At 72.7% G+C, this 44421-nt stretch carries 40 protein-coding genes and 3 pseudogenes; 22 read left to right on the forward strand and 21 right to left on the reverse strand.

Annotation, left to right across the window (positions count from 1 at the left end; translation table 11 throughout):
- The first annotated feature begins 413 nt into the window (after nt 1-413).
- The 3 genes from ACKUB9_RS29525 (at nt 414) to ACKUB9_RS29535 (ending at nt 3519) form a co-directional block, all read left to right on the forward strand.
- Nucleotides 414-626 carry a hypothetical protein gene (locus ACKUB9_RS29525; protein WP_407529513.1) on the forward strand — a complete coding sequence of 71 codons (213 nt, stop codon included), beginning with the start codon at nt 414-416 and terminating at the stop codon, nt 624-626.
- A 231-nt stretch (nt 627-857) separates the two neighbouring features.
- Nucleotides 858-2336, forward strand: coding sequence for a DEAD/DEAH box helicase (locus ACKUB9_RS29530; protein WP_410824321.1), 1479 nt, complete (start codon nt 858-860; stop codon nt 2334-2336).
- A gap of 124 nt (nt 2337-2460) precedes the next feature.
- Nucleotides 2461-3519: a GGDEF domain-containing protein gene (locus tag ACKUB9_RS29535; RefSeq protein ID WP_407529515.1), complete on the forward strand. Its 1059-nt coding sequence runs from the start codon at nt 2461-2463 to the stop codon at nt 3517-3519.
- A gap of 62 nt (nt 3520-3581) precedes the next feature.
- Here ACKUB9_RS29535 and sufA read toward each other — a convergent pair whose 3' ends face one another.
- The gene (gene sufA, locus ACKUB9_RS29540; RefSeq protein ID WP_407529516.1) at nt 3582-3962 is read right to left on the reverse strand and encodes a Fe-S cluster assembly scaffold SufA; all 381 of its coding nucleotides are present in this window, start codon (nt 3960-3962) and stop codon (nt 3582-3584) included.
- 314 nt (nt 3963-4276) lie between these two features.
- Here sufA and ppk2 point away from each other — a divergent pair, with 314 nt between their 5' ends.
- The gene (gene ppk2, locus ACKUB9_RS29545; protein ID WP_407529517.1) at nt 4277-5113 is read left to right on the forward strand and encodes a polyphosphate kinase 2; all 837 of its coding nucleotides are present in this window, start codon (nt 4277-4279) and stop codon (nt 5111-5113) included.
- A 3-nt stretch (nt 5114-5116) separates the two neighbouring features.
- Here the strand turns inward: ppk2 and fabI are convergent, their stop codons facing one another.
- From fabI to ACKUB9_RS29580, 7 genes are all read right to left on the reverse strand, one after another.
- Nucleotides 5117-5899, reverse strand: a complete 783-nt coding sequence (gene fabI / locus ACKUB9_RS29550) for an enoyl-ACP reductase FabI (RefSeq protein WP_407529518.1) — start codon at nt 5897-5899, stop codon at nt 5117-5119.
- Between the two features lie 114 nt (nt 5900-6013).
- Nucleotides 6014-8320 carry a DUF3141 domain-containing protein gene (locus ACKUB9_RS29555; RefSeq protein WP_407529519.1) on the reverse strand — a complete coding sequence of 769 codons (2307 nt, stop codon included), beginning with the start codon at nt 8318-8320 and terminating at the stop codon, nt 6014-6016.
- Between the two features lie 67 nt (nt 8321-8387).
- On the reverse strand, nt 8388-8885 hold the full coding sequence (locus tag ACKUB9_RS29560; protein ID WP_407529520.1) for a hypothetical protein: 498 nt from the start codon (nt 8883-8885) through the stop codon (nt 8388-8390).
- A gap of 17 nt (nt 8886-8902) precedes the next feature.
- The gene (locus tag ACKUB9_RS29565; RefSeq protein WP_407529522.1) at nt 8903-10108 is read right to left on the reverse strand and encodes an acetate/propionate family kinase; all 1206 of its coding nucleotides are present in this window, start codon (nt 10106-10108) and stop codon (nt 8903-8905) included.
- 3 nt (nt 10109-10111) lie between these two features.
- Complete coding sequence (locus ACKUB9_RS29570; protein ID WP_407529524.1) at nt 10112-11101, reverse strand: phosphate acetyltransferase; 990 nt, start codon at nt 11099-11101, stop codon at nt 10112-10114.
- 446 nt (nt 11102-11547) lie between these two features.
- Entirely contained in the window at nt 11548-12387 is an 840-nt protein-coding gene (locus tag ACKUB9_RS29575) for a transglutaminase-like domain-containing protein (protein ID WP_407529526.1), read from the reverse strand.
- 206 nt (nt 12388-12593) lie between these two features.
- On the reverse strand, nt 12594-13061 hold the full coding sequence (locus ACKUB9_RS29580; RefSeq protein ID WP_407529527.1) for a nucleoside deaminase: 468 nt from the start codon (nt 13059-13061) through the stop codon (nt 12594-12596).
- A 44-nt stretch (nt 13062-13105) separates the two neighbouring features.
- Here ACKUB9_RS29580 and ACKUB9_RS29585 point away from each other — a divergent pair, with 44 nt between their 5' ends.
- Both ACKUB9_RS29585 and rsmD read left to right on the forward strand, forming a co-directional pair.
- On the forward strand, nt 13106-14890 hold the full coding sequence (locus ACKUB9_RS29585; protein WP_407529529.1) for a pseudouridine synthase: 1785 nt from the start codon (nt 13106-13108) through the stop codon (nt 14888-14890).
- Between the two features lie 3 nt (nt 14891-14893).
- Nucleotides 14894-15451 carry a 16S rRNA (guanine(966)-N(2))-methyltransferase RsmD gene (gene rsmD / locus ACKUB9_RS29590; protein ID WP_407529532.1) on the forward strand — a complete coding sequence of 186 codons (558 nt, stop codon included), beginning with the start codon at nt 14894-14896 and terminating at the stop codon, nt 15449-15451.
- 33 nt (nt 15452-15484) lie between these two features.
- On the opposite strand, the gene ACKUB9_RS29595 is transcribed toward rsmD, so the two are convergent.
- The 3 genes from ACKUB9_RS29595 to mutL all read right to left on the reverse strand — a co-directional run bounded on the left by ACKUB9_RS29595 (nt 15485) and on the right by mutL (nt 18704).
- Entirely contained in the window at nt 15485-16321 is an 837-nt protein-coding gene (locus ACKUB9_RS29595) for a trypsin-like serine peptidase (protein ID WP_407529533.1), read from the reverse strand.
- Between the two features lie 112 nt (nt 16322-16433).
- Nucleotides 16434-16751, reverse strand: a complete 318-nt coding sequence (locus tag ACKUB9_RS29600; protein ID WP_407529534.1) for a hypothetical protein — start codon at nt 16749-16751, stop codon at nt 16434-16436.
- A gap of 78 nt (nt 16752-16829) precedes the next feature.
- Nucleotides 16830-18704 carry a DNA mismatch repair endonuclease MutL gene (mutL, locus tag ACKUB9_RS29605; RefSeq protein WP_407529536.1) on the reverse strand — a complete coding sequence of 625 codons (1875 nt, stop codon included), beginning with the start codon at nt 18702-18704 and terminating at the stop codon, nt 16830-16832.
- 120 nt (nt 18705-18824) lie between these two features.
- Between mutL and ACKUB9_RS29610 the strand changes: the two genes are divergently transcribed.
- The gene (locus ACKUB9_RS29610) at nt 18825-19358 is read left to right on the forward strand and encodes a GNAT family N-acetyltransferase (RefSeq protein WP_407529539.1); all 534 of its coding nucleotides are present in this window, start codon (nt 18825-18827) and stop codon (nt 19356-19358) included.
- A gap of 3 nt (nt 19359-19361) precedes the next feature.
- Here the strand turns inward: ACKUB9_RS29610 and ACKUB9_RS29615 are convergent, their stop codons facing one another.
- A complete protein-coding gene (locus ACKUB9_RS29615) occupies nt 19362-19661 on the reverse strand; it encodes a hypothetical protein (protein WP_407529541.1) in 300 nt (99 codons plus the stop codon).
- A gap of 296 nt (nt 19662-19957) precedes the next feature.
- Between ACKUB9_RS29615 and ACKUB9_RS29620 the strand changes: the two genes are divergently transcribed.
- From ACKUB9_RS29620 to ACKUB9_RS29630, 3 genes are all read left to right on the forward strand, one after another.
- On the forward strand, nt 19958-20347 hold the full coding sequence (locus tag ACKUB9_RS29620; protein ID WP_407529544.1) for a phasin: 390 nt from the start codon (nt 19958-19960) through the stop codon (nt 20345-20347).
- 280 nt (nt 20348-20627) lie between these two features.
- Nucleotides 20628-21350, forward strand: a complete 723-nt coding sequence (locus ACKUB9_RS29625) for a phasin family protein (protein ID WP_407529547.1) — start codon at nt 20628-20630, stop codon at nt 21348-21350.
- A gap of 201 nt (nt 21351-21551) precedes the next feature.
- On the forward strand, nt 21552-21821 hold the full coding sequence (locus tag ACKUB9_RS29630) for a hypothetical protein (RefSeq protein WP_407529550.1): 270 nt from the start codon (nt 21552-21554) through the stop codon (nt 21819-21821).
- Here the strand turns inward: ACKUB9_RS29630 and ACKUB9_RS29635 are convergent.
- Nucleotides 21797-22135 (reverse strand): hypothetical protein, encoded by a 339-nt coding sequence (locus tag ACKUB9_RS29635; protein ID WP_410824814.1) that lies wholly within the window; start codon nt 22133-22135, stop codon nt 21797-21799. The two genes, ACKUB9_RS29630 and ACKUB9_RS29635, sit on opposite strands and share 25 nt — an antisense overlap.
- Nucleotides 22136-22546: 411 nt before the next feature.
- Nucleotides 22547-24625 (reverse strand): elongation factor G, encoded by a 2079-nt coding sequence (locus ACKUB9_RS29640; RefSeq protein ID WP_407529554.1) that lies wholly within the window; start codon nt 24623-24625, stop codon nt 22547-22549.
- Between the two features lie 216 nt (nt 24626-24841).
- Here ACKUB9_RS29640 and ACKUB9_RS29645 point away from each other — a divergent pair, with 216 nt between their 5' ends.
- The 9 genes from ACKUB9_RS29645 (at nt 24842) to ACKUB9_RS29685 (ending at nt 33990) form a co-directional block, all read left to right on the forward strand.
- Nucleotides 24842-25987 carry a CaiB/BaiF CoA transferase family protein gene (locus tag ACKUB9_RS29645; protein WP_407529556.1) on the forward strand — a complete coding sequence of 382 codons (1146 nt, stop codon included), beginning with the start codon at nt 24842-24844 and terminating at the stop codon, nt 25985-25987.
- Between the two features lie 38 nt (nt 25988-26025).
- Complete coding sequence (locus ACKUB9_RS29650; RefSeq protein ID WP_407529558.1) at nt 26026-27192, forward strand: acyl-CoA dehydrogenase family protein; 1167 nt, start codon at nt 26026-26028, stop codon at nt 27190-27192.
- A complete protein-coding gene (locus tag ACKUB9_RS29655) occupies nt 27192-28040 on the forward strand; it encodes an HTD2 family dehydratase (RefSeq protein WP_407529560.1) in 849 nt (282 codons plus the stop codon). The genes ACKUB9_RS29650 and ACKUB9_RS29655 overlap by 1 nt, the downstream gene beginning before the upstream one ends.
- Before the next feature lie 100 nt (nt 28041-28140).
- Nucleotides 28141-29163 carry a TRAP transporter substrate-binding protein gene (locus ACKUB9_RS29660; protein ID WP_407529561.1) on the forward strand — a complete coding sequence of 341 codons (1023 nt, stop codon included), beginning with the start codon at nt 28141-28143 and terminating at the stop codon, nt 29161-29163.
- A 284-nt stretch (nt 29164-29447) separates the two neighbouring features.
- Complete coding sequence (locus ACKUB9_RS29665) at nt 29448-30050, forward strand: TRAP transporter small permease (protein ID WP_407529563.1); 603 nt, start codon at nt 29448-29450, stop codon at nt 30048-30050.
- The gene (locus ACKUB9_RS29670) at nt 30047-31372 is read left to right on the forward strand and encodes a TRAP transporter large permease (RefSeq protein ID WP_407529565.1); all 1326 of its coding nucleotides are present in this window, start codon (nt 30047-30049) and stop codon (nt 31370-31372) included. The genes ACKUB9_RS29665 and ACKUB9_RS29670 overlap by 4 nt, the downstream gene beginning before the upstream one ends.
- Nucleotides 31373-31508: 136 nt before the next feature.
- Nucleotides 31509-31859, forward strand: coding sequence for a hypothetical protein (locus tag ACKUB9_RS29675; RefSeq protein ID WP_407529567.1), 351 nt, complete (start codon nt 31509-31511; stop codon nt 31857-31859).
- Nucleotides 31856-33319, forward strand: coding sequence for a methyl-accepting chemotaxis protein (locus ACKUB9_RS29680; protein WP_407529569.1), 1464 nt, complete (start codon nt 31856-31858; stop codon nt 33317-33319). Before ACKUB9_RS29675 ends, ACKUB9_RS29680 begins: the two co-directional genes overlap by 4 nt.
- A gap of 92 nt (nt 33320-33411) precedes the next feature.
- Nucleotides 33412-33990 carry an NADPH-dependent FMN reductase gene (locus tag ACKUB9_RS29685; RefSeq protein ID WP_407529571.1) on the forward strand — a complete coding sequence of 193 codons (579 nt, stop codon included), beginning with the start codon at nt 33412-33414 and terminating at the stop codon, nt 33988-33990.
- Between the two features lie 167 nt (nt 33991-34157).
- On the opposite strand, the gene ACKUB9_RS29690 is transcribed toward ACKUB9_RS29685, so the two are convergent.
- Genes ACKUB9_RS29690 through ACKUB9_RS29700 form a run of 3 tightly spaced genes read right to left on the reverse strand, consistent with a single transcriptional unit; the run spans nt 34158 to nt 36891 of the window.
- Nucleotides 34158-35015 (reverse strand): SDR family oxidoreductase, encoded by an 858-nt coding sequence (locus tag ACKUB9_RS29690; protein ID WP_407529573.1) that lies wholly within the window; start codon nt 35013-35015, stop codon nt 34158-34160.
- The gene (gene queG, locus ACKUB9_RS29695) at nt 35012-36202 is read right to left on the reverse strand and encodes a tRNA epoxyqueuosine(34) reductase QueG (RefSeq protein ID WP_407529582.1); all 1191 of its coding nucleotides are present in this window, start codon (nt 36200-36202) and stop codon (nt 35012-35014) included. The genes ACKUB9_RS29690 and queG overlap by 4 nt, the downstream gene beginning before the upstream one ends.
- Nucleotides 36199-36891, reverse strand: a complete 693-nt coding sequence (locus tag ACKUB9_RS29700) for a glutathione S-transferase family protein (protein ID WP_407529575.1) — start codon at nt 36889-36891, stop codon at nt 36199-36201. The genes queG and ACKUB9_RS29700 overlap by 4 nt, the downstream gene beginning before the upstream one ends.
- Before the next feature lie 241 nt (nt 36892-37132).
- Between ACKUB9_RS29700 and ACKUB9_RS29705 the strand changes: the two genes are divergently transcribed.
- The 3 genes from ACKUB9_RS29705 to ACKUB9_RS29715 all read left to right on the forward strand — a co-directional run bounded on the left by ACKUB9_RS29705 (nt 37133) and on the right by ACKUB9_RS29715 (nt 40341).
- On the forward strand, nt 37133-37936 hold the full coding sequence (locus tag ACKUB9_RS29705) for an undecaprenyl-diphosphate phosphatase (protein WP_407529577.1): 804 nt from the start codon (nt 37133-37135) through the stop codon (nt 37934-37936).
- Between the two features lie 98 nt (nt 37937-38034).
- Complete coding sequence (locus ACKUB9_RS29710; RefSeq protein WP_407529579.1) at nt 38035-39882, forward strand: methylmalonyl-CoA mutase family protein; 1848 nt, start codon at nt 38035-38037, stop codon at nt 39880-39882.
- Between the two features lie 75 nt (nt 39883-39957).
- A complete protein-coding gene (locus ACKUB9_RS29715) occupies nt 39958-40341 on the forward strand; it encodes a hypothetical protein (RefSeq protein ID WP_407529585.1) in 384 nt (127 codons plus the stop codon).
- Nucleotides 40342-40371: 30 nt separating this feature from the next.
- Here the strand turns inward: ACKUB9_RS29715 and ACKUB9_RS29720 are convergent.
- From ACKUB9_RS29720 to ACKUB9_RS29735, 4 genes and pseudogenes are all read right to left on the reverse strand, one after another.
- Nucleotides 40372-40929 (reverse strand): annotated as a pseudogene (locus tag ACKUB9_RS29720) (3'-5' exonuclease); the annotation flags it as partial.
- A 32-nt stretch (nt 40930-40961) separates the two neighbouring features.
- A complete protein-coding gene (gene ligA / locus ACKUB9_RS29725; protein WP_407529581.1) occupies nt 40962-43451 on the reverse strand; it encodes an NAD-dependent DNA ligase LigA in 2490 nt (829 codons plus the stop codon).
- 97 nt (nt 43452-43548) lie between these two features.
- Nucleotides 43549-44211, reverse strand: a pseudogene (locus tag ACKUB9_RS29730) (carboxyl transferase domain-containing protein); the annotation flags it as partial.
- A gap of 61 nt (nt 44212-44272) precedes the next feature.
- A pseudogene (locus tag ACKUB9_RS29735) lies at nt 44273-44421 on the reverse strand (carboxyl transferase domain-containing protein); the annotation flags it as partial.

A 44421-nucleotide genomic window follows, 5' to 3' on the forward strand; every position in this document is an offset into this window, starting at 1 on the left:
TAGCCGGCGTTGAAACCCGCGTAGAACCCCGTCCAGGTGAACACCGGAACCGGCGTGAACACCGGCGGCGGGGCCGCGCGGCGCGGAAGGTCCGCGGCCGAGGCGGCCGAGGCGAGGCCCGCGAGGGCGACGGAGGCGAGAAGGATCTTTTTCATTCTGACTGGTCCTGTTGGCGAGAGCCGGCGCGGCTTCTAGCCCCGGCCGAACGTCCGGTCTGTCGCATTCCTGCAACAAGCGCAGCCTTTACCCCGCCACCCATCAACAAAGAATGAAGCGCACCCTGTGGCAGACGCGTGGATTTTGGTTCAGTTGCTTACCGTCGATTAACCCTGGTCGATCGAAGATCAGGTCCATCATGAACGTGATGCCGGTCTGTCATGTCACTCCCAGATAGCGCCACGGAGAGCCGCCCCGTGCTCGCCTGGGCGTGGCGAACGGCGATCGTCGTCGCGCTGCTCTCCGTCGCGGCGACCCACTTCCTGGCCGGATCCGGCCCCGGAGCCGCGCCGCAGGGCCCGTCCTCGCCGCTCGCCGCCCTGCGCGGGGCCGTCGAGCCGGAGACGACCGGCGCGATCGGGCCCGCCGGGATGCGTCTCGATCCCTGCGCCCTCGACCGGCGCCGCTGAACGATCCCCAGCGATGCCCGGCACGCGGCGAAGCGGCCCCTTGACAAACGCATCGCCATCGGGCGTGTCCCTCGCACCGGCGCGATCTCACGCGCCACAGCCACGGCGGGTTCATCCATCCCGCTCGCGTGAGCGGAAAGGACCGCAAAACGTCTTTGCGGTGAAGCCGTTGCCGCGACGGACGTCCCTCGCGCCGGTGGCCCGGCCCGCGCGCAACGGTTCTCAATCAGAATGTCATTCGCTGAACTGGGTCTGAGCGACAAGGTCCTGCAGGCCGTCACCTCGGCCGGCTACACCACGCCGACCCCCATCCAAGCCCAGGCGATCCCGCACGTGCTGAGCCGCCGCGACGTGCTCGGCGTCGCCCAGACCGGGACCGGCAAGACGGCCGCCTTCACGCTGCCGATGCTGACCCTCCTGGAGCAGGGCCGTGCCCGCGCCCGCATGCCCCGCACGCTCGTCCTCGAACCGACGCGCGAACTCGCCGCGCAGGTCGTGGAGAATTTCGAGCGCTACGGCACCAACCACAAGCTGAACGTGGCCCTGCTGATCGGCGGCGTCTCGTTCGCCGACCAGGATGCCAAGATCACCCGCGGCGTCGACGTGCTGATCGCCACGCCCGGCCGCCTGCTCGACCATTTCGAGCGCGGCAAGCTGCTGCTCACCGGCGTCGAACTCCTCGTCATCGACGAGGCCGACCGGATGCTCGACATGGGCTTCATCCCCGACATCGAGCGGATCGTGAAGCTGGTGCCGTTCACGCGCCAGACCCTGTTCTTCTCCGCGACGATGCCGCCGGAGATCCAGCGCCTCGCCGACGACTTCCTGCACAACCCGGTGCGCATCGAGGTGGCGCGCCCCGCCTCCACCGCCAGCACCATCACCCAGCGGCTGGTCGCGACGGGGGCGGAGGGGCATCAGAAGCGCAAGACCCTGCGCCGGCTGATCCGCACCGCCGAGGAGCTGAACAACGGCCTCATCTTCTGCAACCGCAAGCGCGACGTGGCTCAGTTGCAGAAGTCGCTGTCGAACCACGGCTTCAACGTCGCGGCCCTGCACGGCGACATGGACCAGCGGGCCCGCATGGCGGCGCTCGACGCATTCCGCTCCGGCGAGGTCCCGCTGCTCGTCGCAAGCGACGTGGCGGCCCGCGGCCTCGACATCCCGGCGGTGAGCCACGTCTTCAACTTCGACGTACCGCACCACGCCGAGGACTACGTCCACCGCATCGGCCGCACCGGACGCGCCGGGCGCAGCGGCAACGCCTTCACGCTGGTGGCGCGCGGGGACGAAAAATCGCTCTCGGCGATCGAGACCCTGATCGGCCAGCCGATCCCGTGGGCGGAGGGCGATCTCGCCAGCCTGCCGGAGGACGAGGCGGAGGAGCGCGGGGAGCGCCGCTCGTCGCGCGGACGCGGCGGCGATCGCGGCGGACGCGCCCGAAGCGAGTCGGGCCGCCGCGAGGGCACCTCGCGGCGCGGCGAGCGCTCGCGCGACCGCGAGGCCCGGGTCGAGGTGCGGGCCGAGGAGCGGCCGGCCGCCGAGCCGCCACGATCGCCGCCGCGATCGCGCGACGAACGACCCCGCGCCGCCGCCGCCCGCCGCCGCGAGGACGACGCGATGCCGGAGGCCGAGGTCGGCCTGGGCGCGCACGTGCCGGCATTCCTTCTCCGCCCGGTTGTTCTCAAGAAGCGTAAAGACCGAGAGTAGAGAAAAACTCTTTGCCAGGACCTGTTGAACTATCAGGTTCAGGCTTAACCGCTTCTCCACCGAAAGCCGGTACTCAGGTCGCCGTGAGCCTCGCCGTGGCGCGGCTCACGGACGGAGATGCCGGATGAGTGACCTGTCCGGGGCGGATACGGAGCGCAGCTTCGTGATCGGCCAGAGGGCGATCGAGCTGATGAGGGCCTACGGGTCCTCCGCCAACCCGCACAGCTACGCGGTCTGGTACACCTACGTGTCCGGTCAGCAGCCGCTGCTCAACGAAGCGGTGAAGCGGCTCACCAGCGCGCATGGCGGCCTCGACGACGCCCGCGTCGAAGGGCTCTACGACACCTACATCCAGGGCCGGCGCTTCGTGGCGGAGACGGAGCGGGCGAGTTCCAGCATGCTCTCGGAGCTCGAGCACGTCATGGAGATGCTCGACGCCGCGCTCGGCTCAACGGTGCGCTACGGCGCGGAGCTGCAGGCCTTCAGCCAGGACATCGCCGCGCCCGCGGTGAATCGCGCCCGCCTGCGCGAGATCGTGTCCTCCCTGGTGGTCACGACCCGCGACGTCACGGCGAACAACCGGACGCTCGAAGCCCGCATGCGCGAGAGCCGCGACGAGATCCGGTCCCTGCACGAGACGCTGGAGGCGGTCCGGGTCGAGTCCCTCACCGATCCGCTCACGGGCATCGGGAACCGCAAGCATTTCGAGGACGTGCTGCGCAAGACCGTCGACCAAGCGACGATGACGCGCGGGTCCGCCGGGCTGATCGTCCTCGACATCGACCACTTCAAGCGCTTCAACGACCAGTACGGCCATCTCACGGGCGATCAGGTGCTGCGCCTCGTCGCGCTGACCATGCGCGAGATGGTGGCCACCGCCTGCACGATCGCGCGGTTCGGCGGGGAAGAGTTCGGGATCGTCCTGCCCGGCGCGACCCGCGAGCAGGCGCTGGCGCTGGCCGAGCGGATCCGCGCGGGCGTGATGGGCCGCGAACTCGTCAAGCGGTCGAGCGGCGAGTCGCTCGGCCGGGTCACGGTGTCGGTGGGCGTGGCCATCCACCGCGGCGGCGACACCGCGGTCTCGCTCCTGGAGCGGGCCGACCAGTGCATGTTCGCGGCCAAGCGCGGCGGTCGCAACCGCGTGGTGGACGACGCCGCCGGCAACCTCACGGAGGTTGCCTGACCGCGACCTCCTGGGTCGCCTGACAGCGACCCACCAGGCTTCGGACGCCGCCGCCCGGCGGCTCAGGCGCCCGCAGCCTGCAAGGCCTCCGGCGCGACCGGCGTGATCGCGACGGACTCGCCGCAGCCGCAGGCGGATGTCTGGTTCGGGTTGTTGAACACGAACTGCGAGGCGAGCTTGCTGGTCTGGAAATCCATCTGGGTGCCCAGCAGGAAAAGCACGGCCTTGGGGTCGATGAACACGCGCACGCCGCGGTCCTCGACCACGTCTTCGCCCGGCCTGCGCTCCTCGGCGTACTCCATGGTGTAGCTCATCCCGGCGCAGCCGCCGTTCTTCACGCCGACGCGCACGCCGGCGATGGGCTGCTCCGCCTCCGCGATGATGCGCTTGATGCGATCGGCGGCCGCATCGGTGAGCGACATCACCTTGAAACTCGTTGCCATCACGAACTCTCCGACAGCCGGGTTCAAGGCCCGGGCGGTTGAGGATTGGGGTCCTGTGGCCCTCAAGATAAGCACGCCCCCGAGCCCGGTCCACTGCCGCAGGGACACGGTCCGGGGCGATTCGGTGCCGCCGCCCGCATGGGGTGCGATTCCGGCCGGGCGCGGGCTTGCGCGTCGCAGGGCGCGCGACAAGGGTTCAGCACCGGGCCCTGACAGAACGTCGATCCACGATTGAACATTTGCGATGGAGAACGGCCCGTCGCGACAGCATCTTTGACAATCGTCACGAGACGGTCGGGGAGCGGAGGGGCGTCATGCACGACACCGAGCACGACCTGCGGGCCGAGGCGCCGGAGGACGAGGCCGTCCCGGAGGCCAAGCGGCTCAAGCGCAAGACCTACGAGCGCGAGTTGCGCAAGCTCCAGGTCCGGCTCTGCCACCTCCAGACCTGGGTGCGGGCGACGGGCGCGCGTATCATCATCGTCTTCGAGGGGCGCGACGCGGCCGGCAAGGGCGGCACCATCAAGGCGCTCACCGAGCGGGTCAGCCCCCGCGTCTTCCGGGTCGCCGCCCTCCCGGCTCCCTCCGACCGCGAGAAGAGCCAGCTCTACATGCAACGCTACCTCGCGCAGTTCCCGGCGGGCGGCGAGATCGTGATCTTCGACCGCAGCTGGTACAACCGCGCGGGCGTCGAGACCGTGATGGCCTTCGCCGGCGAGGCGGAGCAGCGCCGGTTCCTCGAACTCTGCCCGCAGGTCGAGCGGTTCATCACCGGCAGCGGCATCCAGCTGATCAAGTTCTGGCTCGAAGTCGGCCGCCAGGAGCAGAAGCGCCGCTTCGAGGCCCGCATCAGCGATCCTCTCCGGCAGTGGAAGCTCAGCCCGATGGACCTCGAATCCTACCGGCGCTGGTACGATTACTCCCGCGCCCGCGACGCCATGCTGGCGGCGACCGATACCGACGACCTGCCCTGGCACGTGGTGCGCTCGGACGACAAGCGCCGGGCGCGCCTGAACTGCATCGCGCATCTCCTCCACCTGATCCCCTACAAGGAGATGGAGGCCGAACGGGTGACGCTGCCCAAGCGGTGCAAGAAGCACGCCTACGACGACGAACTCCGGGGCCGGCGCTTCGTCCCGGAGCTCTATTGATGCTCAGGCCATGATGCTGAGGCCGCCGTCGACGTAGAGCGTCATGCCGGTCAGCCGCGCCGCGTAGGGCGTGGTCAGGAAGGCGGCGGTGAGCCCGACATCGTCGATGTCGACGAGTTCGCCGATCGGCGCGCGTTCGACCGCCTCGTTGAGCAGGAGGTCGAAATCCTTCAGGCCCGAGGCCGCGCGGGTCTTCAGCGGGCCCGGCGACACGGCGTGGACGCGGATGTCGCGGTCGCCGAGTTCATAGGCGAGGTAGCGCACCGCGCTCTCCAGCGCCGCCTTCACCGGACCCATCAGGTTGTAGTTCGGCACGACCTTGCTGGCGCCGTGATAGCTCATGGTCAGCAGCGTGCCGCCCTCGGTCATCAGCGGTGCGGCGAGCCGCGCCATGCGGATGAAGGAGTGGCAGGACACGTCCATGGCTACCCCGAACCCCTCCCCCGAACTGTCGAGGAGCCGGCCCTGCAGGTCGGCCTTCGGCGCGAAGGCGATGGAGTGGAGCGCGATGTCGAGCCGGCCCCAGGTCTCGGCGATCTGCCGGAAGACCGCGTCGAGCTCGCCCTCCTTCTGCACGTCGCAGGGCGCGAAGATCGGGGCGTCGAGGTCGCGCGCCAGCGGCTCGACGTAGGGCCTCGCCTTCTCGTTGAGGTAGGTGAGCGCGATCTCGGCGCCGAGCCGCCGGAAGACCCGGGCGCAGCCATAGGCGATCGAGTGCTCGTTGGCGACGCCAAGCACGAGCGCGCGCTTGCCGGCGAGCGCGTTGCCATCGGGGATCTGCGTCATGGCTCTCGCCTCCGCTGGGCATCGTTCGCCGAGCCGGTGTCCGGTCCGGCGCCGGGATGGATGTGGATTCGACGATTCGGTCGGACCCGCCTCGGGCGGGTCTGCTCGGCCGCCTCAGCCGGCCCTGCGCCGGACGGGTGCGGCCTCGGCCGCCGGCACCGCTTCGGGCGCCGGTCCGAGGAGATCGCGAAACAGCGGGATCATCGCGCGCTGCTCGGGTTCGAGGTCGAGTTCGCCCGAGAGGCGATCGAGGATGTCGAGCAGGCGGCGGCGCTCCTCGGCCGTGCGCAGCAGGGCCGGCAGGGCCGCCATCGCGCTCTCGGGCGCGTGCTCGACGATGGCCGATTGCCGCCGCACCACCTGGGCCGCCTCCCCGGCGCTCAGGGCGAGCAGGCCGACGTCGCGGCCGACCAGCGCGCGGATGCGCTTGAACTGCGACAGGCGCCGCTCCCTGCGGCCGCGGCGTGCCAGCAGCAGCGCGGCCCGCACGGCCGCGTCGGTGAAGCCGCCATCGGCGATCCGGGCGAGCGCGACGCGCAGGGCGGGCGCCTCCGCGGGCGAGAGCGCGGCGGGCGCCGCCTCCTCGAAGCGGGGCGCGACCACGCTCATCGTGCCGTAGACCGTGTAGAACAGGTTCTCGACCGCGGCGTCGCGCATCTGCCGGTAGAAATCCAGGCCGGCCATGATCCCGGCGGCGCCCAGCCGCTCCGTCGCCGCCCAGGCACCGGTCTCGTCCCGCCGGACCCGGTGGCCCTTCACGAGATCGGCCAGAGGGCCGAGGGGTGCGAGGGCCGGGTTGAGGTCGGAGAGCGCCCAGCGCTGCGCGCGCAGCGGATGGAGCGCCCGCGACAGCGCCCCGGCCTCCGGGGGGATCCAGGCCAGCAGCGGGTGCACGACGGTCTCGTAGGCGGCCGTGTTGAGTTTCGAGACCCGGTCGACGGCCGCGAACGGCACCTCGTCCTTGCGGGCGTATTTCTGCAGTTTCTGCAGATCCTCGACCTGCACCTCGCGCAGCACCGCGTCGTAGCGCACGGCCCCGTCGACACGCTCCTCCACGACCTTCATGCCGTAGAGGCCCGGCGGCAGGTGCTCGATGTAGTCGAGGAGGTCGACGATCTGCGCGTGCTCGCGGCGCGCGACGCCCGCCGAGACGAAGATGCCGAGATGCCCGATGCTCTCGTGCATCAGGCCGACGATCACCTGCCCGTTCGCCTTGAGGTCCTGCGTGGTGGGGTAGAGGTCGGCGACCCAGTTGAAGGCCTGCTGCGGCGGCGTGATGTTGTCGCCGAGCGAAGCGAACAGGATGATCGGCGAGCGGATCGCCTTCAGGTCGAACGCCTGCCCCGCCGCCCATTCCGCGCCGCCCGAGGCGAGGCGGTTGCCGACGAACAGGTTGTCGACGATCCAGCGGATCTCGTCGCGGTTCATCAGGAAGTAGCCGCCCCACCAGCGCTCGAAGTCGAGGTAGCGCGGCGGCTCGGTGTCGATCTTGGCAAACAGGTTGTAGGATTTCCCGAACCACGTGTTGGCCGGGTTCAGGTACTCGAAGTTGTCGACGAGGTAGGCGCCGTCGAAGACGCCGCCCCCGAGATCGCTGGCGAGCATCGCGGTCCAGCTGCCCCCGAGCATCCCGCCCGCGTAGCGCATCGGGTTCTCGGCGTCGTTGCCGGCCCAGTAGGACATCGGCGCGCCGTTCACCACGATCGGCCCGGCGCAATCGGGGTCAAGGGCGCCCACCAGCATCGCCGCCCAGCCGCCCTGGCAGTTCCCGACGATGACGGGCTTGCCCCGGGTCGGGTGGCGCTCGCGCACGAGGCGCAGGAAGGCGGCCTCGGCCTGGGCCACGTCGGCCAGCGTCTGGCCCGGCACCGGGTCGGGGAAGAAGATCACCACGTAGACCGGATGGCCGGCGCGCAGCGCCATGCCGACCTCCGAATCCGGCTTGAAGCCGCCGATGCCCGGCCCGTGCCCGGCCCGCGGATCGATGATCACGTAGGGCCGTTTCTCGGGGTCGGTGGCGACGCCCGGCGGGGGCGCGATGCGCGCCAGCGCGTAGTTCACCGGCCGCGCGAAGCGGCGCGCATCGGCGACCATCTCCCAGTCGAAGGCGAGGAGCGGCGGCTTGCCCGCCGCCTCGTGCGCCAGCCAGTTGTTGCCGCGCTGGCGCAGCGTGTCCCAGAACAGGACCGAGCGCTGGGCGAAGTCGGTCCAGTAGGTGACCGCGTCCCCGAGCGCCTGCACGGGGGCGACGGGCGTCACCGCCTCCGTCCAGGCGCGGTGGGCCTCCAGCGTCGCGTCGAGGTAGCCCTGAACGGCGGAGGCGCAGCGATCCCGGTAGACCTCGGCGATGCGGGCCTGGACCTGGACCAGGGACGGCAGCCCGCCGGCCGTCGGGGCCTGGGGAGTCCGGGGATCGGTCATGGCGGTCGTCCTGTGCTGGTGGGCGCCCATGCGGGATCCGCTCGGCCGCGGCACGGCGGGATCGCGTTCAGTGGCGGGTGGTCTCCCAGGTGAGGAAGAGGCCGACATCGCCCGGCATGCCGTCCGGCCAGTCGACGATCGTCGCCTTCAGCCCGTAGCCGATGGGGTGCAGCCGGTCGCGCCAGAACTCGTAGGCCTGCCGCGGCCGGCCGGTCAGCGTCTCGGCCCAGCCCGCTTCCGCGTTGTTGATGGCCCGGCCCTTGTCGCTGCACAGCAGGTTCGGGAAGCGCATCACCAGCAGTTCCTTCTGGCCCTGCTCCGCGGCGATGCGTAGCTTGTCGAGGAGCCGCTGGGTGATCTCGTGCACCTTCTCGGGCGTGACCTCGATCGGCTCGGAGAGCTGCTTGACGAGGGCCTCCCGCGCCTTGGCGGCGTGGTCCTGTCCTTCCATGTCCTTCAGGGCCTTGGCGGCCCGCATCCGGGCCGAGTAGGCGGCGAGGTCGTCGGCCGACATGAAGGGGTCGTTCCCGATCTCGATAGGGTCCTTGGTCGTCTGGGTCTCCATCGTCGCCTCCGTCTGGGTCAGAGCGCCGGCTGGCGCACCTCGTCGAGCACCGCGTGCATCCCGCGCGCGATCATCGCCTCCTCGTCGGTGGGGATCACGAAGGCCTGGGGGCCGGGCCCGTCCGTGAGGCGCGGGCCGCCCGCCGCGTTCGCGGCCTCGTCGAGGCAAAACCCCGCCCAGGCGGCGCCCCGCAGCACCGCGGCCCGGGTCGCGGCGTCGTTCTCCCCGATGCCTCCCGTGAACACGATCCCGTCGATGCCCCCGAGCGCGGCGACGAGCGAACCGAGTTCCCGCCCGATGCGGTAGACGAAGAGGTCGATGGCGGTCCGTGCGCCCGCATGCGTCGCCGCGTGGGCGCGCAGGACCCGCATGTCGTTCGACAGGCCGGAGACGCCGAGCAGCCCCGAGCGGGTGTAGAGCATCCGCTCCGCCTGATCCGGGTCGAGCCCCATCTCCCGCAGCAGGAAGAAGACCGCACCCGCGTCGAGGCTGCCGCAGCGCGTGCCCATCGGCAGCCCGTCGAGGGCCGAGAAACCCATCGTGGTGGCGATGCTGCGTCCCCGGTCGAGGGCGCAGAGACTCGCGCCGTTGCCGAGATGGGCGGCGACCACGCGGCCCTCCGCGAGGGCGGGCGCAGAGGCGCCGAGCACCGAGGCGAGGTAGGCGTAGGACAGGCCGTGGAAGCCGTAGCGGCGCACGCCCCGTCCGCTCACCTCGGCCGGCAGCGCGAAGAGCTGCGCGATCTCCGGCTGGCCGCGGTGGAAGGCCGTGTCGAAGCAGGCGACCTGCGGCAGGTCGGGGAAGCGCCGCCGCACCACGCGGATCGGCGCCAGGTTGTGCGGCTGGTGCAGCGGAGCGAGCGGGACGAGGCGCTCCAGCTCCGCCAGCACGGCGTCGTCGATCCGCACCGGGGCGGCGTAGGCCATGCCGCCATGCACGACCCGGTGCCCGACCGCCGCCAGCCGGTGCGCGCCGCGATGCGCGCTCAGCCATTCGGCGACGTGGAGCAGGGCCGCCTCGTGCCCGTCCGCTCCGCTCGCGGCGAGGCGCTCGTCGGCCAGCACCGTGCCGGCGCGGTCGCGGATGATGAAGTGCGGCGCGCCGCCCAAGCCCTCGACCAAGCCCTGGTAGAGGCGCTGCGGGACGCCGTCATCGCCCGGCACGAAGACCTGGATCTTCAGGCTCGACGAGCCGGCGTTCAGCACGAGCGAGGCCGGGATCATCGGCTAGACCTCGGGCAGGGGCTTGGCCGCCCGCTGCGCGGCGGCGAACAGGGCGGCGACCGCGCAGGAGGCGAGCCGAGTCAGGCGCGAATCGGCCCGGCTCGTCAGGATGATTGGCACCCGGGCGCCGAGCACGATCCCGGCCGCATCCGCGCCGGCCAGGAAGGTCAGGCTCTTGGCCAGCATGTTGCCGGCCTCCAGGTTCGGCACGACCAGCACGTTGGCCCGCCCGGCGACCGGGGAGCTGATCCGCTTGATCGCCGCCGCGCCGAGATCGATGGCGTTGTCGAGGGCGAGCGGCCCGTCGAGCACCGCCCCGGTGATCTGGCCGCGATCCGCCATCTTGCAGAGCGCGGCGGCATCGAGGGTCGAGGGGACCTTCGGGTTGACGGTCTCCATCGCCGAGACGATCGCGACCCGCACCGTCTCGACCCCGAGGGCGTGCGCGAGGTCGATGGCGTTCTGGACGATGTCCCGCTTCTCCTCCAGGCTCGGGGCGATGTTGATGGCGGCATCCGTGACGATGAGCGGCCGGTCGTGGCTCGGCACGTCCATCACGAAGCAGTGGCTGAGGCGGCGCGCCGTGCGCAGGCCGCCCTCGCGCCGGACCACCGCGCCCATCAGCTCATCGGTGTGGAGGCTGCCCTTCATCAGCGCCTCGGCCTCGCCGGCCTGCACCAGCGCCACGGCCCTGGCGGCCGAGTCGTGGCTGTGCGCGGCCTCGACGAGACGGAACGCTCCGAGATCGGACCCGACCCTGGTCGGCCCGACGGCGGAGGCCGCCGCCAGGATTTTTTCCCGCGGGCCGACCAGGATCGGGGCGATCAGTCCGAGCTGCGCCGCCTCCAGCGCGGCCCCGAGCGAGGCCTCGTCGCACGGATGGGCGACCGCCACTCGGAGCGGAGGCCGCGCCTGCGCCGCCGCGACCAGGCGCTCGTATTTTTCGTGCCGGTGGCGACCGGCCGGCGCCGCGTCCGTCGTCGAACTGGCCACGATGCCCTCTCCTGACCAGGCGGGACCGCGTCCCGGTGCGCCGTCGATGGCGGTGCGGGCCGGCGGGCGGGCGCGGGGAGAGGTGACGCTCCCCCGCTCCTCGCGCCGCCGGGTCGGGCCGGCGGCATCCGGGGAGTAGTCTTTCGGAGAATGCGGGCCGCCGCTTGATCGAGTGGGACACCGGTCGGGGGCGTGCGGCGCGGCCTTGAGACTCGCGGGTCGGTGCTGCCGTGGGGTCATTCGCGCGGGACGGCCGGACGGGCGGGAGACGCAGCAGGTCACCCTGCGCGCTGTGCCGACGACGCGATCAGCCGGGCTACCGGCGCATGGCGACGGGTGCAAGCAGTGTGAGAATATGATCCAACCGCGCCGCCGTGGAAGCGGTCGCACGACAGCCGGAGGGAGCGCACGCAGGACGACAGGCCGCGCCCTTGGCCCGCGTCAGGTCACGCCGCCCGCACCAGCCGCGGCACCGTCTCCTCCGGCACCTCGTCGGTGTGGACCGCGAACTGCGCCAGCACCGCCGTGCCGAAGCTCGTCGTCAGGGCGACGTCGGTGGCGTCGCGGCCGCGGGCCATCAGGATGCGGCCGATGCGGCGGCGTTGGTGGCGGGCGTCGAAGGTGTACCAGCGCCCGCCGAGATAGGCCTCGAACCACGCCGAGAAATCCATCGGGTCCGGCACGGGCGGCACGCCGATGTCGCCGAGATAGCCCGTGCAGTAGCGCGCCGGGATGTTCATGCAGCGGCAGAAGGCGACCGCGAGATGCGCGAAATCGCGGCAGACGCCGTGCCCCTGGGCATAGGCCTCCGAGGCGCTGCGGGTCGCGTCCGCCTTCATGTAGTCGAAGCGGATGTGGCGGTGCACGAAGCCGACGATCGCCTCGACGCGCGCCCAGCCCTCGGGCGTCTGGCCGAACAGCGACCACGCCAGGGCACTCAGCTTGTCGGTGTCGCAGTAGCGGCTGCCGAGCAGGAACGGCAGCACGTCGTCCGGCAGCTCGGCGACCGGGTGCTGGCGCGCCTCCGGCACGTATGCGTCGAGCTCGCCCGAATCCCGCACGAGGAGGTCCGTCGAGAGCGTGATGCGGCCGGCCGGCGCGGTGATGCGGGTGCAGAGGTTGCCGAACTCGTCGAGGATCTGACGCGCCGGGACCGGCGGGTCGAGGACGATCCGCTCGGGGGTCAGCAGGTCGGCCGTGCGGGAGGGGTGAACGCTCAGCTTGAGCAGCATCGGCGTCGGCGCGGGCGTGTCGAAGGCGATCGTGAATCCGGTTCTGATCTTCATCGGACGTGGCAGGGCATGGGATGGATCAAAGTCGACGGATCAAGCGTCCGGACCGTCGCTTCGTTCCTGCCGACTGCATGAAAAGCCGCCGCCGATCTGGTGAAATTTTCAGCATTGATGAGGTAGAGAGGTCCTTTCGCGCCGGGATCAGCCTGCGACGGGAAAGATGACTTCGGGCGGTGCTGCGTCAGCGGCACGGTCCGGCCTCAGTCGCGCCGGTCGCGAAAGAACTCGCGCAGCAGCGCGGCCGCCTCGCTCTCGCGCAGGCCGCCATAGACCTCCGGGGCGTGGTGGCAGGTGGGCTGCGTGAAGAAGCGGGGCCCGTGCTCCACGGCGCCGCCCTTGGGATCGGAGGCCGCGAAGTAGAGCCGGCGGATGCGCGCGAAGCTGATCGCCGCCGCGCACATGGCGCAGGGTTCGAGCGTCACGTAGAGGTCGCAGCCGACCAGCCGCTCGTCGCCGAGCGCGCGGCAGGCGGTGCGGATCGCCAGGATCTCCGCGTGCGCGGTGGGATCCCGCAGGGCGCGGGGCCGGTTGGCCGCCACCGCCAGCACGGCGCCGTCGCGCACGATCGCGGCGCCCACCGGCACCTCGCCCTGCCGCGCCGCCTCCCGCGCCGCCGCGAAGGCCAGGCCCAAGGGATCGGCCCGGCCCGCCTCGCAAGAATCGCCCATCGGCCCCGCTCGCGGAAACACACCCGCTCTGGTATCAGGCCCGCATGAGCGACAGCAACGACCACAAGCCGAGCGTGCGCAAGGGCCCGCGCGGAGCCGAAGAGCCATTGGCCGCGGACCGGCCGGCCGCCGCCCCCGAGCCCGAGCGGATCGCCAAGGCCATCGCGCGGGCCGGCATCGCCTCCCGGCGCGACGCCGAGGCGATGATCCTCGACGGGCGCGTCACGCTGAACGGCGAGCGCCTGGCCTCGCCGGCCGTCAATGTCGGCCCGCAGGACCGCATCACCGTGGACGGGGAGCCGCTGCCCACCCGCGAGCGCACCCGGCTGTGGATCTTCCACAAGCCGCGCGGCGTGGTCACCACGGCCCGCGACCCGGAGGGGCGCCAGACCGTGTTCGACGTCCTGCCGGAGGACCTGCCGCGGGTGGTGGCGATCGGCCGGCTCGACATCACCACCGAGGGGCTGCTGCTCCTCACCAACGACGGCGGCCTCGCCAAGGTGATCGCCCATCCGGAGACCGGATGGCTGCGCCGCTACCGGGTGCGGGCCTACGGCGACGTCGACCAGGCCGCGCTCGACCGGCTGCGCAAGGGCATCACCATCGACGGGATGGAGTACGGCCCGGTCGAGGGCAGCCTCGACCGCCAGCAGGGCGACAACGTCTGGCTGACGCTCGGCCTGCGCGAGGGCAAGAACCGCGAGGTCAAGCGCATCCTCGAACATCTCGGCCTGTCGGTGAACCGCCTGATCCGGCTCTCCTTCGGGCCGTTCCAGCTCGGCGATCTCGAAGTCGGCCTCGTCGAGGAGGTGCGCACCAAGGTGCTCAAGGAGCAGCTCGGCACCAACCTCGCCGAGCAGGCCGGGGTGGATTTCACCAGCCCGGTGCGCGAGCCGATCGCGGCTTTCGGCTCGCCCAAGGCCGCCGCCAAGGCCGCGGCCAAGGCTGCCGCGCAGGAGCCGCATTCGTCCGGCCCTGCGGAGCGTGCGCCCCGCGGCGGGCGCGACCCGGCCCGGCCGCAATTCGGCAAGGGCGTGGGCAAGAGTATGGGCATGGGCCGGGAGATGGGCAGGGGGTTCGGCAAGGCACCGGGCAAGGCCCCGGCCGGAGCCGCCCCGCGCGCCGGCAAGCCCGACGCCGGCGCGCCCCGGCGCGCGGTGTGGCGCGACCCCGAGGCCGAGGCGGTGCACGAGGCGCGCGAGCGGCCGCGGGTGCGGCGCCGGATCAGCGATCCCAAGGAGGCGCGGGCCGCCGCCGCGGAACGGCCGCGCGAGCGCGTCGGCGCCATCGCCACCGGCGAGCGCCGGGTGCTGGTGGAGCGGCTGGTGGCGGATCCCGCCGCCGAGCCCCGGCCGCGGCCCGAGCGCGCCCCGCGCGGCGAGCGCCCCGCCCGCGAGCGCACCGAGCGGCCCCAGCGCGAGCGGGCCGAGCGCGCCCCGCGGCAGTGGGACGAGCGTCCGGCGCGGGCACCGCGCGCGGAGGGCGGCGCGCCCGAGCGGCGCGGCCCCACGGGGGGCTTCGGCAAGAGCGGTGGCTTCGGCAAGGGGGGCGGCTTCGCCAAGGGAAGCGGAGCGGGCGGTGCCGGCGGCTTCGCGGGCGGCCGTCCCGGCGGCAAGCCCGGCTTCGGCAAACCGGGATTCGGCAAGCCCGGAGCGGGCAGGCCGGGAGGCAGCAAGCCCGGGGACAAAGCCGATTTCGGCCGACCGGGCGGCAAGGGTGGTGGCGGCGGCCGGCCCCCCGGCGGACGCGGCGGGCCGAAACCCGGCGGGCGCCCGCCTGGGCGCCCCGGCGGACCTCCGCGCGGGGGCCGTCCGTCCGGCGGGCGCTAGACGGTGCGGATCGTCGGCGGCGCGCTGCGCGGCCGGACCCTCGCGGGACCGCGCAGCGACGCGATCCGGCCGACCTCGGACCGCCTGCGCGAGGCGCTGTTCAACGTGCTGACCCACGCCTACGACGACCCGGTGCCGGGCGCGCGGGTGCTGGACCTCTTCGCCGGCACCGGCGCGCTCGCCTGCGAGGCGCTGTCGCGCGGGGCCGCCTTCGCGCTCCTCGTCGATGAGGGCGCGGAGGCGCGCGGCGTGATCCGCGGCAACGTCGAGGCGCTGGGTCTCGGCGGGGTGACCCGGCTGTTTCGCCGCGACGCGACCCGGCTCGGCGCCGCTCCGCCGGGCGCGCCCTTCGGCCTCGTCTTCTGCGACCCGCCCTACGGCCGCGACCTCGCCCCGAAGGCGCTCGACGCCGCGCGCAGCGGCGGCTGGCTCGCGCCCGGCGCCCTGGCGGTGGTCGAGGAGGCGGCCTCCGCGGCCCTCGTCCTGCCGGCGGGCTTCACCGAGGCCGAGCGGCGCACCTACGGCGACACGCAGGTGGTGTTCGCGCGCCACGATGCGTGAGCGGTGCCGCCGCCCGCGGGAGCGCCCGGGCCGTCAGGGCGCGCGCATCTCCTCCAGCACCGGCGCGAAGGCCGCCGCCGCGACGCCGCGGCCGATGCCGCCCCGGTAGGCGTTGCGCACCCGCTCGGCCCCGATCAGGGCGGTCTGGATGCCGACCAGCGCCGCTTGTCCGTCCGGCTGCAGCAGCAGCACCGGCGCGCCGGATTCGCCCGAGCCGGATTCGCACAGGCTGGAGAGCTGGCCCCGCTCGGGGGAGTCGATCCGGGCCGAGCAGCCGCGGTGGATCACCGGCAGGTAGGGCCGGTCGAAGGCGTAGCCCGCCACCGCCACCACGGCGCCGGGTGCGGCCGCCGGGAGATCGGCCTCGGGCATGATCCGCCAGGGCACCGGGGCGATCCCGGGCAGAGCGTCCTTCAGGGTGATCACCGCCCAGTCCCGGCCGATCATGTCGGCGCGGATCGCGTCGGGGTGCGGGCGCGTCTCGCGCCGCAGGTCCACCCCCGGGGCGAGCCGGATCGCCTCGGCCTCCGCGTGGCCGCCGCTGCGGTCGCGCGCCTGGCCCGCGACGAAGTGCACCTGATGCGGCTTCACCCAAGTGTCGAGCCGGGAATCGTAGAGGCAATGGGCGGCCGTGAGCACGATCCGCGGGCCGACGAGCGTCCCGGTGCAATGGCTGCGATGCGCCGGGCCGGTGACCACGTTGACGCGGCCGATGGCCGTGAACGGCCACGTATCCGGCTCCAGCGGCACCCGGCCGGAGGACTCGGCCTGCGCCGGCCCGAGGGCCAGCAGGATCGCCGCGAGGGAGGCGGCCCCGCCCGGCCGGGCACGGCGGACCGGCATGCGCGCGAGATGACGCTGAGGCGACACGTCCCCTGCCCGTTCGGTCGCGGCGGGCGCCGCGCCCGCTCAAGCAGGTTCTGCATACACGGCCGCGCGCCCGGGCGGGAGGCGGGTCGACGCCGCGACGGTGCCGTGCCGGTCAGCGGCTGCCGCTGCCCGACTGGCTCCCGGGGCCGGTGCCGGGGGAGCCGCTGCCCGTGGGGCGCTGCGTGCTCGACGTCGCGTTCGGCCCCATGTTGCCGCCGCTCGATCCCTGCGTCCCGGTGGACCCCATGCTGCCGGGATTGTTGCCGCCGACGCCGCTGCCGGGCGGCTGGCTCGACATGCCGGACCCCGTGTTGCCGCTCGACCCCGGGGCGGCGCCCGAGCCGTTGTTGATGCCCTGGGCGAGCGCCGGCGCGGCGAGCGCCAGCAGGGCCGCGAGGGCGAGCGAGCAGGGCAGCGGCTTGAGCATCATCCGACATCTCCGTGGCGCGCCCGGGCATCTCGCCAGACCGCGACGGGCAACGGGCTCGCGGGGCGGCTGTTCCGGCGCTCAGCGCCGCCCGAACAGGCGCTCGATGTCGTTGAGCTTGAGTTCGACGTAGGTGGGACGGCCGTGGTTGCACTGGCCCGAGAGGGGGGTCGCCTCCATCTCGCGCAGCAGCGCGTTCATCTCCTCGGGCCGCAGGCGGCGCCCGGCCCGGATCGAGCCGTGGCAGCTCATGCGCGAGAGCACCGCGTCGAGGCGGCGGGCGAGCGGATCGGCACCGCCCTCCTGGAGCGCATCCACCACGTCGGCCAGGAGCCCGCGCAGGCTGCCGCCCGCGAGCGCCGCCGGCACCTCGCGCACCAGCACGGCGCCGTGGCCGAAGGGCTCGATCGACAGGCCCAAAGCCGCCAGATCGTCGGCCGCCTCGGCGAGGCGGTCGGCCTCGACGGGGTCGAGGTCCACCACCTCCGGGATCAGCAGCATCTGCCGGGCGATGCCGCCCGCCGCGCGCTCGCGCTTCAGCCGCTCGTAGACGAGGCGCTCGTGCGCGGCGTGCTGGTCGACGATGACGATGCCGTCCGGGGTCTGAGCGACGATGTAGGTCTCGTGGAGCTGCGCCCGGGCGGCGCCGAGGGGGTGGCCCCCAGGATCCGCGGGCGCGGGCGGGGCCGCGGGCGCGGGCGTGGTGGCGCTCGGACGGTCGATCTCGCCCTCGAAGCGCGCCTGCGCGGCCTCCTCGAAGCCGGCGGGCGGGGCCGCGTCCGGTGGGGCGCTGAAAAAGTCGCGCGCGAAGGCGTCGGGCTGGCCCGATCCGCGCGGGCGGGCGGGCGGCGGCTCGTCCCGCAGCAGGGCGGCCGGGCGGGGCGAGGCGGTCGGGCGCAGGCTTTCCAGGGTCCTGGCGGCCACGCTCGGCGCGCTGCGCCCGCCCTCGCGGCGCAGCGCCTCGTGGATGGCGCTGACGATGAGCGCGCGCACCAGCCCCGGCTCGCGGAAGCGCACCTCGGTCTTGGCCGGGTGCACGTTCACGTCGACGTGGGTCGGGTCGCAGGTCAGCGCCAGGGCCAGCACCGGGTGGCGGTCGGAGGCCATCACGTCCGCGTAGGCGCCCCGCACCGCCCCGAGCAGCAGGCGGTCGCGCACCGGCCGGCCGTTGACCACGAAGTGCACGTGGGTCGCCGCGGCGCGGTGGAAGGTCGGCAGGCCGATATGCCCGTCGAGGGTGAAGCCCTCCCGCTCCAGGTTGAGGGGCGCGGAGTTCTGGGCGAAGTCCGGCCCGAGCACCGCCGCGAGCCGGCGCAGCCACGAGCCGGCGCCGGCCTCGGCCGGGAAGGTCAGGCCGCTCCCCTCCCCGCGCAGGACGAAGCGGATCTGAGGATGGGCCACCGCGAGGCGGCGCAGGATCTCGGCCACGGCGCCCGCCTCGGCGCGGTCGGACTTCAGGAACTTGAGGCGCGCGGGCGTGGCGGCGAAGAGGTCGGTGACCTCGATCCGGGTGCCGCGCTCGGCCGCGACCGGCCGCACCGGCCCCTTGATCCCGGCATCGACCACGAGGCCGTGGCCGGTCTCGCCGGCGGCGGTGCGCGAGACGAGCGAGAGCCGCGCCACCGCGCCGATCGAGGGCAGCGCCTCGCCGCGGAAACCCAGCGTCTCGATCCGGTCGAGATCGCCGTCCGGCAGCTTCGAGGTGGCGTGGCGCTCGACGGCGAGCGCGAGATCCTGCGCATCCATGCCGATGCCGTCGTCCACGACCCGGATCAGCCGGCGCCCGCCGGCCTGGATCGTCACCTCGATCTGGCCCGCGCCCGCGTCGATGGCGTTCTCGACCAGCTCCTTCAAGGCCGAGGCCGGCCGCTCCACCACCTCGCCCGCGGCGATGCGGTCGACCAGCACCGGGTCGAGGCGGCGCACGGCCGGACGGTCGGGGGGCGAGGCGGGCATGATCCGCAATATAGGGGGTGCCGGCGCGCGCGCGAAGGGCGCGCGGGGGGCGCATGGCAACCGGGGCACGCCTCGTGCACGGGGCCGACCGGCACCGGACGAAGGAGGGCGTGTTTCGGTATGGACGACGTGATCCTGCGGCCCTGCGGGCCTCCCGACATCCCGGCCGTGCAGGCGATCTACGCCCGGGCGGTGCGGGAGGGCACGGCCTCGTTCGAACTCGACCCGCCGGACGTGCCCGAGATGCTGCGCCGTCATGCCGGCCTGATCGGGGCCGGCCACCCCTACCTCGTGGCCGAGATCGGCGGCCGGATCGCCGGCTACGCCTATGCGGGGCCCTACCGCGCCCGCCCGGCCTACCGGGCCAGCGTCGAGAACTCGGTCTACGTCGATCCGGCGATGCAGGGGCGGGGCGTCGGCCGACGGCTCCTCGCCGCGCTCATCGACGAGGCGGAGCGGCGGGGCTTCCGGCAGATGATCGCGGTGATCGGGGATTCGGACAACGCGGCCTCGATCGGCCTGCACGCCGCGCTCGGCTTCGGCCATGCCGGCGTGCTGCGCGCGGTCGGATGGAAGCACGGGCGCTGGCTCGACACCGTGCTGATGCAGCGCGCGCTCGGACCGGGCGACACGATCCCGCCCGGCTCGCCCTGAGGATCAGGAGGACAGGGCGTGGGGCAGGCGCGACTGGGCGTAGAGGCTCGCGCCGGCATCCGGCCCCACCACCCGCACCAGCGCCGCCTCGTCGCAGGTCCCGGCGATGCGCAGGCCCAGGCGGTGGAGGTGATCCTTGTCGGTGCAGTAGGCGGCGAGCCGCGCCCGGCCGGTCTCGGGCATCCGCGAGACCAGCGCGTCGACGTCGCCTTCGCTCGCCCGGTGCAGGGCGGCCAGGAGCTCGAGCGGGATCGGGTACTGGGCGAAGGCGGTGGGCATCGGCCGGACGTGCTGCTGTGCCATGGCGACCTCGTCGTGAGAGTGAGCCCCACTCTGGTGCCGACATGGTTAGCGAAGCCTTAAGCTCGACGCGCGCCAGGGCGCGCGGCCGCGGCGGCCGGGCCGTTCCTGCGACGGATCGCCGCTGGATTGAACCGCTCCCTCGGGACGGCTAGCCTCTGCGGGCGGCGGTCGGCGCTGCCGCGACGCGCATGCACCGACCGGTACCGTTGACACTCGCATTGCGTCGCAACATAGATCTGCTGCGTTGCACAATCGAGCGTGCGGACGGAGCAGGCCCGCACACGGGGGGAACGACCATGGCCGACAAGAAGGGTTTCGAGGTGTCCGACGAGATGCGGGCGACGGCCGAGAAGGGCCTGCAGCAGGCGCGCAATGCGCTGGGCAGCCTGCTCGGCAGCGCCCGCAAGGTCGCCGATTCGGTGCAGACCTCCACCGAGACGGCGCAGTCCAAGGCGGGCACCGCCGTCACCAAGGGCTTCGACTACACGGAGCAGCACATCGCCGCGACCTTCGACTTCGCCGAGAAGCTGGTGCGCTCGCGCGACCTCAAGGAGGCGATGGACCTGCAGGGCGAGTACATGCGCAGCCAGATCGCCGCGCTGCAGAGCCAGGCGAAGGAGTTCACCAACCTCACCGAGGAGGCGGCCAAGCCCGCCTCCAACGATCCGTCGGCCGCCAAGGGCTGATGCCGCGGGTTCGGCGCCCCTCCGCGTCGTCCCGCCACCCCGAGCGGACCTGCCCCGGCACACCGGTGCATCGTCCGCTGCGGCTTGAGAGCCGTGTCGCAGGGTCTCGGCGGGCGGCCGCGAGGCGCCCGTCCGAACCCTGCCCAGCACGCGAGGTAACGTCATGACCAACGGACCCCGGCGTCGATCCGGGAAGCCGACCCGCGGAGCCCCGGCGGCGACGCGGCGGCCCGGCCCCGCCCCCACGGCTGCGCCCGAGATCACCGCACCCGAGATCACAGTGCCCGACATCACCGCGCCCGAGACCCAGACGGCCGAAACCGAGACCGCGGTCGCGGCGCAGGCCCCCGCCGCCCCGGAGGAGACCGAGGCCGTGCTGCTCGCCCGCGATGCCGGCGCGGTCACCGCGGACGCGGCGGCCGACGAGACTCCGGCCGAAGCCACGGCGCCGGTCCCGGACGAGGCTCGGCACGCGGAGCCGGACACCGCGGAGGTGCCCGAGACGGTGCTCGCCCGCGACGAGGCGCAGGACGCCCTGCCGTCGGTCGAGGCGTCCGAGACGCTGGCCGAGGCGGCTCCCGCCGAGCCCGCGGCGCATGCCGCCGAGGCTCACGACACAGAGGCGCACGCAGCCGAGTCGCATGGCGATGTGGCGCACGCCGCCGTGGCGGCTCCGGAGCCGCCGGCCGAGGCGGCGGCGCCGTCGCTGCCCGAGCCCGTGGCGGCGCTGCTGCGCGCCGAGGGCGTGCGGACGGACGAGGCGGCGTCGGCCCTGCGCGGCGTCGTGGAGATCAACCTGCGCCTGCTGACCTTCATGCGCGACGAGACCGAGGCGGCCTTCAGCTTCTGGCGCGCCCTGCGCGGCGCCAGCGGCCCCGGCGAGGCGATGCAGCTGCAGGCCGAGGAGGTCGGCCGGATCGTCTCCGCGGCCGTCGCCTGCTGGAGCGACGTCAGCCGCCGAGCCTCGGGGATCGCGCTGGCGAGCCTGCCCAAGGCCGCCTGAGAGCGAGGCCGGCGTCCAGGCTGCGCGGCCGGCACGGCCGCGCGTCCCGCCGGGCGGGAGCCGGCGCGCCGGACGACCGACGATTCATGGATGTGCCGCGCCTGCTCCGGGTGCGGTTCCCCCGCGAGGCGGCGGCCCGCAAGGCCGCCGTGCGGCGTACGCGCGCCTTCCTCCCCCGCCTTTTCCCCCCTGGACGGTCGCATGTTCGGCACATGGTACACGGCGGCGCTGCTCGCCATCGAGTCGCAGACCGTCATCGCCCTGCGGCTGACGGCGCTCGCCGGCGGCGGCCCCACCGCACAGACCGAGGGCGAGCGCATGGTCAGCGAGAAGATCGACGCCGCCACCGAAGCGCTCGACACGCTGATGGCCGGCGGCTCGGCCGACGCCGTGATCGCGGGCTACCGCGAGCGCGTCCGGGCCAACGCCGAACGGCTCGGCCGGGATCAGTTGATCTCGCAGAAGCCCTGACCGCTGCCGAAGACCCGGCCGCCGGCGCACCACGGCCGCGCGGCGGGCGCAGGCGGCGGCGTCGCCCCGGTCGTGACGGGCTGCGCCTCGGCCGAGGCGGTGCGGATCGGCGGCGGCTCCGCCCCCCCGGGCTTCGATTCGGGCGCCGCCCTGGGCTCGGAGGCCGCCTTGGCCCGTGCGGCGGTCGCGACCGGCACGGAGGTGGATACGAAGAACACCCCGGTCCCGCCCCGCCGGCCCCGCGCCTGCGCGTCGACGGGCAGCGCGGCCAGGATGGCCGCGGCCGCCGCGGCGGCCAGTACGATCCGCTGCATGATCCTCTCCCGACTCTCGCACGGGACTGTCCGGAGAAAATTCCTCGACAAGGAAGGCGCGGGGAACCCCTCTCCCGTGCGGGAGAGGGGCAGGGGTGAGGGTCCCGGGAGGGTGCAGCAAGAGGTCTGAACGGCGCCCGCTACCAGCACTGAGGCTGATGGCCGGTCCTGAACCCTTCCGCTCCCCTCACCACGCCCTGCGTTTCACTGCGGCCCTACCTGGACCCTCACCCCTACCCCTCTCCCGCACGGGAGAGGGGATCCCGCGCCATCCTGGTCGAGGGATTTTCCCCGGACAGGCCTGCGCTCTCAGGGCGAGGATGCGGGATGACCCTTTAACGCGGGCTCGTCGCGATGCGTCGCAATCGACGCATCCGCCGTGGACGGGTGTGGATGACGGCGCCGCGCCGGTCAGCCGGCGCGCCGCACCGGCTGGTTGGCCAGCACCGCGTCGGCCGGCCGGCCGGAGAGTTCCGCCATGTGGTCGAAGCGGGTGGTGAAGGTGCCGACCCCCGCCGTCACCGAGCGCAGCTCGACGATCAGGTCGGCCATCTCGGATTCGGGGATCAGCGCCTCGACCTGGTCCCAGCCGGACCAGCCGGGCCGGGCGTCGAAGCCGAGGATCTGGCCGCGCCGGGCGGTGACGAGGCCGGTCGCCTTGGCGGTCGCCCCCGAGGGCACGGCGATCGTCACCGCCAGCACCGGCTCCAGCAGCACCGGGCCGGCCTTGGGCAGCGCCTCGTCGAGGGCGAGCCGGGTCGCGGCCTGGAAGGCGGCGTCCGAGGAATCGACCGCGTGCGAGGCGCCGTCCTTGAGCGTCACCGCGACGTCGACGACCGGGAAGCCGAGCGGGCCGCGGGCCATGAAGGCGCGCGCGCCCGCCTCCACGGAGCCGATGAACTGGCGGGGCACCGCGCCGCCCACCACCTCGTCCTCGAAGCGGAAGCCCTCGCCGCGCCCGAGCGGGCGCACGTCGAGGGCGACGTCCGCGAACTGGCCGTGCCCGCCGGTCTGCTTCTTGTGGCGTCCGCGCGCGGAGGCGCGGATCCGCACGGTCTCGCGGTAGCCGATCCGCGCCCGCTCGGTCTCGACCCCGATGCCGAAGCGCGAGGCGAGGCGTTCCACCGCCACCCGCAGGTGCATCTCGCCCTGGCCTGTGAGGCGCATCTCGCCGAGATCGGCGTGCTGTTCGAGGGCGAGCGCGGGGTCCTCCTCCACCACCTTGGCCAGGGCGCCGGCGAGGCGCACGTCGTCCTTGCGGTCGCGGATGCGCAGGCCGACCGCGAAGACCGGCTCGTGACGCTCCAGCGCCGCGAGCGCGGCCGGCGCCTCCGTGCCGGCCGCCAGCGTCTCGCCGGTGGCGATGGGTTCGAGCTTGGCGAAGCCCACGACATCCCCCTCCCGGGCCTCCGGCACCCGGTGGCCGGTGGCGCCGGACAGGGCGCTGAGCGCGGCGATGCGGACGCTGCTGCCGCCTGAACCCGTCACGGTCTCGCCTTCGCGAAAACCGCCGCGCAGCACGCGGGCGATCGAGAGCTTGCCGCCGAAGCCGGTGTGGAGGGTCTTCACCACCTGGGCCAGCGCCGGCCCGCCCTCGGTGAGCCCGAGCCGCGCGCAGGTCTCGGGCAGGCCGGGCGCCTCGTGGCGCAGGGCCTTGAGCAGGCGCGTCACGCCGTTGCCGTGCTCGGCCGAGCCGAACAGCACCGAGACCACCTGCCCCTCGCGCAGCTCGCGGGCGAGGTCGCCGAAGACCCGGTCGCGCGCCGGCTCGACCTCGGAGATCAGGTCTTCCATCAGCGCGTCGTCGTGGTCGGCGAGGCGCTCCAGCATGGTGAAGCGCTCGGCCTTCTCGCGCGGCAATTCGCCCTCGGGCAGGGCCACCACCTCGCTCGGGGCCTGCTCGCGGTAGATGAAGGCGCGCTCCAGCGCGAGGTCGATGAAGCCCACCGCCGCCTCGCCCTGCCAGAGCGGGATCTGGCGCAGCAGCAGCGGCACGCCGGAGGCGGGCTGCAGCAGGGCGAGCGCGTCGCGCAGCGAGCCCGGCGCCGCGTCGGCCTTGTTGATGAACAGGAGCCGCGGGATGCCGGCCGCTTCGAGCTCGCGCAGGATCAGTTCGAGGGCGGGCCGCTTGCGCTCGTCCGCCTCGCAGACCACCACCGCCGCGTCGCAGACCGGCAGCACGGCGCGCATGTCCTGCGCGAACTCCACCGAGCCCGGGCAGTCGATGAAGGTGAAGGTGTCGCCCAGGAAGGTCGCCGAGGCGACGTTCGGCTCCACGCTCATGCCGTGGGCCTTGGCCTCGGCGCTGGTGTCGCCCACCCGGTTGCCGGAGGCCGCGCGGCCCGCCCGGTCGATCGCACCGGTCCGGTGCAGGATGGCTTCGAGCAGGGCGGTCTTGCCGCTCTGGAACGGTCCGACGATCGCGATGCACCGGGTTTGCCCAGCCACGAGACGCCTCCTCCAGCTTGTCGATGCTCTTGTGGCGAGCATTCCGGGGACGAGTTAACCACCGGGCTTGCCGCCGGTCCAGGCGGTTGTGGCGGGCGCGGTCCGGGGCGCCCCATCGCGCCGGCGCGGACCCGGGTCCCGCCCCGCGCGTTGGACAATGCCCGCGCGCCGCCGCATGGTCGGGCGGAAGACGGGCGGGCTCGCGCCGCACCGTCGCACCCCGGCCGAACCGGGGCGGCCCGGGAGGAGATTTTTCGCGTGACGGACAGTCTGGGATCGGCGGCACGTCCCCTCGCCGGGCTCACCGTGGTGGCGCTCGAACAGGCGGTGGCGGCGCCCTACTGCTCCTCGCGGCTCGCCGATGCCGGCGCGCGGGTCATCAAGATCGAGCGGCCGGAGGGCGATTTCGCGCGGGGCTACGACGCGGCCGTGAACGGGCTGGCGAGCTACTTCGTCTGGCTCAACCGCGGCAAGGAGAGCCTCGTCGCCGACATCAAGAACCCGGACGATGCGCGGCTCCTCCACGCCGTCCTGGCCGAGAGCGACGTCTACATCCAGAACCTCGCGCCGGGCGCGGCCGCCCGCGCCGGCTTCGGCTCCGAGGACTTGCGTGCCCGGAATCCGCGGCTGATCACGGTCGACATCACCGGCTACGGGGCGGGCCACGCCTACGCGCAGATGAAGGCCTACGACCTCCTGGTCCAGGCCGAGAGCGGGCTCGCCGCCATCACCGGCCATCCGGCGGGGCCTGGCCGGGTCGGCGTCTCGGTCTGCGACATCGCCTGCGGGATGGCGGCGCACGCCGCCGTGCTGGAGGCGCTGATCGCCCGCGAGCGCAGCGGCACGGGCAGCCGCCTGGAGGTGAGCCTGTTCGACGGCATGGCCGACTGGATGAACGTGCCGCTGCTCTACTACGAGGGCACCAGCCGGGCGCCGCAGCGGGTCGGCCTCGCCCACCCGTCCATCTGTCCCTACGGGGCCTTCCGCACCGCCGACGACAGCCTCGTGCTGATCTCGATCCAGAACGAGCGCGAATGGGCCGCCTTCTGCGCGGGCGTGCTCGGGGAGCCCGATCTGCCCGCGCGGGAGGGGTTCGGGTCCAACACCGCCCGGGTCGCCAACCGGCCGGCCGTGGATGCGCGGGTGGCGGAGGCCTTCGCGGATCTTTCTCGCGACGAGGCCGCCGCGCGCCTGCGGGCGAGCGGCACCGCCTACGGCTTCGTCAACGAACTCGCCGACCTCGTCACGCACCCGGCCCTGCGCCGGGTCACGGTCGAGACTTCGGCCGGCCCCGCCTCGATCGTCGCGCCCCCGGCCCTGATCGACGGGCGCACCCGGCCCCTCGGGCGGGTGCCGGAGATCGGCGCCCACAGCGCGGCGATCCGCGCGGAATTCGGCGCCTGACGCCAGCGAGGGCCTTGGCGCCCGCACCGGACCGGACCATGACTCAGGACATGCAGCACGAGACCTACCCCGAGATCCGCGAGGCGGTGCAGAAGCTCTGCGCCCGCTTTCCCGGCGAGTACTGGCGCGCCCTCGACCGCGAGATGGCCTATCCGACCGAGTTCGTGAACGCGCTCACCGAGGCCGGCTACCTCTCGGTGCTGATCCCCGAGGAGTACGGCGGCTCAGGGTTGCCGCTCTCGGCGGCGGCGGCGGTGCTGGAGGAGGTGCAGCGCGCCGGGTGCAACGGCGGCGCCTGCCACGCGCAGATGTACACGATGGGCACGGTGCTGCGGCACGGCTCGGAGGCGCAGAAGCAGCGCTACCTGCCGGGCATCGCGGAGGGCAGCCTGCGCCTGCAGGCCTTCGGCGTCACCGAGCCGACGAGCGGCACCGACACCGCGGCGCTCAAGACCACCGCGCGGCGCGAGGGCGACCATTACGTGGTCAACGGCCAGAAGATCTGGACCAGCCGGGCCGAGCATTCGGACCTGATGCTGCTCTTGGCCCGCACCACCCCGCCCCGCGAGGGCGGCAAGCGGACCGAGGGCCTCTCGGTCCTGCTCGTGGATATGCGCGAGGCGGTGGGGCGCGGACTCACCATCCGGCCGATCCGCACGATGATGAACCACGCCACCACGGAGGTTTTTTTCGACGACCTGCGGGTGCCGGCCGAGAACCTGATCGGCGAGGAGGGCAAGGGCTTCCGCTACATCCTCTCGGGCATGAATGCGGAGCGGCTGCTGATCGCGGCCGAGTGCGTCGGTGACGCCAAGTGGTTCATCGCCAAGGCCGGCGCCTACGCCCGCGACCGGCGCGTGTTCGGCCGCCCGATCGGCCAGAACCAGGGCATCCAGTTCCCGATCGCCAAGGCCTACGCGAGCATGCGCGCGGCCGAGCTGATGGTGCGCGAGGGCCTGCGGCTCTACGAATCCGGCGCCAACCCCGGCCCCGAGGCGAACATGGCCAAGATGCTCGCCGCCGACGCCTCCTTCGAGGCGGCGAATGCCTGCATCCAGACCCATGGCGGCTTCGGCTTCGCCGAGGAATACGACGTCGAGCGCAAGTTCCGCGAGACGCGCCTCTACCAAGTCGCGCCGATCTCCACGAACCTGATCCTGTCCTACCTCGCCGAGCACGTGCTCGGCCTGCCGCGGTCCTACTGATGGGCCTCGACATCGACCACCTGCGGCAGTGGATCGGCCGTACCCGCGAGGCCGAGGACCTCGTCACGCCCCGCCTCGTGGCGGAGTACCGGGCGACCCTGGCGCCGCACCTCGCGCCGGTCGGCGAGGGCGAGGCGCCGCTCGCGCTCCACTGGTGCCTCGCGCCGGAGACGCCGGGTGCCGACACGCTCGGGCCCGACGGGCACGCCGCCAAGGGCGGCTTCCTGCCCCCGGTGCCCCTGCCCCGCCGGATGTGGGCGGGGGGCGAGGTCGAGACGCTGGCCCCCCTGCGCCTCGGCGACCGGGTGGTGCGCCGCGAGACGGTGGCGGATGTCGCCGTCAAGGAGGGGCGCACCGGCGCGCTCTGCTTCGTCACCGTGCGGCACGAGGTCGAGACGCCGCGCGGCGTGGCGATCCGCGAGCGGCAGGACATCGTCTACCGCGAGGCGAGCCGACCGGGCGCGCCGGCGGCTCCGGCGGGCGAGGCCGCCGCCAAGCCGGCCCCCGACCTCGCGTGGCGGATCGAGGCCGACCCGGTCCTGCTGTTTCGCTACTCGGCCATGACCTTCAACGGCCACCGCTTCCACTACGACCATCCCTACGCCACCGGCGTGGAGGGCTATGCGGGCCTCGTCGTGCACGGGCCGATGCAGGCGAGCCTGCTCCTCAACCTCGCGGCCGCGTGCCTCGGCCGCGTGCCGGCGCGGTTCCGCTACCGGGGCGTGTCGCCGATGATCGCCGGGCAGGTCTTCACGGTGGCGGGACGCGCCGGACCTGAGGGCTTCGAGGGCTGGACCACCGAGGCCGGGGGCCGGCTGTGCATGGAGGCGTCCGGCTCGGCCTCTTAAGCGATCGTCGGATTGCGCGCCCGCGCCCGGTTTGCCAGGGTCGGTTCAAATCCACCATCACAACCAACGCCAAGATCAACGTCGACAAGAGGAAACGCCGATGACTCGCTCTCCCAGCCCCTTCGGGTCCGTGACCCGCCGCGCCGCCGTCGCGGCCGTCGCGCTCCTCGCCCTGGGCGGCACCGCCCTGGCGCAGAACCCCATCGTCATCAAGTTCAGCCACGTGGTAGCGCCCGACACGCCCAAGGGCCGCGGCGCCGACAAGTTCAAGGAACTGGCCGAGAAGTACAGCGGCGGCAAGGTGAAGGTGGAGGTCTACCCGAACTCGCAGCTGTTCAAGGACAAGGAGGAGGTCGAGGCGCTCCAGCTCGGCGCGGTGCAGATGCTGGCCCCCTCGCTCGCGAAGTTCGGGCCGCTCGGCGCGAAGGAGTTCGAGGTCTTCGACCTGCCCTACATCCTGCCCGACAAGGCGGCGCTGCGGCGGGTGACCGAAGGGCCGCTCGGCAAGCGCCTGTTCGAGAAGCTGGAGACCAAGGGTATCAGCGGCCTCGCCTTCTGGGACAACGGCTTCAAGGTCATGAGCGCCAACAGGCCGCTGCGCCAGCCGACGGATTTCCGCGGCCTCAAGATGCGCATCCAGTCCTCGAAGGTGCTGGAGGCCCAGTTCCGGGCGCTGGGCTCGATCCCGCAGGTCATGGCCTTCTCGGAGGTCTACCAGGGCATGCAGACCGGCGTGGTCGACGGCTCGGAGAATACGCCCTCGAACATGTTCACGCAGAAGCACCACGAGGTGCAGAAATACGCCACGCTCTCGGACCACGGCTACATCGGCTACGCGGTGATCGTGAACAAGAAGTTCTGGGACGGCCTGCCGGCCGACCTGCGCGGGCAGCTCGAGAAGGCGATGACCGAGGCGACCGCCTACGCCAACGAGGTGGCGAGCAAGGACAACGCCGACGCCCTCGACGAGATGAAGAAGTCCGGGAAGATCCAGTTCATCGAACTGACCGCCGACGAGAAGGCGGCGTGGCGCAAGGCCCTGGAGCCGGTCACGGCCGAGATGGCCAAGCGCGTCGGCAAGGACGTGATCGAGGAGTTCCAGCGCGAGGCGCGCACGCAGTAAGAGGCTGACCCGAGACAAGAATGCGCGGGAAGCATCCCCTCTCCCGTGTGGGAGAGGGGCAGGGGTGAGGGTGCGGGAGGGCGCCGCAGGAAGGCGGGACGCTGCCGCTACCAGCACTGAGGTTGGTTGCTGAACCTGAAGCGTCCCGCTCCCCTCACCACGCTCCGTGTCTCACTGCGGCGCCACCTGGACCCTCACGCGGGATCTTCGATCCCCTGCCCCTCTCCCATCCGGGAGAGGGGATGCTGCCCGCGCTCAAGTTCCCAATCAGGTAACCCCCCGCAATGATCCTGCTGCGCGTCCTCGACCGCCTGGAGGAGATCCTGATCGCGAGCCTGATGGCCGCGGCGACGCTGCTCATCTTCGTCGCCGTCGTCCACCGCTACGCGTCGGGCATCGACATCCTCTTCCCGATCACCTCCGCCATCCACCTCTCGTGGGCGCAGGAGCTCTGCATCTACATGTTCGTGTGGATGGCGAAGTTCGGCGCCGCCTACGGGGTGCGCACCGGCATCCACGTCGGGGTCGACGTGGTGGTCAACCAGCTGCGGCCGGAGATCCGCCGGAAGGTGGTCCTGTTCGGGCTCCTCTGCGGCGCCCTGTTCACGGCGATCGTCGGCACGATGGGCGCCAAGTTCGTGCTCGGGCTCGTCGACACCGACCAGACCTCGCCCGACCTCGAGATCCCGAGCTGGATCGTCTACCTGGCGATCCCGCTCGGCTCCTACCTGATGTGCTTCCGCTTCCTGCAGGTCGCCTGGAGTTTCTGGCGCACCGGGGAACTCCCGCACCACGACCACGGCCACGTCGAGGGCGTGGTGGAGAGCCCGCAGGCGGCGCGCGACCTCGCCGCGGATGGCACGATCGGACGGGAGGCCGGGCGATGAACGCCGCGATCATCTTCGGGCTCCTCATCGCCCTCATGCTCACCGGCATGCCGATCTCGATCGCGCTCGGCCTGTCGGTGCTCACCTTCCTGTTCGTGATGACGAGCGTGCCGATCGAGGCGGTGGCGCTCAAGCTGTTCACCGGGATCGAGAACTTCGAGATCATGGCGATCCCGTTCTTCATCCTGTCGGGCAACTTCCTCACCCACGGCGGCGTCGCCCGCCGGATGATCAACTTCGCGACCTCGATGGTCGGCCACTGGTACGGCGGTCTGGGGCTGGCGGGCGTGATGGCCTGTGCGCTGTTCGCGGCCATCTCGGGGTCGAGCCCGGCCACCGTGGTGGCCATCGGCTCGATCATCCTGCCGGCGATGGTGGCGCAGGGCTTCCCCAAGCGCTTCGGCGCGGGCGTCATCACCACCTCGGGCGCCCTCGGCATCCTGATCCCGCCCTCGATCGTGATGGTGATCTACTCGGTGGCGACGAGCGGCGCCGTGGTGTTCGGGCCGGAGGGCAACCGGGTCTCCTCGGCCTCGATCTCGACGCTGTTCGTGGCGGGCGTCGTGCCGGGCCTGATGCTCGCGACCGCGCTCGGCTTCACCACGTGGTACCGCGCCCGCAAGTACGATTACCCGCGCATGCCCCGGGCCTCGTGGGCCGAGCGCTGGGTGGCCTTTCGCAAGTCGCTCTGGGGCCTGCTGCTGATCGTGCTGGTACTCGGGGGCATCTACTCCGGCGCCTTCACGCCCACCGAGGCCGCGGCGGTGAGCGCCGTCTACGCCTTCGTGATCGCGCTGTTCGTCTACCGCGACCTGACGTGGCGCGACGTGCCGCGGGTCCTGCTCGACTCCGCCAACATGAGCGCGATGCTGCTCTACATCATCACCAACGCGGTGCTGTTCTCGTTCCTGATGACGAGCGAGCAGATCCCGCAGGCGATGGCGGGCTGGATCATCGACGCGGGCCTCGGCTGGGTCGTCTTCCTGCTCATCGTCAACCTGCTGCTGCTCGTGGCCGGCAACGTGATGGAGCCCTCCTCCATCGTGCTGATCATGGCGCCGATCCTGTTTCCGATCGCCGCCAAGCTCGGCATCGATCCGGTGCATTTCGGCATCCTGATCGTGGTCAACATGGAGGTCGGCATGTGCCACCCCCCGGTGGGGCTGAACCTCTACGTGGCCTCCGGCATCACCAAGATGGGCATCACCGAACTCACCATCGCGGTCTGGCCCTGGCTCCTGACGATGCTGATCTTCCTCGTGCTCGTCACCTACGTGCCGGCGATCTCGCTCTGGCTGCCGCGCACGCTCGGGATGATGTGAGGCCGATCGCGGGCGGCGCGCCGCCGCCCGCGATCGGCGTCGATGCGATGTCGATCGTATAGGCCGGCCTTTACCCTTCGTCAGCATCCGTCGATCATGATCGGTCCCGTTCTGGAAACCGGGCCGATCTTGCGTGATGGATCGTGAGCGCGGGCGCCGGTGGGGCGCCATCTGGGGAACGATGGGAATCGGCTTGGCCTTCGCGGTGCCGCTGGGCCTCGCGGCGATGCCGGGCGGGCCCGTCGTGGCGGTCCTCGGCCCACGGGGCGACGCCGGCCGCACCGCCCGCATCGTCGCGCAGGCGGGCGGCGCCATCCTGCGCGCGGGCGCGGCCGGCAACCTGCTCGTCGCCCGGTCGGATGCTCCCGGTTTCACGCTCCGGCTCTACGCCGCCGGCGCGTGGCTCGTCCTCGACCCCATTCTGGCCGGAGGCTGCGAGCCTCCCCCACGGCCGCGCGCGCCCACGGAAGGACTTCCTGCGTCATGACCAATCTCGACGACTTCCGCCGCACCTTCGCCCGCATCCTCACCGTGCTGCTGTGGGCGCACGTTCCGGTCGCGGCCGCCGCCGGATTCCTGCTCGGGACGTCGGTCCTCGGACCGACCCTGGCCGCCGTGCTGCTGGCGGGAACCGCGACCGCGATGGGGTGGCGCGACCCGATCGGCGGTCCCGCCCGCTTCGTGAGCGCCGCCGCCCTGGTCGGCATGGCCGCGGTGCTGCTGGCGGCCTCGGCCGGCCACCCGTGGCAGATCGACCTGCACATGTACTTCTTCGCCTGTCTCGCGGTGCTGGTGGGGTGGTGCGACTGGCGGGTGATCCTCGTCGGCGCAGCCGTGACGGCCGTGCATCATCTCGCGTTCGACGTGGCGATGCCCGCGCTGGTGTTTCCCGGCGGCGCAACCGGCACCATCGAGCGCGTGCTGCTGCATGCGGGGATCGTCGCCATCGAGACCGGTGTCCTGATCTGGATCTGCCGCACGCTGGAGGGCGCCTTCGCGGTCCTCACGGCCTCCGAACAGGCGGCGCGGGCGCAGATGGAGCAGCTGACGCGCCTCGAACGGGAGGCGGCCGGGATCCGCGACGGCGCCGAGGCGGCCCGCCGCGCCGCCACGCTGCAGCTGGCCGACGCGTTCGAAGCGACCATCGGCGGGGTGGTGAGCACGGTCTCGGCCGCCGCGGCCGGCCTGCAGGCCACCGCGCAGGAGATGTCGGCCACCGCCCAGCGCACGGCCGAGCAATCCGCCGCGGTGGCGAGCGGCGCGCAGGACACCTCCGGCACCATCGGCTTGGCCGCCGCAGCGGCCGCGCAGCTCGGTGCCTCGGTCGAGGCGATCAGCCGGCAGGTCTCGGGCTCGTCCGACCTGGCCCAGGCCGCGGTGGCGGAGGCGGACCGCACCGGCACGCTGGTGCGCGACCTGAGCGAGGCGGCCACCCGGATCGGCGACGTGGTCGGGCTGATCTCGTCCATCGCGAGCCAGACGAACCTTCTGGCGCTTAACGCGACGATCGAGGCGGCGCGGGCCGGCGAGGCAGGCCGCGGCTTCGCGGTCGTCGCCGCCGAGGTCAAGGACCTGGCCGGCCAGACCGCCAAGGCCACCGACGAGATCTCGAGTCAGATCGCGCGCATCCAGGGCGCGACCGGACAGGCCGTCGCGGCGATCGCGGCGATCAGCGGGCGCATCCGCGAGATCAACGGGGTCGCGACGGTGATCGCCGCCGCCGTCGAGGAGCAGGGCGCCGCCACGCAGGAGATCGTCCGCACCGTCGACCACGCCGCCAGCGGGTCCGACACGGTGACGGCGATGATCGGCGGCATCGCGGGCGCGGCGGGCGGCACCGGCGACGCGGCCGGACGCCTGCTCTCCTCGGCCTCCGCGCTCTCGCGCCAAGCCGAGCATCTCGACGCCGAGGTGGAGCGCTTCGTCGCCACCGTGCGGGCGGGCTGACGGGAGATGGGACGGAGCATGGGACGGGACATGGCCGCGGGCGGGCCGTGCCCTACCCTCTCCGGGGCCTCACCGTTCTCCGGAGACGATCCATGCCGCTCGTGGTTCCGGTCATCCTCGGCTCCGTGCGCCGCGACCGCAACGGGCTGCGGGCTGCCCGCTACGTCATCAGGGCCCTCGAAGCGCGCGGCCACGAGGTGCCGCTCGTCGATCCCGCCGAACTCGGCCTGCCGCTCCTCGACCGCATGTACAAGGAGTACCCCAAGGGCGAGGCGCCCGCGGTGCTGGAAGACCTCGCCACCACGCTGCGCCGGGCCGATGCCTTCGTGATCGTGTCGGCGGAGTACAACCACAGCATCCCGCCGGCCCTGTCGAACACCCTCGACCACTTCCTCGAAGAGTACTTTTGGCGGCCCTCCGCCATCGTCTGCTACTCGGCCGGGCGCTACGGCGGGGTGCGGGCCGCGATGCAGCTGCGCGCCATGCTGGCGGAACTCGGCACGCCCAGCATCCCCTCCCTGCTGCCGATCCCGGAGGTGCACCGCACGCTGGACGAGGCGGGCACGCCGCAGCAGCCCTGGCTCGACAAGAGCGCGGGCCGCTTCCTCGACGAACTGGCGTGGTACGCCGAGGCGCTGCGGGACCGGCGGCGGGCGGGTACGCCGTACTGACCGAACGCCCGCGAGGCTTCGGTCACGCTCGATCAAGCATCCGGCGCGGGGAACGCGGTCGGCTTTGAGAACAGGCGCGGGAACCCCTCTCCCGTGCGGGAGAAGGGTTCCTATGCTGCCCACGCTGAATTCTTGATCGGGTGATATGAGCGCTCATCCCGCGACTCCTATCCCGCCTCGCCCGCGAGCGCCCGCAGGCCCTCCCGGTAGGTCGGGTAGCGCAGGCGCACGCCCAGTTCCTCGGTGAGCAGGCGGTTTCGCACCCGCTTGTTCTCGCCGTAGAAGCTGCGCGCCATCGGGCTTAAGGAAGCGGTCTCGAAATCGACGGCGGGCGGCAGCGGCAGGCCGGCGATCTCGGCCGCGAGGGCGGTGACGTCCTGGGGCGGCGCGGGCTCGTCGTCCGTGACGTTGTAGACCGCGCCGGGTCGCGGCCGGTCGAGCGAGGCCGCGAGCGCCTGCGCGATGTCCTCCACGTGGATGCGGTTGAACACCTGCCCGGACTTGATGATGCGCTGCGCCCGCCCCTCCCGCAGCTTCACGAAGGCGTTCCGTCCCGGCCCGTAGATCCCCGACAGCCGGAAGACCTGAACGGCCTTGCCCGTTCGGGCGCCGAGATCGAGCCACGCGGTCTCCGCCGCCACGCGGTCGCGGGTGCGCGCATGGGTCGGGGCCGGCGGGGTGGTCTCGTCGATCCAGGCACCGCCCTGGTCCCCGTAGACGCCGATGGTGGAGAGATAGCCGATCCAGCGCGCCGGGCTCGCGGCAATCGCCTCCGCGAAGGCCTTGAGCGCCGGATCCCCGTCGTCGGGCGGGATCGAGACCAGGATCGCGTCGCTCGCCGCCAGATCCTCGGCGATGCGCGGATCGGCGCGCTCGGGCGAAAGAACCCGCAGGGCCACGCCGTCGGGCGGGGCGGGCGTCCGGTCGAGGGTCTGCGCGGTCGCGGCGATCCGCTCGAAGCGGCCACGCTCCCGCTCCACGAAGTGCCGCGCCGTGTAGCCGAGGCCGAAGACGAACAGATTCATGCCGAATGCCCTGCACCGGACCGCGCCGGGGCGCGATGCTGCCCTGCCGAGGGGTCAGCCCCCTCCCCGTCCTTGTCGCGGACGTGACGCCACTCGTCGAGGACGTGCGGATCCTCTTCGCCGGGCGGCGGTCCGGGCGGCAGGGCCTCGGGCGCGAGGCGCGCGAGCGCCCAGACGGCCATGCCCCGCACCAGGGGCGCGGGATCGTCGAGGAGGCGCACCGCCTCGGCGGCGAGCGCGCGCTCGCCCGAATTGCCGATCGCGATCAGCACGTTGCGCAGGAAGCGGTCGCGCCCCGTGCGCTTGACCGGCGTGCCGGCGAAGCGCGCCCGGAAGGCCGCGTCGTCGAGCCGGGCAAGCTCGCGCAGGGGTGGCGCCGCCAGGTCCTCGCGGGCGGCGAGCCGCGCCTCGCGGGCCTCGCGCGCGAACTTGTTCCAGGGGCAGACCGCGAGGCAATCGTCGCAGCCGAAGACCCGGTTGCCCATCGGGGCACGGAATTCCGGGGCGATCGGGCCGGCATGCTCGATGGTGAGGTAGGCGAGGCACCGGCCCGCATCGAGCCGGTAGGGGGCCGGGAAGGCGTCGGTCGGGCAGGCATCGAGGCAGCGGCGGCAGGAGCCGCAGGAATCCGCGGCCGGCGCGTCGGCCGGCAGGTCGGCCTCGGTGTAGATCGCGCCGAGCAGGAGCCAGTTGCCGAAGCGGCGGGAGACCAGCAGCGTGTTCTTGCCCTGCCAGCCGAGCCCGGCCGCGGCGGCGAGCGGTTTCTCCATCACCGGCGCGGTGTCCACGAACACCTTGAGGGCGCTCCCCTCCCGGGCGAGCACCCCGGCCAGATCCTTCAGCTTGCCCTTGATGACGTCGTGGTAGTCGCGCCGCCGGGCGTAGAGGGCGAGCGCGCCCCGCTCCGGCTTGGCCAGCGCCGCGAGCGGATCCTCGTCGGGGCCGTAATTCACGCCGAGCATGACGATGCTGCGCACCGCGGGCCACAGGGCGGCGGGGTCGGCCCGCTCGGCCGTGCGGTCCTCCATCCAGCCCATGCCGGCATGGTGGCCGGCGGCGAGCCACGCGCGCAGGCGCTCGGGCAGGCCCGGCACCGCCCCCGGATGCGTCACCGCCAGCGCGTCGAAGCCGAGCGCGCGCGCCCGCTCCTCCAGCCGGCGGCGCAGGGCGGCCCCGTCTCCCGTCAGAAGTCGAGATCCGCGTAGTGATCCGCCGGCGCCATCCCGGGCACCCGGTCGGCGAGCAGGCTGCGGAAGGACGGGCGGGACTTCATCCGCGCGTACCAGTTCCGCGCCATCTCCTCCTCGTCCCATGGCACGTCGCCGAGATAATCCACGCAGGAGAGATGGGCCGCCGCCGCCAGATCCGCATAGGTCAGATGGTCGCCGGCCAGCCATTTGCGCCGGGCGATGAGGTAGTCGACGTATTTCAGGTGGTAGCGCACGTTGGTGCGCGCGGCGCGGATCGCGTTCATGTCGGGCGGGCCGCCGCCGAGGGTCGAGGTCATGAACCGCTTGTGGATCTTCTCGGTGACGAGGTAGCCGGTCACCTCTTGGTCGAACTTGGACAGGAACCAGTCGAGCAGGCGGCGCACCTCCACCCGGGCGGCGGGCGATTCCGGCAACAGGCGCCGGCCCGAGAGGCCGAGCCCGCGGGTCTCGTCGAGATACTCGGCGATCGCGCCCGCGCCCGGCACCACGAGGCCGCCGGCCTCGATCAGCACCGGCGTCGTGCCCGCGGGGTTGAGCATCAGGAACTCGTCCCGGCGCTCCCAGGGGCGTTCCTCCACGAGGGTCGGCTCCATGCCCATCTCGGCGAGGACCAGGCGGATGAACCGCGAATGCGGGCAGAAGGGGGAGTGATGAAGCGTCGCCATGCGGGCCGTGCGGGCGAGGAATGCGCCGGATCTGAGCCCTGAAGGGTTAAGGGCCGGTCACCATTGATGCTACGATGTTGCTTCATCCTTAACACGCGCGGCCGACCCTGATAACCGACCTGCAACCGCGGCCGGTGGTGGGGCCGCCGCGCGAACCCATCCCGGCCCGATCCGGCCACCGACGAGAGCGAGCGATCATGACAGCGTCGAAGCGTGGCGGCGCGGGCGGGGGCCTGCGCTGATGGATCCGGTGAGCGTCGCCAAGGCCGTGGCCCTCGCCCTCGTGGAGGGCGCCACGGAGTTCATTCCGGTCTCCTCGACCGGGCACCAGCTCCTGCTCGGGCACTTCATCGACTTCCACTCGCCGAACAACACCTTCGAGGTGCTGATCCAGCTCGGCGCCATCCTGGCCATCGTCGGGGTCTATTTCGGTCGGCTCATCGACCTCGCGCGGCGCGCGCCCTCCGACCCGAACGCCCGCCGGTTCATCCTGGCGGTGCTGATCGCCTTCCTGCCGGCGGCGCTGATCGGCGGCCTCTTCTCGAAGGCGATCAAGTTCTACCTGTTCAACCCCTGGATCATCTGCTCGACGCTGGTGGCGGGCGGCCTCGTGCTGCTCGTCATCGACGAGACTGAGCTTCCCGAAAAATACGACGACGTGCACGATTTCTCGCTGCCGATGGCGCTGAAGATCGGCCTGTTCCAGTGCCTCGCGATGGTGCCGGGGGTGTCGCGCTCGGGCGCCACCATCGTGGGCGCGATGCTGATGGGGGCGAGCAAGCGGGCGGCGACGGAGTTCTCGTTCTACCTCGCCATGCCCACCATGGCGGGCGCCTTCGCCAAGGACCTGCTCGACAACTACAAGAACCTCTCGCGCGACGATGTCGGGCTGATCGTGATCGGGTTCGTGGTGGCGTTCTTCGCCGCCCTGTTCGTGGTGCGCACGCTCCTGACCTACGTCTCGCGCCACGGCTTCGGCCTCTTCGCGTGGTGGCGCATCATCGTGGGGGCGGCGGGCTTCGCGGGCCTGATCGTGTTCGGCTGAGCCGGAAGGGGGGACAGGCCTCGGGCGGGCTCGACCATTGACGGGTGGCGCCGGAATCCCGTTCGGTGCAGGAAGATCCGCTCCGCGAAGGACCCGTCATGGACGATCTCCCGCTCGCCGCCGTGTTTCCCGCCGCCACCCGCGAGCAGTGGCGCGCCCTCGTCGACGGCGTGCTCAAGGGCGCCGACTACGAGAAGCGCCTCGTCCACCGCACCCGCGACGGCATCCGGATCGACGCCCTCTACGGGGCCGCGGAACCCGCCGCGCAGCCCCTGCGCGGCGACGGGCAGCCCGCTCCCTGGCTGATCTGCCAGCGGGTCGACCATCCCGATCCCGCCGAGGCGAATGCGCTCGCGCTCGCCGACCTCGATGGCGGAGCCGACGCACTGGCGCTGGTGCTGGCGGGGGCGCCCTCTGCCCGCGGCTTCGGTCTGCCCGGGCCGGAGGCGCTGGAGGCGGCGCTCGCCGGGGTGATGCTGCCGCTGATCGGGGTGCGGCTCGATGCCGGCCCGCGCGGCTTCGAGGCCGCGACCGCCCTCGTGGCGCTGGCCCGGTCGCGGGGCGATGCCCTGGCAGAGCTCGATCTCGACCTCGGCATCGATCCGGTCGGCGTGCTGGCGACGTCGGGCCGCCTGCCCGCTCCCTGGAGCGAGACGGAAGAGCGCCTCTCCGCGACCCTGTCCGAGCTGGAGGCCGCGGGCTTCGCGGGCCGCGCCTTCCTGGCGGACGGGCGGCCCTTCCACGAGGCCGGCGCCACCGAGGCGGGCGAACTCGCGGCGGTGCTGGCGAGTGCGCTGGCGACGCTGCGCGCGCTCGAAGCGGGCGGCCACGCCCTGGAGCAGGCCAGCGCGTCGATCGGCTTCCTGCTCGTGGCGGATGCCGACGAGTTCCTGACCGTGGCGAAGATGCGGGCGCTGCGCCGCCTCTGGGCACGGGTCGAGGAGGCCTGCGGCCTGCCGCCCCGGCCGATCCGCCTGCACGCCGAGACGGCGTGGCGCACCACCACGCGGCGCGATCCGTGGGTGAACCTCCTGCGCGCCACCACCGCGGCCTTCTCGGCGGGCCTGGGCGGCGCCGACGCCGTGACGGTGCTGCCCTTCACGGCGGCGCTCGGTCTGCCCGATGCCTTCGCGCGGCGCTGCGCCCGCAACACCCAGGTCGTGCTCCTGGAAGAGTCGAACCTCTGGCGGGTGGTCGATCCCGCCGCCGGCGCGGGCGGGTTCGAGGCGCTGACGGCGGATCTCTGCGCGCAGGCCTGGGCGCAGTTCCAGGCCATCGAGCACGAGGGCGGGATCGTCGCGAGCCTGACCTCCGGGGCGCTCGCCGGGCGTCTCGACGCCATCCGCGAGGGGCGCGACCGCGACCTCGCCACGCGCCGCCAGCCCATCACCGGCACCAGCGAATTCCCGCACCTCGCCGAGGCCCCGGTGACGGTCCTCGCACCGGCGCCGGAGCCCGCCCCTCTGCCCGAGGGCGCCCTGCCCTCGCGGCGCTTCGCCGAGCCCTTCGAGCGCCTGCGCGACGCCTCCGACGCATTCCTGGAGCGCACCGGCGCCCGCCCGCGGGTCTTCCTGGCCAATCTCGGGCCGATCGCCGCCTTCAACACCCGCGCCACCTTCGCCCGCAACGCCTTCGAGGCCGGCGGGATCGAGCCGGTGACCAACGACGGCTTCCCGGACCACGCCGCCATGGCGGAGGCCTTTCGCGCCGCCGGCACGCCGCTCGCCTGCCTGTGCTCGTCGGACGCGATCTATGCCGAGCAGGCGGTCGCGGCGGCGCAGGCCCTGCGGGCGGCCGGGGCCCGCACCGTCTACCTCGCGGGCCGGCCCGGCGAGCTCGAAGCCGCCCTGCGGGAAGCGGGCGTCAGCCGCGACCTCTATGCCGGCTGCGACCTCCTGCGTCTCCTGGCGGAAGCACAGGAACTGGCCCAATCGAACGCCGCGTGAGCGCCGGGGCAACTCCCGGCAAGCTCGGGCGTTCATCGCCCGGGGTTTGAGCAAGGGGAGTTCCCATTGATGGTGCTGATGCGGTCCGCCCTCGCGGGCGCGATCATCCTGGCGGCTGCGGCGCAGCCGGCCTTCGCGGCCCAGCGTGCCGGCCAGTCGGTGGCCCGGTTCGACGGCAACTGGAGCGTCGAGGTCATCACCGAGCGGGGAAGCTGCGACCGGGCTTACCGGTACGGCATCGTGATCCAGAACGGGCAGGCGCGCTACGCTGGCGGCACGGATTTCACCGTCACCGGCCGCGTCCAGCCGAACGGCGCCGTGCGCGGCGCGATCAGCCGCGGCGACGCGAGCGCGCAGGTGGTCGGGCGACTGTCCCAGCAGGGCTACGGCAACGGCACTTGGACCACCTCCGGCTCGACCCAGTGCGGCGGCCGCTGGAACGCCGAGAAGCGGGGCTGAGCCTCAGGCGGCGTCCGCGGCCGGGCCGAAGCGGGCACGGGCGAGGCGCATCGTCGCCGCGAGGGTCGTGAGATCGGGGGCGCCCGTCTCGCGCAGGGCCGCGAGCGCGATCTCGGCGCAGGCGAAGGCGTCCTCGCCCGCGTCGTGGTGGCGGAAGGCGATGCCGAGGCGCTCGGCGACCGCCGAGAGCCGATAGCGCCCCTGCCCCGGCCATTGCCGCCGTGCAAGCTGCACCGTGCAGAGCGAGGTGAAGGCCGGCACCGGCAGGCCGTAGGCCTGCAGCGTCGCGGCGAGCACGCCCACGTCGAAGCTCGCGTTATGGGCGAGCACCAGCGCCCCGGGCAGGTCGGGCAGGAACTCCGCCATCGCCTCGGGGAAGTGCGGCGCGTCGGCGACGTCGCGGGGCCGGATGCCGTGCACCGCGATGTTGAAGGGCGAGAAGCGCAGCTCGGCCGGGCGGATCAGCCGCGCGGCGCGGCGCACCACCCGGCCGTCCTCGATCCAGGCGAGGCCCACCGCGCAGGGGCTGTCGCGGCGTTCGTTCGCCGTCTCGAAATCGATGGCGAGGGTTCGGGCCGGTGTTCGCATCGGCCGCCCGTGACGGAGGATTGAGCCGGTTTTCAGGCGGCCTCCACCATCGCCAGCCATTCATCCTCGCTGATCACCCGCACGCCGTGCTTCTCGGCATCCTTCAGCTTCGAGCCGGCGCCGGGCCCCGCCACCACGAGGTCGGTCTTGGCCGAGACCGACCCGGAGACCTTCGCGCCGAGCCGCTCCGCCGTGGCCTTGGCCTCGCTACGCGTCATGCGCTCCAGCGAGCCGGTGAACACCACCGTCTGGCCGTTGAACACGGCCGCCGCGGCGGGCGCCGCCGCGCGCTCGGTCCTCACCTCGGCCAGCAGCGCCTCGACGGCCGCGACGTTGTGCTCCTCCGAGAAGAACTGGATCAGCGACGCGGTCGTCACCGCGCCGATCTCGCTGTCGTCGGCGAGGTGCCGGTAGGCGTCGCCGGGCTGCTGCCCGCTCGCGCGCTCCACCGCCGCCCGCACCCCCGCCGGGTCGCCGTAGGCGTCGAGCAGCGCCTCCTTCTGGGCGGTGGTGAGCCGCGCCACGGTGCCGTAGGCCAGGAGATCGGCCTCCCCGGCCTCGACGGCGGCGAGCAGGCGGTCGCGGGTCGTCGGGCCGACCCGCGGCAGGCTCGCGAGAGCCACCCAATCGGGACCCGGCTGGCAGGCCGCGGCGGTCCGCACGCCCTCCATCAGGGCGGGCATGTCGGCGTAGTGCTTGGCGAGCGCCTTGGCGGTCGCCTCGCCCACCTGCTCGATGCCGAGGGCGAAGATGAACCGATTGAGGGGAATGGCCCGGCGCGCCTCGACGGCGGCCAGCAGGTTGTGGATCGCCTTGTCCTCCTCGTCCTTCTTGGGCTTGGCCTTCTTGGGCTCCACGGCCTTGCCGGCGGCGGCCGCGCGCTCCGCCGACAGGGCCTGACGCCGGGCCACCACGGCCGCCTTCAGCGGCTCGAATTCCAGGCGGAAGAGGTCGGCGGGCTGGTGCACCAGCCCGGCCTCGAACAGGGTGGTGATGTAGGTCTCGCCGAAGCCCTCGATGTCGAAGGCGTTGCGCGAGACGAAGTGCTTCAGCCGCTCCTGTCCCTGCGCCGGGCAGATCAGGCCGCCGGTGCAGCGGCGCACCGCGTCGAGCTTGGCCGTGCGCGGGTTGATGGAGCGCACCGCGTGGCTGCCGCAGGCCGGGCAGGTCTCGGGGAAGCGGTAGGGCACGGCGTCGGCGGGCCGGCGCTCCAGCACCACGTCGGCCACCTTGGGGATCACGTCGCCGGCCCGCAGCACCACCACGGTGTCGCCGACCCGCACGTCCGAGCCCTGCGCGAGGTCGATGTCCCGCCGCAGGTCGAACCCGTCCCAGATGTTGATGCCGCTGCGGATCGTCTGCCCGTCCGCGTCGATGCCGCGCACGTAATCCTCGTTGTGCAGCGTCGCGTTCGACACCACGACGCCGCCCACCGTCACCGGCCGCAGCCTGGCGAGCGGGTTGAGGGAGCCGGTGCGCCCGACATTGATCTCGATCCCCTCCACCACCGTGACGGCGCGCTGGGCGGGAAATTTGTGGGCGAGCGCCCAGCGCGGCGCGCGGGCGACGAAGCCGAGGCGGCGCTGGAGGGCGAAATCGTCGACCTTGTAGACGACGCCGTCGATGTCGTAGCCGAGATCCGCCCGCTCGGTCTCGATCGCCCGGTAATGCTCCAGCATCTCGGCGACGTCCGCGCAGCGGCGCGTGCGCGGGTTCACCGGCAGGCCGAAGCGCCGGAAGGCGTCGATCAGCCCGCTCTGCGTCCCGGCCGGCCAGGACGACATCTCGCCCGCCGCGTAGGCGAAGAAGCGCAGGGGCCGGGAGGCGGTGATGCTCGCATCGAGCTGGCGCAGCGAGCCGGCGGCGGCGTTGCGCGGGTTGGCGAAGAGCGGCTTGCCCGCCTGCTCCTGCCGGGCGTTGATGGCGGCGAAATCCGCGTGCGAGAGGTAGACTTCGCCGCGCACCTCGCAGATTGCCGGCACGTCCGGACCCGCGAGGTCGTGCGGGATCTCCCGGATGGTGCGGACGTTGGCGGTCACGTCCTCGCCGACCTCGCCGTCGCCCCGCGTGGCCGCGGTGACGAGGCGCCCGTTCTCGTAGCGCAGCGACAGGGAGAGCCCGTCGATCTTCGGCTCGGCCGTGAAGGCCAGCGGCTCGGCGGCGGACAGGCCGAGGAAGCGGCGCACCCGCTCGACGAACTCGGTGATCTCCTCGTCCGCGAAGGCGTTGCCGAGCGAGAGCATCGGCACCGCGTGGCGCACCTTGGCGAACTTGTCGGACGCCCTGGCGCCGACGCTGGCGGAGGCCTCACCGGTCCCGGCGAGATCGGGAAAGCGCTCCTCGATGCCTTCGAGCCGGCGGCGGAGCGCGTCGTACTCCGCGTCCGTGATGATCGGCGCGTCCTCGCCGTGGTAGCGCCGGTCGTGCTCGGCGATCTCGGCCGAGAGGGCGGCGTGCGCCGCCTTAGCCTCCTCTTCCGACAGATCCGCGACGGCAGAGGGGCGGGAGACGGGTGAGGCCATGATCACTCGGGCACGAATCGGACGGTCCGGAGCGGAACTCTAGCGCCGGACTCCTTAATGCACAGGCCGGCCGGCATCGCGACCGCCCTCCCCCGCCTCACAGTGGGATGTTGTCGTGCTTCTTCCAGGGCTGCTCCATCTCCTTGGTGCGCAGCATGGCGAGCGCCCGCGCGACCCGGCGGCGGGTCGAGTGCGGCATGATCACCTCGTCGATGTAGCCGCGCTCCGCCGCCACGAAGGGCGACATGAAGCGCTCCTCGTACTCGGCGGTGCGGGCCGCGATCTTGTCGGGGTCGCCCAGGTCCTGGCGGAAGATGATCTCGACGGCCCCCTTGGCGCCCATCACGGCGATCTGCGCGGTGGGCCACGCGTAGTTGACGTCCCCGCCGACATGCTTGGAGGCCATGACGTCGTAGGCCCCGCCGAACGCCTTGCGGGTGATGATGGTGACGAGCGGCACCGTCGCCTGGCTGTAGGCGAAGAGCAGCTTCGCCCCATGCTTGATCAGCCCGCCGTATTCCTGGGCGGTGCCCGGCAGGAAGCCCGGCACGTCCACGAAGGTGACGATCGGGATGCCGAAGGCGTCGCAGAAGCGCACGAAGCGCGCGGCCTTGCGCGACGCGTCCGAGTCGAGGACGCCGGCCAGCACCATCGGTTGGTTGGCTACGAATCCGACCGTGCGGCCCTCGATGCGGCCGAAGCCCGTGATGATGTTGCGGGCGTAAGCCCCTTGGATCTCGAAGAAGTCGCCCTCGTCGACNGCCGGCCAGCACCATCGGTTGGTTGGCTACGAATCCGACCGTGCGGCCCTCGATGCGGCCGAAGCCCGTGATGATGTTGCGGGCGTAAGCCCCTTGGATCTCGAAGAAGTCGCCCTCGTCGACCACGCGCCGGATCAACTCGCCCATGTCGTAGGGCTTGTTCGGGTTGTCCGGGATCAGCGTGTCGAGGCTCTTGTCGAGCCGCAGCG

Origin of the sequence: Methylobacterium oryzisoli, assembly GCF_046557895.1 — a bacterium.
Classification (GTDB): Bacteria; Pseudomonadota; Alphaproteobacteria; order Rhizobiales; family Beijerinckiaceae; genus Methylobacterium; species Methylobacterium oryzisoli.

Bases quoted from the DNA above. Each gene is read 5' to 3' on its own strand.
- ACKUB9_RS29530 (WP_410824321.1), top strand. From the start codon at position 858: ATGTCATTCGCTGAACTGGGTCTGAGCGACAAGGTCCTGCAGGCCGTC.
- ACKUB9_RS29535 (WP_407529515.1), top strand. From the start codon at position 2,461: ATGAGTGACCTGTCCGGGGCGGATACGGAGCGCAGCTTCGTGATCGGC.
- sufA (WP_407529516.1), bottom strand. From the start codon at position 3,962: ATGGCAACGAGTTTCAAGGTGATGTCGCTCACCGATGCGGCCGCCGAT.
- ppk2 (WP_407529517.1), top strand. From the start codon at position 4,277: ATGCACGACACCGAGCACGACCTGCGGGCCGAGGCGCCGGAGGACGAG.
- fabI (WP_407529518.1), bottom strand. From the start codon at position 5,899: ATGACGCAGATCCCCGATGGCAACGCGCTCGCCGGCAAGCGCGCGCTC.
- ACKUB9_RS29555 (WP_407529519.1), bottom strand. From the start codon at position 8,320: ATGACCGATCCCCGGACTCCCCAGGCCCCGACGGCCGGCGGGCTGCCG.
- ACKUB9_RS29560 (WP_407529520.1), bottom strand. From the start codon at position 8,885: ATGGAGACCCAGACGACCAAGGACCCTATCGAGATCGGGAACGACCCC.
- ACKUB9_RS29565 (WP_407529522.1), bottom strand. From the start codon at position 10,108: ATGATCCCGGCCTCGCTCGTGCTGAACGCCGGCTCGTCGAGCCTGAAG.
- ACKUB9_RS29575 (WP_407529526.1), bottom strand. From the start codon at position 12,387: ATGAAGATCAGAACCGGATTCACGATCGCCTTCGACACGCCCGCGCCG.
- ACKUB9_RS29580 (WP_407529527.1), bottom strand. From the start codon at position 13,061: ATGGGCGATTCTTGCGAGGCGGGCCGGGCCGATCCCTTGGGCCTGGCC.
- ACKUB9_RS29585 (WP_407529529.1), top strand. From the start codon at position 13,106: ATGAGCGACAGCAACGACCACAAGCCGAGCGTGCGCAAGGGCCCGCGC.
- ACKUB9_RS29600 (WP_407529534.1), bottom strand. From the start codon at position 16,751: ATGATGCTCAAGCCGCTGCCCTGCTCGCTCGCCCTCGCGGCCCTGCTG.
- mutL (WP_407529536.1), bottom strand. From the start codon at position 18,704: ATGCCCGCCTCGCCCCCCGACCGTCCGGCCGTGCGCCGCCTCGACCCG.
- ACKUB9_RS29610 (WP_407529539.1), top strand. From the start codon at position 18,825: ATGGACGACGTGATCCTGCGGCCCTGCGGGCCTCCCGACATCCCGGCC.
- ACKUB9_RS29615 (WP_407529541.1), bottom strand. From the start codon at position 19,661: ATGGCACAGCAGCACGTCCGGCCGATGCCCACCGCCTTCGCCCAGTAC.
- ACKUB9_RS29620 (WP_407529544.1), top strand. From the start codon at position 19,958: ATGGCCGACAAGAAGGGTTTCGAGGTGTCCGACGAGATGCGGGCGACG.
- ACKUB9_RS29630 (WP_407529550.1), top strand. From the start codon at position 21,552: ATGTTCGGCACATGGTACACGGCGGCGCTGCTCGCCATCGAGTCGCAG.
- ACKUB9_RS29635 (WP_410824814.1), bottom strand. From the start codon at position 22,135: ATGCAGCGGATCGTACTGGCCGCCGCGGCGGCCGCGGCCATCCTGGCC.
- ACKUB9_RS29640 (WP_407529554.1), bottom strand. From the start codon at position 24,625: ATGCTCGCCACAAGAGCATCGACAAGCTGGAGGAGGCGTCTCGTGGCT.
- ACKUB9_RS29650 (WP_407529558.1), top strand. From the start codon at position 26,026: ATGACTCAGGACATGCAGCACGAGACCTACCCCGAGATCCGCGAGGCG.
- ACKUB9_RS29655 (WP_407529560.1), top strand. From the start codon at position 27,192: ATGGGCCTCGACATCGACCACCTGCGGCAGTGGATCGGCCGTACCCGC.
- ACKUB9_RS29660 (WP_407529561.1), top strand. From the start codon at position 28,141: ATGACTCGCTCTCCCAGCCCCTTCGGGTCCGTGACCCGCCGCGCCGCC.
- ACKUB9_RS29665 (WP_407529563.1), top strand. From the start codon at position 29,448: ATGATCCTGCTGCGCGTCCTCGACCGCCTGGAGGAGATCCTGATCGCG.
- ACKUB9_RS29670 (WP_407529565.1), top strand. From the start codon at position 30,047: ATGAACGCCGCGATCATCTTCGGGCTCCTCATCGCCCTCATGCTCACC.
- ACKUB9_RS29675 (WP_407529567.1), top strand. From the start codon at position 31,509: ATGGATCGTGAGCGCGGGCGCCGGTGGGGCGCCATCTGGGGAACGATG.
- ACKUB9_RS29680 (WP_407529569.1), top strand. From the start codon at position 31,856: ATGACCAATCTCGACGACTTCCGCCGCACCTTCGCCCGCATCCTCACC.
- ACKUB9_RS29685 (WP_407529571.1), top strand. From the start codon at position 33,412: ATGCCGCTCGTGGTTCCGGTCATCCTCGGCTCCGTGCGCCGCGACCGC.
- ACKUB9_RS29690 (WP_407529573.1), bottom strand. From the start codon at position 35,015: ATGAATCTGTTCGTCTTCGGCCTCGGCTACACGGCGCGGCACTTCGTG.
- ACKUB9_RS29700 (WP_407529575.1), bottom strand. From the start codon at position 36,891: ATGGCGACGCTTCATCACTCCCCCTTCTGCCCGCATTCGCGGTTCATC.
- ACKUB9_RS29705 (WP_407529577.1), top strand. From the start codon at position 37,133: ATGGATCCGGTGAGCGTCGCCAAGGCCGTGGCCCTCGCCCTCGTGGAG.
- ACKUB9_RS29710 (WP_407529579.1), top strand. From the start codon at position 38,035: ATGGACGATCTCCCGCTCGCCGCCGTGTTTCCCGCCGCCACCCGCGAG.
- ligA (WP_407529581.1), bottom strand. From the start codon at position 43,451: ATGGCCTCACCCGTCTCCCGCCCCTCTGCCGTCGCGGATCTGTCGGAA.